Source organism: Acidovorax sp. GW101-11A03, assembly GCF_059424825.1.
Map to the genome: position 1 here is coordinate 56665 of NZ_JBWKZU010000010.1, position 41788 is coordinate 98452.

39 protein-coding genes and 1 riboswitch (1 of these 40 cut by a window edge) are annotated in these 41788 nt (G+C 64.8%); of the genes, 23 read left to right on the forward strand and 16 right to left on the reverse strand.

Features of this window, described 5'->3' with window-relative positions; translation table 11 throughout:
* Positions 1 to 297: the 3' portion of a Bug family tripartite tricarboxylate transporter substrate binding protein gene (locus AC07Z7_RS06720; RefSeq protein WP_494765759.1), read on the forward strand. The gene continues 666 nt to the left of window position 1, outside the view; the window shows 297 of its 963 coding nt (coding positions 667-963); the start codon falls outside the window, past its left edge; it ends in the stop codon at positions 295 to 297.
* A gap of 72 nt (positions 298 to 369) precedes the next feature.
* Positions 370 to 1881 carry an NYN domain-containing protein gene (locus AC07Z7_RS06725; RefSeq protein WP_494765760.1) on the forward strand — a complete coding sequence of 504 codons (1512 nt, stop codon included), beginning with the start codon at positions 370 to 372 and terminating at the stop codon, positions 1879 to 1881.
* Between the two features lie 3 nt (positions 1882 to 1884).
* Here AC07Z7_RS06725 and AC07Z7_RS06730 read toward each other — a convergent pair whose 3' ends face one another.
* Positions 1885 to 2952 carry a PfkB family carbohydrate kinase gene (locus tag AC07Z7_RS06730; RefSeq protein WP_494765761.1) on the reverse strand — a complete coding sequence of 356 codons (1068 nt, stop codon included), beginning with the start codon at positions 2950 to 2952 and terminating at the stop codon, positions 1885 to 1887.
* Between the two features lie 136 nt (positions 2953 to 3088).
* Here AC07Z7_RS06730 and AC07Z7_RS06735 point away from each other — a divergent pair, with 136 nt between their 5' ends.
* From AC07Z7_RS06735 to AC07Z7_RS06755, 5 genes are all read left to right on the forward strand, one after another.
* Positions 3089 to 4102, forward strand: a complete 1014-nt coding sequence (locus AC07Z7_RS06735; protein ID WP_110960320.1) for a sugar ABC transporter substrate-binding protein — start codon at positions 3089 to 3091, stop codon at positions 4100 to 4102.
* A 164-nt stretch (positions 4103 to 4266) separates the two neighbouring features.
* Positions 4267 to 5226: an ABC transporter permease gene (locus AC07Z7_RS06740; RefSeq protein WP_440113132.1), complete on the forward strand. Its 960-nt coding sequence runs from the start codon at positions 4267 to 4269 to the stop codon at positions 5224 to 5226.
* 2 nt (positions 5227 to 5228) lie between these two features.
* The gene (locus AC07Z7_RS06745) at positions 5229 to 6035 is read left to right on the forward strand and encodes an ATP-binding cassette domain-containing protein (protein ID WP_494765762.1); all 807 of its coding nucleotides are present in this window, start codon (positions 5229 to 5231) and stop codon (positions 6033 to 6035) included.
* A 10-nt stretch (positions 6036 to 6045) separates the two neighbouring features.
* The gene (locus tag AC07Z7_RS06750) at positions 6046 to 6498 is read left to right on the forward strand and encodes an RbsD/FucU family protein (RefSeq protein WP_494765763.1); all 453 of its coding nucleotides are present in this window, start codon (positions 6046 to 6048) and stop codon (positions 6496 to 6498) included.
* 13 nt (positions 6499 to 6511) lie between these two features.
* Positions 6512 to 7753, forward strand: a complete 1242-nt coding sequence (locus AC07Z7_RS06755; RefSeq protein WP_494765764.1) for an ROK family transcriptional regulator — start codon at positions 6512 to 6514, stop codon at positions 7751 to 7753.
* 133 nt (positions 7754 to 7886) lie between these two features.
* Here AC07Z7_RS06755 and AC07Z7_RS06760 read toward each other — a convergent pair whose 3' ends face one another.
* The 7 genes from AC07Z7_RS06760 to AC07Z7_RS06790 form a co-directional block, all read right to left on the reverse strand.
* A complete protein-coding gene (locus AC07Z7_RS06760) occupies positions 7887 to 8696 on the reverse strand; it encodes an HAD family hydrolase (protein WP_494765765.1) in 810 nt (269 codons plus the stop codon).
* A gap of 33 nt (positions 8697 to 8729) precedes the next feature.
* Positions 8730 to 9821 carry an acyltransferase family protein gene (locus AC07Z7_RS06765; RefSeq protein WP_494765766.1) on the reverse strand — a complete coding sequence of 364 codons (1092 nt, stop codon included), beginning with the start codon at positions 9819 to 9821 and terminating at the stop codon, positions 8730 to 8732.
* Positions 9822 to 9848: 27 nt separating this feature from the next.
* Positions 9849 to 10244: a GtrA family protein gene (locus AC07Z7_RS06770; protein ID WP_422847794.1), complete on the reverse strand. Its 396-nt coding sequence runs from the start codon at positions 10242 to 10244 to the stop codon at positions 9849 to 9851.
* Positions 10241 to 11221 (reverse strand): glycosyltransferase family 2 protein, encoded by a 981-nt coding sequence (locus tag AC07Z7_RS06775; protein WP_494765767.1) that lies wholly within the window; start codon positions 11219 to 11221, stop codon positions 10241 to 10243. Before AC07Z7_RS06775 ends, AC07Z7_RS06770 begins: the two co-directional genes overlap by 4 nt.
* Complete coding sequence (locus AC07Z7_RS06780; RefSeq protein WP_494765768.1) at positions 11218 to 13677, reverse strand: acyltransferase family protein; 2460 nt, start codon at positions 13675 to 13677, stop codon at positions 11218 to 11220. The genes AC07Z7_RS06775 and AC07Z7_RS06780 overlap by 4 nt, the downstream gene beginning before the upstream one ends.
* A gap of 15 nt (positions 13678 to 13692) precedes the next feature.
* A complete protein-coding gene (locus AC07Z7_RS06785; protein ID WP_494765769.1) occupies positions 13693 to 15321 on the reverse strand; it encodes a peptide chain release factor 3 in 1629 nt (542 codons plus the stop codon).
* Between the two features lie 287 nt (positions 15322 to 15608).
* On the reverse strand, positions 15609 to 16379 hold the full coding sequence (locus AC07Z7_RS06790; RefSeq protein WP_494765770.1) for an SDR family oxidoreductase: 771 nt from the start codon (positions 16377 to 16379) through the stop codon (positions 15609 to 15611).
* Positions 16380 to 16567: 188 nt separating this feature from the next.
* Positions 16568 to 16647, forward strand: a riboswitch (S-adenosyl-L-homocysteine riboswitch).
* A 68-nt stretch (positions 16648 to 16715) separates the two neighbouring features.
* Here AC07Z7_RS06790 and ahcY point away from each other — a divergent pair.
* From ahcY to AC07Z7_RS06810, 4 genes are all read left to right on the forward strand, one after another.
* A complete protein-coding gene (gene ahcY / locus AC07Z7_RS06795) occupies positions 16716 to 18152 on the forward strand; it encodes an adenosylhomocysteinase (protein WP_494765771.1) in 1437 nt (478 codons plus the stop codon).
* Between the two features lie 177 nt (positions 18153 to 18329).
* A complete protein-coding gene (locus AC07Z7_RS06800) occupies positions 18330 to 19328 on the forward strand; it encodes a TlyA family RNA methyltransferase (protein WP_494765772.1) in 999 nt (332 codons plus the stop codon).
* Complete coding sequence (gene metF, locus AC07Z7_RS06805; RefSeq protein ID WP_094291648.1) at positions 19325 to 20176, forward strand: methylenetetrahydrofolate reductase [NAD(P)H]; 852 nt, start codon at positions 19325 to 19327, stop codon at positions 20174 to 20176. Before AC07Z7_RS06800 ends, metF begins: the two co-directional genes overlap by 4 nt.
* Before the next feature lie 95 nt (positions 20177 to 20271).
* On the forward strand, positions 20272 to 20748 hold the full coding sequence (locus AC07Z7_RS06810) for a septal ring lytic transglycosylase RlpA family protein (protein ID WP_252659947.1): 477 nt from the start codon (positions 20272 to 20274) through the stop codon (positions 20746 to 20748).
* A gap of 74 nt (positions 20749 to 20822) precedes the next feature.
* Here AC07Z7_RS06810 and AC07Z7_RS06815 read toward each other — a convergent pair whose 3' ends face one another.
* On the reverse strand, positions 20823 to 21710 hold the full coding sequence (locus tag AC07Z7_RS06815; RefSeq protein WP_252659824.1) for a 23S rRNA (adenine(2030)-N(6))-methyltransferase RlmJ: 888 nt from the start codon (positions 21708 to 21710) through the stop codon (positions 20823 to 20825).
* Between the two features lie 287 nt (positions 21711 to 21997).
* Between AC07Z7_RS06815 and AC07Z7_RS06820 the strand changes: the two genes are divergently transcribed.
* The 6 genes from AC07Z7_RS06820 (at position 21998) to erpA (ending at position 26878) form a co-directional block, all read left to right on the forward strand.
* The gene (locus tag AC07Z7_RS06820) at positions 21998 to 23953 is read left to right on the forward strand and encodes a serine/threonine protein kinase (RefSeq protein ID WP_494765773.1); all 1956 of its coding nucleotides are present in this window, start codon (positions 21998 to 22000) and stop codon (positions 23951 to 23953) included.
* A gap of 204 nt (positions 23954 to 24157) precedes the next feature.
* Positions 24158 to 24589, forward strand: a complete 432-nt coding sequence (rplM, locus tag AC07Z7_RS06825; protein WP_026437700.1) for a 50S ribosomal protein L13 — start codon at positions 24158 to 24160, stop codon at positions 24587 to 24589.
* An 11-nt stretch (positions 24590 to 24600) separates the two neighbouring features.
* Positions 24601 to 24993: a 30S ribosomal protein S9 gene (gene rpsI / locus AC07Z7_RS06830; protein ID WP_011804080.1), complete on the forward strand. Its 393-nt coding sequence runs from the start codon at positions 24601 to 24603 to the stop codon at positions 24991 to 24993.
* 155 nt (positions 24994 to 25148) lie between these two features.
* Positions 25149 to 25859 (forward strand): DUF6776 family protein, encoded by a 711-nt coding sequence (locus tag AC07Z7_RS06835; protein ID WP_063461957.1) that lies wholly within the window; start codon positions 25149 to 25151, stop codon positions 25857 to 25859.
* Between the two features lie 194 nt (positions 25860 to 26053).
* Positions 26054 to 26452 carry a bactofilin family protein gene (locus tag AC07Z7_RS06840; RefSeq protein ID WP_094291643.1) on the forward strand — a complete coding sequence of 133 codons (399 nt, stop codon included), beginning with the start codon at positions 26054 to 26056 and terminating at the stop codon, positions 26450 to 26452.
* Positions 26453 to 26512: 60 nt separating this feature from the next.
* Entirely contained in the window at positions 26513 to 26878 is a 366-nt protein-coding gene (erpA, locus tag AC07Z7_RS06845; protein WP_056414289.1) for an iron-sulfur cluster insertion protein ErpA, read from the forward strand.
* A gap of 100 nt (positions 26879 to 26978) precedes the next feature.
* Here the strand turns inward: erpA and AC07Z7_RS06850 are convergent, their stop codons facing one another.
* Both AC07Z7_RS06850 and AC07Z7_RS06855 read right to left on the reverse strand, forming a co-directional pair.
* The gene (locus tag AC07Z7_RS06850) at positions 26979 to 28088 is read right to left on the reverse strand and encodes an anhydro-N-acetylmuramic acid kinase (protein ID WP_494765774.1); all 1110 of its coding nucleotides are present in this window, start codon (positions 28086 to 28088) and stop codon (positions 26979 to 26981) included.
* Between the two features lie 38 nt (positions 28089 to 28126).
* Positions 28127 to 29497 carry a M23 family metallopeptidase gene (locus tag AC07Z7_RS06855; RefSeq protein WP_494765775.1) on the reverse strand — a complete coding sequence of 457 codons (1371 nt, stop codon included), beginning with the start codon at positions 29495 to 29497 and terminating at the stop codon, positions 28127 to 28129.
* A gap of 204 nt (positions 29498 to 29701) precedes the next feature.
* Here AC07Z7_RS06855 and tyrS point away from each other — a divergent pair, with 204 nt between their 5' ends.
* Entirely contained in the window at positions 29702 to 30934 is a 1233-nt protein-coding gene (gene tyrS / locus AC07Z7_RS06860; RefSeq protein ID WP_494765776.1) for a tyrosine--tRNA ligase, read from the forward strand.
* Between the two features lie 104 nt (positions 30935 to 31038).
* Here the strand turns inward: tyrS and AC07Z7_RS06865 are convergent, their stop codons facing one another.
* Entirely contained in the window at positions 31039 to 32040 is a 1002-nt protein-coding gene (locus AC07Z7_RS06865; RefSeq protein ID WP_094291639.1) for a LysR substrate-binding domain-containing protein, read from the reverse strand.
* Between the two features lie 136 nt (positions 32041 to 32176).
* Between AC07Z7_RS06865 and AC07Z7_RS06870 the strand changes: the two genes are divergently transcribed.
* Positions 32177 to 32752, forward strand: a complete 576-nt coding sequence (locus AC07Z7_RS06870) for a DUF2917 domain-containing protein (RefSeq protein ID WP_494765777.1) — start codon at positions 32177 to 32179, stop codon at positions 32750 to 32752.
* 105 nt (positions 32753 to 32857) lie between these two features.
* Positions 32858 to 33250 (forward strand): DUF2917 domain-containing protein, encoded by a 393-nt coding sequence (locus tag AC07Z7_RS06875; RefSeq protein ID WP_494765778.1) that lies wholly within the window; start codon positions 32858 to 32860, stop codon positions 33248 to 33250.
* Between the two features lie 153 nt (positions 33251 to 33403).
* On the opposite strand, the gene AC07Z7_RS06880 is transcribed toward AC07Z7_RS06875, so the two are convergent.
* From AC07Z7_RS06880 to AC07Z7_RS06895, 4 genes are all read right to left on the reverse strand, one after another.
* Positions 33404 to 33718 carry a hypothetical protein gene (locus AC07Z7_RS06880; protein ID WP_494765779.1) on the reverse strand — a complete coding sequence of 105 codons (315 nt, stop codon included), beginning with the start codon at positions 33716 to 33718 and terminating at the stop codon, positions 33404 to 33406.
* A gap of 542 nt (positions 33719 to 34260) precedes the next feature.
* Positions 34261 to 34746, reverse strand: coding sequence for a hypothetical protein (locus AC07Z7_RS06885; protein WP_133066330.1), 486 nt, complete (start codon positions 34744 to 34746; stop codon positions 34261 to 34263).
* A gap of 42 nt (positions 34747 to 34788) precedes the next feature.
* The gene (locus AC07Z7_RS06890; protein ID WP_494765780.1) at positions 34789 to 36711 is read right to left on the reverse strand and encodes an IPTL-CTERM sorting domain-containing protein; all 1923 of its coding nucleotides are present in this window, start codon (positions 36709 to 36711) and stop codon (positions 34789 to 34791) included.
* 444 nt (positions 36712 to 37155) lie between these two features.
* Positions 37156 to 37809, reverse strand: a complete 654-nt coding sequence (locus AC07Z7_RS06895; protein ID WP_494765781.1) for a TetR/AcrR family transcriptional regulator — start codon at positions 37807 to 37809, stop codon at positions 37156 to 37158.
* Positions 37810 to 38060: 251 nt separating this feature from the next.
* On the opposite strand from AC07Z7_RS06895, the gene fabF reads away from it, so the two are divergent.
* From fabF to AC07Z7_RS06910, 3 genes are all read left to right on the forward strand, one after another.
* Positions 38061 to 39344, forward strand: coding sequence for a beta-ketoacyl-ACP synthase II (fabF, locus tag AC07Z7_RS06900; protein ID WP_494765782.1), 1284 nt, complete (start codon positions 38061 to 38063; stop codon positions 39342 to 39344).
* 100 nt (positions 39345 to 39444) lie between these two features.
* Positions 39445 to 40863 carry a bifunctional UDP-N-acetylglucosamine diphosphorylase/glucosamine-1-phosphate N-acetyltransferase GlmU gene (gene glmU, locus AC07Z7_RS06905; RefSeq protein WP_494765783.1) on the forward strand — a complete coding sequence of 473 codons (1419 nt, stop codon included), beginning with the start codon at positions 39445 to 39447 and terminating at the stop codon, positions 40861 to 40863.
* A gap of 181 nt (positions 40864 to 41044) precedes the next feature.
* The coding region (locus AC07Z7_RS06910) for a sensor histidine kinase (protein ID WP_494765784.1) at positions 41045 to 41788 on the forward strand (744 nt) is incomplete at its 3' end.

Genomic DNA, 41788 nt, shown 5'->3' on the forward strand with positions numbered 1-41788 from the left:
GCCGAGCGCCTGGCCAAGTTCCCCGACGCGCCCACGCTCAAGGAGCTGGGCCTGAATCTGGTGCAGAACTCGCCCTTTGGTATCGGCGCGCCCAAGGGCACGTCCGATGCGGTGGTCAAGCGCCTGCATGATGCCTTCAAGCAGGCCATGGAGCAGGAGAGCTACAAGACGGCCCTGGCCCGCTACGACATGGTGCCGATGTACATGAGCACGTCGGCGTACAAGAAGTTTGCGCAGGACACGTTCACGCGCGAGAAGGCGCTGGTGGAGAAATTGGGCTTGGCCAAACCCACCTGAGGCCACTCCCTTCGGAGGGGGCAATGCGTTCCGTGTGATGATCCGCAGCATTGAACGGAACTCACACACGATATGGCATCCCCCTCCGACAGCATCAGCATGGCCCTGTTCTGCGACTTTGAAAACGTCGCCCTGGGCGTGCGCGATGCGCAGTACGAAAAGTTCGACATCAAGCCCATTCTGGAGCGCCTGCTGCTCAAGGGCTCCATCGTGGTCAAGAAGGCCTATTGCGACTGGGAGCGCTACAAGGGCTTCAAGGCCACCATGCACGAGGCGAACTTCGAGCTGATCGAAATCCCGCATGTACGGCAGTCGGGCAAAAATTCGGCCGACATCCGCCTGGTGGTGGACGCGCTGGACCTCTGCTACACCAAGTCGCACGTCAACACCTTCGTCATCATCAGCGGCGACTCGGACTTCTCCCCGCTGGTGTCCAAGCTGCGCGAGAACAACAAGCAGGTGATCGGCGTGGGCGTGAAGCAGTCCACGTCCGACCTGCTGATCGCCAACTGCGACGAGTTCATCTTCTATGACGACCTGGTGCGCGAAAACCAGCGCGCCCAGGCCCGCCGCCAGAGCCCGGGCAGCAACCCGCCACCCGCACCCCGCCGCAGCCCCGAGGAGGAGCGCAGCCGCAAGGAAAGCCAGGACGCACGCCGCGCCCAGGGCGTGGAGCTGGCGGCCGAGACCTTCGAGGCCCTGCTGTCCGAGCGCGGCGACACCGGCAAGATCTGGGCCTCGGTGCTCAAGGAGGCCATCAAGCGCCGCAAGCCCGATTTCAGCGAGGGGCGTTACGGCTTCCGCACCTTCGGCAACCTGCTGGAAGAGGCGCAGGCGCGTGGGTTGCTGGAGTTTGGGCGCGATGAAAAATCGGGCGCGTATGTGTACCGCAGCCATGGTGGGCCAAGCGCCCCAGCCGCGCCCGCACGGCCTGAAGGTACTGGAGAGCGTACCCATGAGCGCGCCAGCCAGGGCGGCGCCACGCGGCATGACTTTCATGCGGTGGCGACGGCACCCGATCTGCGCTCTGACAGCAGCGAAGGGCAGGGCGCGCCGGGCCGCAGCCGGGGGCGTCGTGGTGAGGGCGCTGACCGTGCAGACACGCGCCCCACGCAGCGCAACGAACACGCGGAGTCCGAGCAGGCCGATGCCCCCTACGAGCGCCCGGCCAGCCGTTACTTCAGCCAGCCTGTGGCTCCTGAAGCGGTGCCGCCAGAGCCGGAGATCGACACCACCACCACCACACCGCAAAAAGAGCTGCGCTCCGAAGTGGAAGAGGGTGAGAACACGCCAGTAGGTGGTGCGTCCATCGAGGCTGATGGCTCCGAAGCTGCCCCCCCTCGCCGCAGCCGCGCTCGCAGTGGAGACAGCGCAAAGTCGGGCGCCAGCTCCCGCAAGGCGGCCACGCCCCGTGCACGCGGAGCGCGTGCTGGGGTGGATGCCGGCGATGCGGCCAACGCCGAGTCGCCCGCCGCTGCGCCCGAGGCCTCTGCCGCAGAGGCAGAAGGCACCACGCCCGCCAAGGCACCCGCTGCCCGCCCCCGCAGCCGGGCCCGCAAACCGGCAGCCAAGCCAGCTGAGTAAGGGTTACCGGCCCGCTGCGGTCGTTGAACGCCGCAGCGCCAGCCGCTCGTGTACTTCTTCGTACCGCGGCGGCGTGCAGCCCGCCCGCTCCACACAGTGGCTGGCGCTGGCCAGCGCGTGGTGCAGCACGGCGCGCAGCCGGGCCTCCGAAACGGGCGCCGTCAAGCCGCCCACGCGTTGGGCCAGCGCTTCCGCCCCCCGCTCGGGCCCGGCCAGCAAGGCCGTGATCAACCCCGCCAGAAAACAATCGCCCGCCCCCACCGTGTCTACCACCGTGATCGGTACTTCTTCGCGCGCATGCACGGCCAGCCCATCACGCTGCAGCAGCCAGGCGCCGTTTGGCCCCAGGGTCAGGGCGAGCCATTGGGCCTGTGTTTGCTGCTGCAAATAGTGGGCGCGTTCCAAAGCGTTGGCGCCCGGAACCGCCAGCGCCTCCAGGTCATCGTCGCTCACCTTGATGAGGTGGGCGTGCTGCAGGGCGGCCATCACATTGGCGCGGTAGGCGTCGGCATCGTCCACGGCCGACAGGCGCAGGTTGGCGTCCACCACCACCATGCGGCTCGCTGCGCGCTGTGCTGCCAGCCAGGGCAGGTAGACGGCAGCGTCTTGCGCCACCAGCGCCAGGCAGCCCGTGGCCACCACCTGCAGCTCAGGCAACGCGGCGCAGGCGGCCGTCAGTGCCGCTGCCGTCACCTGGCGGTCGGCCACGCCGTCGCGGTAGAAGCTGTAGCTGGCCTTGCCCTCGGCATCCAGCGCGGCCAGCGCCAGCGCGCTGGGCGCGCGCACCGGCGTGGGGGAGGCCAGGGCCACGCCCGCATCGTGCAGGCCACGCGCCAGTTGCCGCCCCAGCATGTCGCCCGACAGCGGGTTGAGGTACAGCGTGCCCACGCCCTGCAGGCCCAGCGCGCGCGTGAGGTTGTAGACCGCGCCGCCCGCGCAGGGTTGGAGCCGGCCATCGGGCTCTTCGATCAGGTCAAACAAGGCCTCGCCCGCCGTGGCCACCCGCAGCGGCGGTGCGGTGGGGGCGCTGGAGGTGGGGGCGGAACCGGCGGACTGAATAGGGAAAACCATAAGTAAATCCACTTGATTTATTAACTTGTCGACCACTATAGTTCGATCCCATCCACCCGACAAGAGTGGTTCACCTGCCAGCCGCGCAGCACGGGGCCGACAGGAATCTGCCATCCCAACACCCGGAGACAACGCCATGCAACGCATCCCCGCCTTCGCGCTTTCTGCCCTTGCCCTCACCGGCGCCCTGGCCTGTGGCCTGGCCCAGGCACAGACGTCCGAACCCGTCATCGGCCTCATCACCAAGACCGAGACCAACCCCTTCTTTGTGAAGATGAAAGAGGGCGCTACGGCCGAGGCCAAGAAGCTGGGCGCCAAGCTGGTGTCGGCCGCAGGCAAGACCGATGGCGACAACGCGGGCCAAGTCACGGCCATGGAGAACCTGATCGCCGCAGGTGCCAAGACCATCCTCATCACCCCCAGCGACGCCAAGGCCATCGTGCCCGCCATCAAGAAGGCGCAGGCACGCGGCGTGATGGTGATTGCGCTGGACAGCCCCACCGAGCCCATGGATGCGACGGACGCGCTGTTTGCCACCGACAACTACAAGGCCGGCGAGCTGATCGGCCAGTACGCCAAGGCCGCCGCTGCAGGCAAGAAGCCCGTGATTGCCACGCTGGACCTGTTCCCCGGCCACCCGGTGGGCGCACAGCGGCACAACGGCTTCTTGAAGGGCTTTGGCCTGCAGGCGAACGACGCCAAGAGCAACGAACTGTCGCGCCCCGCCGAAGTGGTCTGCATGGCCGACAGCTTTGGTGACCGCGCCAAGGGCCAGACCGGCATGGAAAACTGCCTGCAGAAGAACCCCGACATCAACATCGTCTACACCATCAACGAGCCCGCCGCTGCCGGTGCCTACAACGCGCTCAAGGCCGCAGGCAAGGAGAAGAACGTGCTCATCGTCTCGGTGGACGGCGGCTGTGCGGGCATTGCCGACGTGGGCAAGGGTGTGATCGCAGCCACCAGCCAGCAGTACCCGCTGCGCATGGCGGCCATGGGCGTGGCGGCCGGCGTGGAATACGCCAAGACCGGCAAGAAGGTCAGCGGCTACACCGACACCGGCGTGACGCTGATCGCTGCCAAGCCCATGGCGGGCGTGGACAGCAAGGATGTGAAAACTGGCACCGACCTGTGCTGGGGCGCCAAGTAAGAGCCGTTCGAAAAACTCTTCTGGCGTCGTTGCTGCGTCTTGTCGTACTACCGTACTGCCTGCGACGCAGCGCCTAGCCAGAACCGCTTCGCTGAGTTTTGCGAGCAGCTCTGAAAAAACGCCTTCTCTCTGAGAGTCACCTCATCCACCCGCACGGAGCCGCCATGTCCTCGACCGCTTCCAAACTACCGCCGCTGGCCACGCTGGGGCCGTTCATCGCGCTGATCCTGGCGTGCGCCTTTTTTGCCACGCAGAGCGAGCGTTTTCTGTCCGCGCAGAACTTCGCGCTCATCCTGCAGCAGGTCATGGTGGTGGCGGTGATCGCCATCGGCCAGACGCTGGTGATCCTCACCGCGGGCATTGATCTGTCGTGTGGCATGGTCATGGCACTGGGCGGCATCGTGATGACCAAGATGGCGGCGGACTATGGCCTCTCGGCCCCCGTGGCGATTGCGTGCGGTATGGCGGTGACCATGCTGTTCGGCCTGATCAACGGTCTCTTGGTCACCAAGATCAAGCTGCCGCCTTTCATCGTCACGCTGGGCACGCTCAACATTGCGTTTGCCGCCACGCAGCTGTATTCGGGCGCGCAGACCATCACCGACATCCCTGCGGGCATGACCGCACTGGGCAACACCTTCCAGCTGGGGCAGACTGCCATCGTGTGGGGCGCGGTGCTCATGCTGGTGCTGTACCTCATCACCTGGTTTGCGCTGCGCGAGACCGCACCGGGCCGCCATGTGTACGCCGTGGGCAACAGCCCCGAGGCCACGCGCCTCACCGGCATTGCCACCGACAAGGTGCTGCTGGGCGTGTATGTGCTGGCCGGCCTGTTCTACGGCATTGCGTCGCTGCTGTCGGTGGCGCGCACTGGGGCAGGCGACCCGAACGCGGGCCAGACCGAAAACCTCGACGCCATCAGCGCTGTGGTGCTGGGTGGCACCAGCCTGTTTGGTGGGCGCGGCGTCATCCTGGGCACGCTGGTGGGGGCGCTGATTGTGGGCGTGTTCCGCAACGGGCTCACGCTGATGGGCGTGTCGTCGGTGTACCAGATCCTGGTCACCGGCATCCTCGTGATCCTGGCCGTGGCCACCGACCAACTCTCGCGCAAAGGAGTGCGTTGATCATGACCACCTCCACACACACCGCGAACGCCCCGCTGGTCATGCAGGCCAAGGGCTTGGTCAAGCGCTATGGGCAGGTCACGGCGCTGGATGGCGCCGACTTTGAACTGCGCGCCGGGGAAATCCTGGCGGTGATCGGCGACAACGGCGCGGGCAAGTCCAGCCTCATCAAGGCGCTGTCGGGCGCTACCGTGCCCGACGAAGGCGAGATCCTGCTCGACGGCCAGCGCATCCAGTTCAAGAGCCCCATCGACGCGCGCCGCGCGGGCATCGAAACCGTGTACCAGGACCTGGCCGTGGCCCCGGCCATGACGATTGCCGAGAACCTGTTCCTCGGCCGTGAACTGCGCCGCCCCGGACTGCTGGGCAGCGCGCTGCGCATGCTCGACAAGAAAAAGATGCTCGAAGAAAGCGTGGCCCGCATGGCCGAGCTGAAGGTCGGAATCCGCTCCATGACGCAGGCGGTCGAGACGCTCTCGGGCGGCCAGCGCCAGTGCGTGGCCGTGGCGCGGGCGGCAGCGTTTGCGCGCCATGTTGTCATCATGGATGAACCCACCGCCGCCCTGGGCGTGAAGGAGGGCAACATGGTGCTGGAGCTGATCCGCCGCGTGCGCGACAAGGGCCTGCCCGTCATTCTCATCAGCCACAACATGCCCCATGTGTTCGAGATTGCCGACCGCATCCACATCGCCCGCCTGGGCAAACGCGCCGCCGTGGTCAACCCCAAGAAGATCAGCATGAGCGACACCGTGGCCGTGATGACGGGGGCCATGGCTGCGTCTGACCTGCCCGCTGAATGCCTTGCCTGAAGACGCTGCCATGCTGAAAAACATCGACCCCCTGCTGACCCCCGACCTGCTCAAGGTGCTGGCCGAAATGGGCCATGACGACGCCATCGTGCTGGCCGACGCCAACTTCACCGCCATGAGCCTGGGCACTGGCAAGCCTGTGCTGCGCCTGCCCGGCATTGGCATGGCGCGTGCCGTGCAAGCGGTGGCCAGCGTATTGCCATTGGCGCAAGACGTGACGCACCCTGTGGCCTACATGCAGGTGGGCGGTACCGAGGTGCCGTACCGCTCGGCCCTGCAGCGGGAAACCCTGGACGTGCTGGCGCGCGAGGGCGTGGCCAGCGCGCAGGCCGAAGGCGTGGAGCGTTTTGCGTTCTACGAGCGCGTCAAAAAGGCCTATGCGATCGTTGTGACGGGCGAACTGCAGCCCTGGGGCAATTTCCTGCTGCGCAAGGGCGTCATCGGCGACACTCTGAACGCCTGACCGTTTCATCACCATGCTGGACACCGACGCTTCTCCCTCTGCCGTTGACAACGCTGCCGCCAGCCCCGCGCTGCTGCGCCAGCGTGGCTCCAACCATGTGGGGCTGCGCCAGTTCAACGAACGCGTGGTGCTGCAGGCGCTGCGCACCCACGGCAGCCTGGCCAAGGCCGAGATGGCGCGCGTCACGGGCCTGACGGCGCAGACCATCGGTTTGATCACTGCGCGGCTCGATGAAGACCAGTTGCTGCGCCGCGAAGCCCCCGTGCGTGGGCGCGTGGGCCAGCCCTCGGTGCCCATCGGGCTGAACCCCGACGGCGCGTTTGCCATCGGCATCAAGATCGGCCGCCGCAGCGCCGACTGGCTGCTGGTGGACTTCACCGGCCATGTGCGCGAGCGCATCGTGCTCGACTACGCCTTTCCTGACATCGACGTGCTGCTGCCCGCCATCCGCACGCACCTCAACCAGTTGCTCGACGGCCTGGGCCCGCTGCGCTCGCGCGTGGTGGGCGTAGGCGTGGCCGCGCCGTTCCAGCTCGGCGGCTGGCACCGCATGCTGGGGCTGACCGAAGCGCAGTCCGAAGCCTGGAACAACATCGACCTGGCCGAGCAGGTGCAGCAGATGACCGAGCTGCCCGTGAGCTTCGCCAAAGACACCTCCGCCGCCTGCGTGGCCGAGTTGCTGCAGGGGCGCGGGCGCGACATCCCGAGTTTTCTGTACCTCTTCATGGACACCTTTGTGGGCGGCGGGCTGGTCATCAACTCGCACTTGCATCGCGGTCTGCATGGCAACGCGGGTGCGGTGGCTTCGCTGCCGCTGTCACCCGCCCAACCGGGGCAGGCACCGGCGCAGCTCATCAGCCAGGCCTCGCTGTGGGAGTTGGAGCAGCGTTTTCGCGAGCACGGCCTCGACCCCATGGCCGCCTACGACAAGCGCGTGCTGCAGGCCCCGTGGCTGGAACACAGCCGGGGCTGGATCGCACGCGCCGCTGCGGGCCTGGCGCACTGCATCGTCTCGGCCACGGCGTTCCTGGACCTGGACGCCGTGGTGGTCGATGGCGCCGCTGCCCCCGAGCTGCTGCAGGCACTGTGCGAGAGCGCCCGCCACGCGCTGGCCGACTACAACTGGGAGGGCCTGCACCAGCCGCCCCGGCTGGAACTGGGCACCATGGGCTCGGACGCGCGGGCGCTGGGCGGAGCGCTGCTGCCGCTGCATGCGTGTTTCGCGCCGGATACGGACATCTTTCTCAAGACGTAGTGGCGACCGCGCGGCAGTGAGGGATTGGTTGCTATTAAATGTATAGCTGTCAAGGCATATCCATCGCGCGGAAAGGCCTGGTTTTGTTCAAAAATCTTCGGTGAGACCGAGTGGCAAAAGCCCGCCTGCCACCTTACCGGCCCGCGAGGATCGCCCGCGCCACTTCAGCAAACCCCGCGCCCCGCTCGCCTTGGGTCACATAGCGCGGCAGGTGCGCGAGCTGCGGCACAAATCGCGCGATGTTGGCAACGCCTACGCTGTGGGTGAAGTGCTGGAACATCGCCTGGTCATTGCCCGAGTCGCCCACAAACACCCAGCGATCCAGCTCCTGCGCCAGGTCACGGCCCAGCAGCTCGCGCACGATCCAGTTGGCGCCCTGCCATTTGTTGAAGTCGCCAAAGCAGCCGTGGATGTGGATGCTGCTCACCGTGGTCTGCATGCCTTCGCGCTGCAGCAGGGCCAGCACCTGCTGCACGGTCTCGGGCGGGTGCCGGTCGAACTCGTCGTAGTCAAAGGCCAGGTCGGTCTCGCGCCCGGCGCTGTCGCGGCTCAGGGCCACGCCGGGCACTTCGGCCGCCACCATGGCAGCGATTTCGCGCATCCGTGCCTGGTTGGCGCTGCGTAGGGCGGTGTCTTGCTGGTAGCGCTTGACCAGCGTTGGTTGCAAGCCAGGGCCCCGGGTAAACGCCACAGCGCCGTTCTCGGCCACCATGGCATCCACCGGCCAGGTCGAACCGGCAGGCCCGGCCATGAAAGGTTCACACCAGCCAATCGGCCGCCCCGTGATGGGAATCACCACCAGGCCCGCTGTCTTCAGGTCGGCCAGCGCCTGCAGTGCGTCGGGCGTGATCGCGCCCTCGGTGGTCAGGGTGTCGTCGATGTCGGTGAATATTCCCGCGATGGTGGAGCGGGCGGCCGAATTCCAGTGAGGCAGGGGCAGCATGTGGCAGATGCAGAAAGTGTTCTGGCCCGATGATCATCGCGCAACTCGAAGCAAGGGCCTTTCGATGCAGCGGAACCACAGCATGCTGATGACAACAATTACAACGGGCAGACCAAGCAGGAAGAAGAGCAATGACTGCGGTTCCGAAATACCAAGGGACATGCGCATTCGACCGCTGGCGTCGAGCAGGAAGGTGTGAAGCAGATACAAACTGTATGAAGCATCGCCCACCGCGACCAGCCAGGTGGGCGGTGAAAACCTGGTTTGCTCGAGGCACAGGGCAATGACTAGAGTGGCAACGCCCACCACCCCGAAGCTCGCCGCCCGCATGACTTCGACACGATCAAAAAACGGCGACATGGAACCTACCGCAAAGCCCGAGGCTATCAGCAGGAGGCACAGCGGGATGGTGGTTTTGTGTGTTCGAAAGATTGAAGCGCGTCGGTCATAGGCGTGTGCCACTAGTGCCCCTGCGAGGAACTCTAGCCCCAGCCCAGTAAGTCCATACCGTAGTGGCTGGTCGCCTTCAAAAACACCTTGCGGATCTATGGTGACCCATGCGATGCCCCAAGCCGCAAGTACCAGCATTACCGAAACAATGACTTTGATCTGGTGTCGCCGCGGAAGGATTGCAATGGGAATGATCCATAGATAGAAGTAGATCTCCATTGTCAGCGACCAAGCTGGAGGCAGCCAGTTGTCCCAAATGTTGGGGTAAAGCAGAAGAGTGCTGAAAATCATCTTCTGCAAAGGCGGCAGACTCTCCTGGTATACCCAAACTGTCGTCAGTGCGATGAGTAGCAGGACGGGCCAATAACCCATATAGATGCGTCGCAAACGGTTCACCACGAAACGTTTGATGCCGCTTGCAGGAATGGTGCGCAGGGCCGAGCGGTACACCACGAAGCCGCTGAGTGTGAAAAATATGTCGACCCCGGAGAAACCCCAGCGGGTGAACGCACTAGTGGTCGACAACAGTGGAGCCAAGTTCCAGTGGGGGTGCATGTGGAAAAAGAGCACCATGAGCGCTGCCACGCCGCGCAGCGCCTGAATCCACAGTAAATCAGTCTGTGCAGCGGCAGTCGCACAGGCTGCGCTATTGCGAGAGCTTGATGTGCGTTCCACGATGCTCCAGGTATGGCGTACGAGAATTCAGCCTTTGTGGCGAAAGAGCCATTTAGTTGCCCCGGTAAAATTGACGACCATGCCCAGTAAACTGCCTATGCATACGTAGGTACTGAGCCATAGAGGCGACTGACTGAAGCGTGAAGCTAAGAAAGAATAAGCAGCTAGATTCACAAGGCCACCACCTAGCATAAGACCCAAGTAGCGCATATACTCGCCAAAAATATGCATGCCCGCAGAGCGATTCGCAAATGTAAACCGTCGGTTTAATATCCATGTAGCCGTAGCTGCTCCCAGAAAGGACGCTAAGCGAGCAGCATAGATGCCAATAGGCTCTCGCAATAAGGCGAGCAATGTTACATCCACCGCGAGTCCAATGATGCCCACCAATCCAAACCGTAATAGTTCGCGGGTTAGCGTCATGAGGAGTAGCTCGCCTTATTGCTGTCCGTGATACTCAAATAAACTAAGCGCTTGAGTTCGCGTCGCATCTGGGTGATGCCGTGAAGGATCAATCCACTAACGCCCGACACCACGCCGCAGAGCATCAATGCAGTCACCAGACCCAGCGTGGGAAAACGTCGCACAAGGCCTGTTTGCTCAAACTCTAGAATGATAGGGACTGCAAGTGCAACAGAAGCTGCCATAAGAAACGCACCCAACCAACCAAAGAACTGAAGTGGTTTTTCGCTCAGCACGAGACGTCCTATTGTTTTTAGAATGCGCCAACCATCCCGATAGGTTGAGAGTTTGCTGGTTGATCCTTCGGGACGAGCCCCATAGGGTGTATCGATTTCCGCACACGGCATACGCAACTCTAGTGCGTGTACGTTCAATTCGGTCTCGATCTCAAAGCCGTGTGATTGAGCTGGAAACGATTTTACATAGCGGCGCGAGAAAACACGATAGCCCGACAACATGTCCCGGAAACTGCCTCCAAATATTTGCTGCACGCATCCAGTCAGAAGCTTGTTTCCCAGCCTGTGACCCGGGCGATACGTAGCCCCACCAACTCCTTGGTCTGACTCTACTCGGGCTCCGACGACCATATCTAGCCGTCCGTCAATTAGTGTCTTGATGAGCAAGCAAGCGGATGGTGCATGGTATGTGGCATCACCATCCGCCATGACGTAGATATCGGCATCAACATCTGCAAACATGCGTCGCACCACATTACCTTTGCCACGGAGCGCAACGTGAACAACGGTAGCGCCATGCTCTACAGCGACTTTGGCAGTTTGATCGGTGGAGTTGTTATCAAACACATACAGCTTGGCCTGCGGCAAAGCTGCCTTGAAGTTGTCTAAAACAATTCCGATCGCAAGCGCTTCGTTAAAGCACGGAATTATGACCGCGACATCAGGTTCAGTCCCACGGATCTTTTCCTTGTATCCATTCATGAGTTCTTGCCCAAGGTAGAAGATGCCGTGCTATTTAAATATCCAGTCGAGGAGGTTTGAGAGTACAAAACTGGGAGGAGGATCATAGGAGCTGCAAAAAATGTGAGCAAATATCTATATTCTCCGGCTATTGAAAAAATGAAAACGGCTATTAGATGTAATATTAGTGTGCTGCATATGATGAAGCTGCCGTAGTCCTTATGTCTCCATGTACGTACGCTGCCAGTAGCTACTAAAAATAAGCCCAGCCATGGGGCCCATAGTATAAATCGATAGACGAGCGAAAAATCGAACCAAGCAGATATCGCGCGATGGATAGCCCCGTTTCGAAAGCGTGGTTGGGATAGTGATTTTGTTTTGTTTAAAATTATCTCGGCGCTCGCAAGTCCTGGAATTCCGCCGTTGGCAAAAGCCGAGTACAAGAAGATATTAATGCGGCTCGCTGTAAACGCTGGAAGATTGTGCCAGAGGTTGTAGGTGAAGAATTCGCGAATGATTGTCTTCTTTGCCTTTGATGACAGACTCATTAAATTGGGTCCATCGTTAAAGTATACGAGTGGGTCCCAATAGTAGTGATCGTAGTATTGGTTGATACGATCTATGCTTTCGCCATTCGAGGTCAGGGCATCGAGCGTTTGAGGGGTTACTCGGGGCTCGTTGCGCTCCCACAGACCCATCGGGCGATGCTCCAGAAAGCCCACTGTTTCGTAGAGTGCCAAAGGAAAGATGGCTCCGTGAGATTCTCTTTGAAAGTAGGTGCTCGCAAGAATGGCTGATGCACACCATGGTAGGAAGACTGCGGCTAATTTCCAGCGATCTCGTGTTGAGGAAATGGTTGCCAAAGCCACTATAGCTATTATACTAATTATTCCGTTTGGACGTGCAAAAAGTGCGAAAGGAATTGTTAAAAATAGCATCCAAACAGCGGCATGATCAATTTTTCTTGCCTTGTAGCAGCGCCAGGCCTCGAATAGCATTCCAATTGATGCCATTGCGTACACCCCGTCTCCGTATAGACTGCTTGAATAATAAATAACACTAGGAGCCAGGGCGACAAAAAACAAGCAGTAAATAAAACTCTTGTACATTTCGTGGCTCAGCATCCAGCCTAAAATGCGCGCGCATACAATGGCACATAGTGTCATTTGAAAGATGATTGGAATTTCCGTTAGTCCCCAGGTGCCATATAGTAAGAGATTGTAGGCATACCAGAAAGATGGTTTTCCGGAAGAAAAACCTCGATCTGTATCTACTTCTAACATAATTGCGAGACTGTCTTGTCCAAGAACGCCTGGCCAGCATGCAATCATCCAAACTGCATATGCCAAGCTCAAAGCCACTAGTAAAAATCCAAACCGTTGAAGTTCGGTCAGTTGTCGATTTTTCTTTTTGAAGAAATTGAGTGGGGAGGAGCGTGATAAGGCTGTCTTTTTTGTGGACGGCTTGAATTTTAGAAATTGCTTCTCAAGCCCGTGCCAACTAAGATATGCAAGAAAGGTGGTTGCTAAAAAGGCAAAGAGCAGAGTTGCCAAGAATCCTTGTGAGGGGAAAAGATAAAATATTATTGTTTGTTGAATCGGGAAGGCGAAAAGATATATTCCATAAGACGGATCACCCCATTGGCCAGCTTTCCTGATAAAAGGAGTTGATCGAGTGCCAAAATATATGATGAAAAATGGCAGACCTATCAGGAGTGCGGTATGGTGTAAATTTGCCGTCCATGAGATTGCAGTAGCTGTAGTTATTGCCCCAGTCCATAGAGCTGGACGACGGGTCCAATTTTTTTCCAATGTATGCAGTGCAACACCTGCCGCAAAAAAGGCACTTAACTCCCAGTTATAACTAACAATTTTTGTTAGATCAGCATTGTATTTTTGAAAAAACCAAGCGAAATAAATAAAGATGCAAATTAATAGTATCGGTCGATATTTTAGTAGGCCGATTAGGCCTCCTAAGGCCAAAATGATGTAGCAACGAACCTCGATAGGAATGGTCCACAGTGAGCCGTTAACCCCCTTGGGGTAGGGATTTCCCTCAAAGACACCTGGTAAAACAAAGTGGATTTTCATCCACAGTCCCTGAAGATAATTTGCAGTCGCTTTATGAGTGATGTAGTCTCTGAGTGGCAGCTCTGTGACCAGAGCGCCCAGGCCATATGCAGTCAGAACTAGCGCGGCGGTCAGTGCTGGCCAGATGCGCAAAAAGCGCCGCAGCGCAAATCGAAAGAAATTTGGGTCACGCTGCCAACTAGCAGCGACCAAATAGCCGCTAATAATAAAAAATATTGCGACGGCCAAGCCCCCGTAGCTATGGATTCCAAAGAAGCTGGGCTCCATCTGACCCGTCAAGGCGTAATGGTGACTGATAAGCACCATAGAGGCCGCCACGATACGGATCGCGTCAAAGTTGTTGCCGGCGAATGAAGATCCCCCTGCGTGTATATGTGCTGCACTCATTTCAATGTCAGCGCATCAAGCATTGGCCTGCAATGCCAACCCCGCATGCTCCCGCAGCGGATGGAAGTGGATCTTGGGAAACCGCTCCTGCGCCAACCGCACGTCGTACGGCGAGGTGCACAGGTACGCCAGCGTATCCGCCGCATCGTGCGCCAGGCGCAGCGGGTAGGCATCGGTGAATGCACGCAGGTCGGCCGCGTTGTCGGCGGTGATCCAGCGGGCGCCCGTGTACTGGCAGCCTTCCAGGCGCACATCAGCGTCGTATTCGGCCTTCAGGCGGTGCTGTACCACTTCAAACTGCAGCTGGCCCACGGCGCCCAGCAGCATGTTGCCGCCCGCGTCGGGCTTGAAGACCTGGATCGCGCCTTCCTCGCCCAGCTGGGCCAGGCCCTGTTGCAGCTGTTTGGTGCGCAGCGGGTTCTTGAGCACCACGGTCATGAACATCTCGGGCGCGAAGAAGGGCAGGCCGGTGAACTGCAGGTTGGCACCGTCGGTGATGGTGTCGCCCAGCTGCACGCCGCCGTGCGTGGTGAAGCCGATGATGTCGCCCGCGTAGGCTTCTTCGACCGCTTCTCGGCGCTGGGACATGAAGGTCACGACCGAGGTGGGCCGCAGCTCCTTGCCGGTGCGTTGCACCTTGAGCTTCATGCCCGGCGTGTATTTGCCCGAGGCCACACGCACGAAGGCGATGCGGTCGCGGTGGTTGGCGTCCATGTTGGCCTGCACCTTGAACACCACGCCCGAGAAACCTTCGTCTTCGGGCTGGATGGTCTTGACAACGGGCTGCTTGTTGACTTCGAGCGTACTCACGCGCGGGCCAGGGGGCGGGGCCATGTCCACGAGGGCATCCAGCACTTCCATCACCCCGAAGTTGTTCACGCCGGAGCCGAAGAACACGGGGGTGAGCTTGCCGGCCAGGAAGGCCTCGTGGTTCCACTCGGGCGATGCGCCGGTGGCCAGCTCCATGCTGTCCATGGCGGCGTCGAATTCGGCACCAAAGCGGGCGCGCAGCGTGTCCACGTCGGTGAGCGGGATGGACTCGAAATCCTGCGGGCGGCGTTCGCTGCCGGACTCGAACACGGTCATCGTCTTGGTGCGCAGGTTGATGATGCCGCCAAAGCTCTTGCCCTGGCCTACGGGCCAGGTCATGGGGCAGCAGGGCATGCCCAGCTCGCGCTCCACTTCGTCCATGATGTCCAGCGGGTCGCGCACCTCGCGGTCCATCTTGTTGACGAAGGTGATGATGGGCGTGTCGCGCTGGCGGCAGACCTCGATGAGGCGGCGGGTTTGTGCTTCCACACCGTTGGCCGCGTCGATCACCATCAGGGCCGAGTCCACGGCGGTGAGCACGCGGTACGTGTCTTCGGAGAAGTCCTTGTGGCCGGGCGTGTCGAGCAGGTTGATCACATGCTCGCGGTACAGCATCTGCATGACCGAGGAGGCCACCGAGATGCCGCGCTGCTTTTCAATTTCCATCCAGTCGGATGTGGCGTGGCGGCTGGCCTTGCGGCCCTTGACGGCACCGGCGATCTGGATCGCGCCCGAGAACAGCAGCAGCTTTTCCGTCAGCGTCGTTTTACCGGCGTCGGGGTGGGAAATGATGGCAAAGGTGCGGCGGCGCCGGGTTTCGGGGGCGTAGGACACGGGGGGATTCCAAGAGGGCTAGGGCCGCTGCGGCAAGGGCTGCGGCAGCAGGCGCGACAGGCGCGGTGCGCCGAATCGCGGGATTTTACCGGGCGGGCGCTCTGGATTCCCCGGGGCGGGCATCAGCTATTCATTGCGCTGCACGCCACCCACAGCGCTTGAAGCTGGCGCGTACAAGGCCAGCGCACCCGTGGAGCTGACTTTGTCAGGCCACCGGGTGCGCCCCCCTCCCGCCCCGCATAGCGGGGCGAGAGAGGGGGAAGGCGCACAGCGCCTCAGGGGGTGTTTCACTTCGCCTGCGTGTGGCGGGCGTACATCTTCTGCATGCCGCCGATCCAGCGTTCGTAGTCCTGCCCTTTGTTGCGGAAGTACTGCGTCACCTCGGGGTGGGGCAGTACCAGAAAGCGCCCGTCCAGCATGGCGGCCAGCACGTCGCCCGCCACCTGCTCAGGGGGGAGGATGCCGTCGTGCGAGGCCGATCCGCCGTCGCCCGTGACCATGGCGGTGCGTACCGACTGCGGGCACAGGCAGGCCACGCCCACGCCCTTGCGGCCGTAGGCGATGCGCAGCCATTCGGCAAAGGCCACGGCCGCGTGTTTGGTCACGGCGTAGGGGGCGGATTCGACAATGGTCAGCAGCCCGGCGGCCGAGGCCGTGACGAGGAAGAAGCCCTCACCACGCTCCACCATTTCGGGTACCACGGCCCGGGCCGCCCATACATGAGCCATGCCGTGGATGTTCCACATGGCGTCCCACAGCGGGTCTTCGAGTTCGATGCCGCCCGGGCGGCCCAGGATGCCCGCGTTGGAGATGTAGGCGTCCACGCGGCCATAGCGTTCGCGCGTGGTGGCCACCAGGGCCTGGATGTCGGCCTCTTTGGAGACATCGCAGCGCACGGCCAGGCCCCCGATCTCGTCGGCCACGGCCTGGGCGGGTTCCAGATGCAGGTCGGCCACGACCACGGCGCGTGCGCCCTCCTGTGCAAAACGCCGCGCGATGCTGCGGCCGATGCCGCTGGCGCCGCCGGTGACGATGACGACCTTGTCCTTGGGGTCCATGCTGTGCTCCTTGATGGCGCTTTTGAAAGAGCACCAGTGTCAGGGGCTACGCCAACCCCGGCAGCCGCACAGGTGACATGGGTGGTTGGCATGTTGCCGACGTGAAAGAGCAAGGGCGAGTGAGCGCGGGGCGGCCCCACCCGCAGCCGGGGATGTTTCCCCGCCGGGCACTTGCTTTTATAATCCGCCGATCCGAGGAGCGTTGCAGCGCCCCCAGCACAGGCGGGGCGTGAGGCTCGGAGTCACCCAGCAACGACGCTCATCCACTTCTCGTGTGGTGAGCCTTGTCACTCCCCCGACCAGTGGTTTTTCAAACATGCTTTGGAGCACACCACCATGAACGCACGCGTCAACGCCCCGGTCAACACCGACTGCATCATTGCCGACATCGGCCTGGCCGATTGGGGCCGCAAAGAGATCCGCATCGCCGAAACGGAGATGCCCGGCCTGATGGCCATCCGCGAGGAGTTCGCGGCCAAGCAGTCGCTCAAGGGCGCCCGTATCACCGGCAGCCTGCACATGACGATCCAGACCGCCGTGCTGATCGAAACGCTGCAAGCCCTGGGCGCCGATGTGCGCTGGGCCTCGTGCAACATCTTCTCCACGCAGGACCATGCCGCCGCCGCTATCGCTGCCACCGGCACGCCCGTGTTTGCCGTCAAGGGCGAGACCCTGGCCGAATACTGGGACTACACCCACCGCATTTTTGACTTTGGCCCCAAGGGCACCGCAGGCGAAGGCCCCAACCTGATCCTGGACGACGGCGGCGATGCCACGCTGCTGATGCACCTGGGCAAGAAGGCCGAGAAGGACGCGTCCGTGCTGGCCAACCCCGGCAGCGAAGAAGAGCGCATCCTGTTCGCCGCCATCAAGGCCAAGCTGGCCGAAGACAGCACCTGGTACAGCCGCAAGAGCGCCGAGATCATCGGCGTGACCGAAGAGACCACCACCGGCGTGCACCGCCTCAAGGAAATGTCGGCCAAGGGCTCGCTGATGTTCCGCGCGATCAACGTGAACGACTCGGTGACCAAGAGCAAGTTCGACAACCTGTACGGCTGCCGCGAGTCGCTGGTGGACGGCATCAAGCGTGCCACTGACGTGATGATCGCCGGCAAGGTGGCCGTGGTGGCGGGCTACGGCGACGTGGGCAAGGGCAGCGCCCAGGCCCTGCGCGCCCTGAGCGCCCAGGTGTGGGTGACCGAGATCGACCCCATCAACGCGCTGCAGGCTGCCATGGAAGGCTTCAAGGTTGTGACCATGGAATGGGCCGCCGACAAGGCCGACATCTTCGTGACCACCACCGGCAACCGCGACGTGATCACTTTCGAGCACATGGCGGCGATGAAGGACCAGTCCATCGTTTGCAACATCGGCCACTTCGACAACGAGATCCAGGTCGCCAAGCTCGAAGAACACTGCCAGTGGGAAGAGATCAAGCCCCAGGTGGACCACGTGATCTTCCCCGACGGCAAGCGCATCATCCTGCTGGCCAAGGGCCGCCTGGTGAACCTGGGCTGCGGCACGGGCCACCCCAGCTTCGTGATGTCCAACTCGTTCGCCAACCAGACCATCGCCCAGATCGAGCTGTTCACCCACAGCGACTACTATGAAAACGGCAAGGTCTACGTGCTGCCCAAGCACCTGGACGAGAAGGTGGCGCGCCTGCACCTGAAGAAGGTGGGCGCCATGCTGACCGAGCTGAGCGACGACCAGGCCGCCTACATCGGCGTGCCCAAGCAAGGCCCTTACAAGCCCGATACGTACCGTTATTGATTGGATGTGCTGAGGGGGCGGTGCCCCCTTCTTCCCCCGTGGCGTGACGCTGCGCGGGGCCGGGCAGCGGCGCTTGCACGCCGGGTGCTGATTACCTGATTGCTATGTTAATGATAGCTATCAGGGCATGATGGTCGCGCGGTAGCGGCTGTTTTTACTCATAAAAGGACGGGCGCCATGCGCGCAGATGTGTTTTTGGTGGAGCGGGGGCATGCCGCCACACGCTCGCAGGCCCAGCGCCTGATTGCGTCGGGTGTCGAATGGCGCCTGTCGCCGCTCGCGTCCTGGCAGAAGGTGGCCAAGAATGGCGACGACATCCCGGCCATTGCCGAGGTGCAGTTGCTCGACAGCGCCGAGGCCAAGTACATCTCGCGCGGCGGGCTCAAGCTCGAAGGCGCGCTCGATGCCCAGGGTCTGAAGGTGCAAGGGCTGCGCTGCCTGGACGTGGGGCAGAGCACTGGTGGTTTCACCGACTGTCTGTTGCAGCGCGGTGCCGCCCAGGTGATTGGCGTGGACGTGGGCCATGACCAGCTGCACGAGCGGCTGAGGAACGACCCGCGGGTGGTGTGTGTCGAGGGCGTGAACGCCCGCTCGCTGACGCCCGAGGCGCTGCAGCAGGCCTGCGATCTGGCGCTCTCGGAAGTCATCGAGCTGGAAGAGGACAACGAGACCCAGCCCGAGGCCCCCTACAGCTGGATGCGCAACGGCGGCCAGGTGGACGAGGACTATGACGACAGCGACGATGCCAAGGAAAAGGACATCGAAGCCTTCAAGGCCGAACGCGCCGAGCTGGCCAAGGCGCGCGCACAGGGCACGCTGCCGGTGGAGCGCCGCCGCCGCGCCGACCGGGAAGATGTCGATATCACGCCCGAATTTGGCCTGGTGACGGGCGACCTGTCGTTCATCTCGCTCACACTGGTGCTGCCCGCGCTGGTGCCGCTGCTGGCGCCACAGGGCGACCTGGTCATGCTGGTCAAGCCGCAGTTCGAGCTGCAGCCCGGCCAGGTGGGCAAGGGCGGTATCGTGCGCGACGAGGCTCTGTACGCCGTGGTCGAACAACGCATCCGCGATTGCTGCGCCACCGTGGGCCTGGCCGTGCTGGCGTGGCTGGACAGCCCCATCCAGGGCGGCGACGGCAACCGTGAATTTTTTATCCATGCTAGGAGGGCTGCATGAATGCTGCCAATGCACAGGGCACCGGTTTCCCTGTGAGTTTTGAGTTCTTCCCGCCCAAGACGCCCGAAGGCGCCGACAAGCTGCGCGTGGCCCGCCAGCAGCTGTATGCGCTGCACCCGGATTTCTGCTCGGTGACCTACGGCGCCGGGGGCTCCACGCAAGAAGGCACCTTTGGCACCGTGCGCGAAATCCTGGCCGAAGGCGTGGGCGCCGCGTCGCACTTCTCCTGCATCGGCGCCACGCGCCAATCGGTGCGCGAGCAGCTCGCCACGCTCAAGGCCATGGGCGTCAAGCGCCTGGTGGCGCTTCGCGGCGACCTGCCCAGCGGCTATGGTGCGGGTGGCGAGTTCCAGTACGCGAGCGACCTGGTGGCCTTCATCCGCGCCGAGACAGGGCGCGACTTCCACATCGAGGTGGCGGCCTACCCCGAGGTGCACCCCCAGGCGCGCTCGCCCGAGGCCGACCTCAAGGCCTATGTGGCCAAGGTGCAGGCCGGGGCGGATTCGGCCATCACCCAGTATTTCTACAACAGCGACGCGTACTTCCGTTTTGTCGAAGACACGCAGCGCCTGGGCGCGGATGTGCCTGTGGTGCCGGGCATCATGCCGATTGGCAGCTCCACACAGCTCATGCGCTTTTCCGACGCGTGTGGCGCCGAGATCCCGCGCTGGATCCGCCTGCGCCTGCAGGGGTTTGGCGATGACACGGCCAGCATCAAGGCCTTTGGCCTGGATGTGGTGACCGACCTGTGCGACCAGCTGCGCAGCGCGGGCGTGCCCGCCTTGCACTTCTACACCATGAACCAAAGCGCCGCGACGCTGGAGATCTGTCGCCGCCTGGGGATCTGATGGGTTGGGGTGGCCTGCCGCTGCCCGCCCGCTGTGGGTCCCTGCAGGGGCTTGCCGGGCATGCGGCGTGTGTGGGGTTGTTGTGGGCCCTGGTGATGGCCCCCGCGCTGGCCCAGGGGCTGTCGGCCGAGGCCGATGCGCTGGCCCCCCATCTCCTGACGGTGCCGGGCGAGGCGATGCTGATCGACCCCCCGCCGCCACCGCCGCTCCCGCCCCCCGGGGGAGATGCCTCGTCCCTCGGGCTGGTCACGGCCGACGAGGTGGGGCTGGCCTCGTGGTACGGCGCGCAGTTCCACCGGCGGCGCACAGCCAGCGGGGAGCGTTTTGACATGCGTGCGCTCACGGCGGCGCATCCCACGCTGCCGTTTGGCTCGCGGGTCTGCGTGCGCAGCCAGGCCACGGGGCGCACGGTGGTGGTGCGCATCAACGACCGGGGCCCCCATGTCCGCAACCGGGTGATCGACCTCAGCCGTGGCGCAGCCGAGGCCCTGGGCATGATCGGCCTGGGGCTCAAGCCGGTGGAGCTGTTTGCGCTGGATGAGGATGAAAAGGACTGCCCGGCGGCGCCTTGAGGAGGGCGTTCTGGCCCGCGTGTTCACGGCCCATGGCTGGCGCCGGGCGGCGCAGCACCGCAGGGTGGGGCGCCTCAGCCGCCGGATTCGAGCGTGTGCGTGGCGTGTTTGTCCTGCGCCAGCAGCTCGGTCATCTGCGGCAGCGCGGCTTTCAGGGCCGCCTTGAGCGTGTAGGGCGGGTTGATCAGGAACATGCCGCTGGCGGGCAGGCCGGGGCGCTTGGTGTCGCCGGTGACCGTTTCGGTGATCTTGCTGGACTTGACGGTCAGCGTGGCGTGCAGCCAGCTTTTTCCCGCCTTGGTGGCCAGGGTCTTGAGACGCCGGGGCAGATCATGGGCCTCGGGGCGCGGGATGATCGGGTACCAGAACGCATAGGTGCCCGTGGCAAAACGCTTGAGCGAATCGGCCGCCATGTCGAGCACCTTGGCATAGTCGCTCTTGATTTCATAGCTGGGGTCGCACAGTACAAGCGCGCGGCGGGCCGGTGGGGGCAAGAATTTCTTGATGCCTTCAAACCCGTCTTCGTGCAGTACGGCCACCTGGCGGCCTGCCTCCAGCTGGGCGACATTGCCCGCCAGGGAGCGCAGGTCGGTGGGGTGCAGCTCGAACAGCTTGAGCTTGTCGTGGCTGCGCAGCAGGCGCTGGGTGATGAAGGGCGAGCCGGGGTAGACCCGCAGGGTGTTGCCCTGGTTGAAGGCGTTCACCATGTCCACATAGGCCTGCAGGGCCGGGGCGAGGGCGGGGGTGGTGGGGGCAAACAGGCGGGCGATGCCGTCGGCGGCTTCGCCGCTGGTGCTGGCATAGTCGCCGTCCAGCCGGTACAGGCCTGCGCCTGCGTGGGTGTCCAGCACGGTCAGGGCCGCGTCTTTCTCGGTGAGGTGTTGCAAGGCGGCAATCAGAACCGTGTGCTTGAGCACATCGGCATGGTTGCCCGCGTGGAAGGCGTGGCGATAACTGAACATGGCCCAATGGTAACGAGTGCGCCCCTTGGTGCGCCTTTTTTGTGGTGCCACCCGCCCAGGCGGGGTGCCCTGGGGGCTGCTTGGGTGTATCTTTCCAGGCCACGGCACAATCCGAACCGCCGGTTGGCCACGAGCGTGATGTTTTTGGCAGACAGGTCGGCATTTGTTAGCCATTTGTTTCGAAATCACCCCCTGCCATGCCGCATGATCGCGCCTGCGGCGGTGCTGGCGCTCCGTTGCGCTCTTGAACCGCCTTCGACACCGCAAGCACGCCACGTCCTTTGACCATGACCGAAAGCCTCCGCCAAGCCCCTGCCACTGGAGTCAGCCATGTCGATGCGCTGCCCCCCGGCTCCCGGCTGGCCGAATTCGAGATCCTGGCGCTCCTTGGGGTGGGGGGGTTTGGCATGGTCTACAAGGCGTTCGACCACTCCTTACACCGGGCGGTGGCCATCAAGGAATACATGCCTTCGGCCCTGGCCGGGCGGTCCGAAGGGCAGTCGCTGTGGGTGCGGTCCTCGTCCGACCAGCAGACTTTCCAAGCGGGCCTTGCCTCGTTTGTGGGCGAAGCGCGCCTGCTGGCCCAGTTTGACCACCCGTCGCTGGTCAAGGTGTTCCGGTTCTGGGAGGCCAACAACACAGCCTATATGGTGATGCCGCTCTACAGTGGCATGACCTTCAAGCAGGCACGGGCGCAGATGCGCACGCCCCCGCCCGAGGCCTGGCTGCGCAAGCTGCTGTGGTCGGTGCTGGACGCCCTGCGGGTGCTGCACGACGGGAACACGCTGCACCGCGATATATCGCCTGACAACATCTTTTTGCAGGACAACGGCCCGCCGGTACTGCTGGACCTGGGCGCGGCCCGGCACGCGATCAATGACCAGGACCGCAAACACACGGCCGTGCTCAAGGTGAACTACGCACCGATCGAGCAGTATTCCGACGGCGACGAGGAGCTGCGCCAGGGGCCGTGGAGTGATCTTTATTCGCTGGCGGCCGTGATGCACGGCTGCCTGGCCAACGACACCCCGCTGCCTGCCACGCTGCGCTCCATCCGCGACCGCATGGTGTCTTTCCCCCGCATCGCCAAGACCGTCAAGCGGCAGTTTGGCGTGGAGTATTCGGCGCCGTTTGTGGCCGCGATTGCGCAAGCATTGGCACTGCGGCCCGAAGACCGGCCGCAGAGCATTGACGCTTTTCTCCAGGCCATGGAGATGACTTCGCCGCCGGACGATGTCCAGCATTTTGATTTCCGCGCCGAACTGGGCGACATCTGGGTGGAGCCTGCCGACCAGCCCGGCCCCGGCTTGCTCACGCCCACGGTGGATGTGACCTCAGCACCGCGCATCGTGGCCGAGATGCAGGCCCAGGCGAAACGCGCAGAGACCTCCGAAGCGGCGGCCCCCGTAGTGGTGGACAGCGGCGTGGGCCGTCCCGCGACGGATCCGGGCGCCGACACGGTCATGCTGGGCGGCCCCGACACCGTGTTTGCCGACCCGGGGGACACGGTGTTCATCGACGCAGGCGACACCGTGGCGGCCGATGATTCGCGCCATGAGGGGGCAGCCCACCACCGCCGGCATGGGGGCGAGCCGCGTGCCCTGCCGCTGGAGCGCGACACGGTGCGCGCTGCGGGCAAAACCGCCAGATCCAAGCGGCGGTCACCCCTGGTCGCGGGGCTGGTGGTGGCCGTGCTGGTGGTGGTGGCCTCTGCGGCCGGCCTGCGTTGGATGCAGGGCAACAAGGCGGCCCAAGACGACATCATTACCGAGATGGCCGAGCCGCCCGCACCGCCTGCGGCGCCCGCTTCGGCAGAGGTTGTTCTCACAGAAACTGCCGCCGCTGCCGTGGAAGGGGCTTCCAATCCGGCAGGCCTGGCGGCGGCAGGTGGGGCTGCGTCTGCATCTGCTGCATCCCCCGCCTCTGCCGCGGCATCGGCGCCCCGGGTGGCACCCCGCACAGCCAAGCGCACCGCGCCGGAGCCCGTGCCGACGCCCATCGTGGTGCGCGAGGAGCCTGAGCCACCACCGCCGCCGCCCGTGGTGGCCGAGCCCAAGCCCAGGCCACCGCCGCCACGCGTTCCATCGCCCCAGGAGGCCTGTGCCGACGCCAACTTCCTGTCGCGCCCCATGTGCATCCACCAGGAATGCCAGAAGCCGTCGCAGGCCGGGCAGCCCATCTGCGTGGAAAACCGCCGCCGCTACGAAGCCGAGGAACAGCGCCGCCGCCAGACGCCCAATTGACTGGGCTTGGCGGGTTTTTGGCGGGTGTCCGGGTCGCTCCGGGCCTGTCGCTTGCGCTCACAAGGGACTAATTCGTATAATCGAGGGCTTCGCAGCGCTTTTGTGGTCCCGCGGCGAAGATCAAGCGCCACCTAAGAGGCTTCCGAAAGAGGAGCACCGACCGTGGAAAAGGACCCGCCAAACCCTCTTTCCAAGAGAAAACTCATGACAACTACTTTCAGCGCAAAGCCCGCTGAGGTCGTGCACGAGTGGTTTGTGATTGACGCGACCGACAAGGTCCTCGGACGAGTAGCCAGCGAAGTTGCTCTCCGTTTGCGCGGCAAACACAAGGCCATTTACACGCCTCACGTCGATACCGGTGACTTCATCGTCATCATCAACGCAGCCAAGCTCAAGGTCACCGGCACCAAGTCCCTGGACAAGGTGTACTACCGCCATTCGGGTTACCCCGGCGGCATCACGGCCACGAACTTCCGCGACCTGCAAGCCAAGCACCCCGGCCGCGCGCTGGAAAAGGCTGTCAAGGGCATGCTGCCCAAGGGCCCCCTTGGTTACGCAATGATCAAGAAACTCAAGGTGTACGGTGGTGCAGAGCATCCCCACACCGCCCAGCAGCCCAAGGCTCTGGAAATCTAAGGAGCCTTGAGATGATTGGTGAATGGAACAATGGCACCGGCCGTCGCAAGTCCAGCGTCGCCCGCGTGTTTCTGAAGAAGGGTTCCGGCAAGATCACTGTGAATGGCAAAGACATTCAGCAGTATTTCGGCCGCGAAACCTCGATCATGATTGCCAAGCAACCGCTGGCGTTGACCAACCATGTCGAAACCTTCGACATCCAGATCAACGTGCACGGTGGCGGTGAATCCGGCCAGGCTGGCGCTGCCCGCCACGGTATCACCCGTGCCCTGATCGACTACGACGCAACGCTCAAGCCCGCACTGAGCCAAGCTGGCTTCGTGACCCGCGACGCCCGTGAAGTCGAACGTAAGAAGGTCGGTCTGCACTCTGCACGCCGCGCCAAGCAGTTCTCCAAGCGTTAAACCTTGGCCCTGCCGGGATGCCGCCCTGTGCGGCATCTGCTGCAAAGCATCCCCGGGGTGCTTTACAGAGAAAAACCGCCTTCGGGCGGTTTTTTCGTTTATGGTGCGCTCTTTTCTTTTGGGGGCTGTATGTCCAAGACACGCCTGTTGACCCTATGCGCTTTCGCCTGCTGCGCCGTCGGCTGACCATCAGTGCCCCCCGGGTGGCCATCCGCAGCGCCTTGCCCTGGCCCTTTCGCTGGCTGGCGCTGGCGGTGGTGCTGGGCTTTTGTGCGGCAGTCGCGCTTTGGGCGTTCGAGTTCGGCAAATCCATCGCCGGGCTGGACACCGTGTCGCGTGATGAGGTGCACCAGATGAAGGCCGAAATCACCCGCCTGCGCGATGAGGGCCAGGAGCGGCAAACGGTGGCATTGACCGCCGAGAGCCTGCTGGCCACCGAACGCGCCGCCAAAGAGAGCCTGATGGCCCAGGTGCGCCAGCTGGAGGCTGACAACCGGACGCTGCGTGAGGATTTGGGTTTTTTTGAAAAACTGATCCCGGCAGCCAAGACCGATGGCCTGGCGATCCGTGCCCTGCAGGCCGAGGTGCTGGGCGGGATGCAGCTGCGCTGGCAGGTGCTGGTCATCCAGGCGGCCCGCAATGCGCCCGAGTTCAATGGCCGCCTGGAGCTGGTGCTGGCAGGCACCCAGGATGGCAAGCCCTGGACCCAGACCCTGCCGCCCCAGGGGCAGCCCTTGCAGGTCAAGCAGTACCGCCGCATGGAGGGTGTCCTCGATCTGCCGCCCCATGCCGTGGTAAAAACCGTGACCGCGCGCGTGCTGGATGGCGCCACCGTCCGCACCACGCAGACCATGGCCATCGAGTAAGAGACAAAGGGTGGCGGTCTTCGCCGGTGGCCCCGCGCCACTGTCGCAGCCGGTGGGGCCCGCCGTGCTCCCGCCTCAGGTGTGCCAGTGACCCTGTGCAGGGTGCGTGGGGTGGTGCTAGCCAATAGCTTCGGTTTTCTCGTTCATCCGCATGTGGGCCGTCCGGCCTGCGCGCTTTTTCAGGAGTCCTGCCCATGTTTTCGCGTAAGAAGCAGCCCCCCATCAAGAGCCTAGTTGCGCAGGGCACCAAAATCGAAGGCAATGTGCTGTTTGCCGAGGGCATGCGCATTGACGGTGAAGTGGTGGGCGACATCCGTGCAGGGGCAGAGCAACCCAGCATCCTGGTGATTTCGGAAACCGCGCGGGTGGAGGGGGCTGTGCATGCCGACCACGTGATCATCAACGGCCAGGTGCTGGGCCCCGTGCATGCGGGTGAGCTGCTGGAGCTGCAGCCCAAGGCGCAGATCACTGGCAACGTGCACTACAGGGCGCTGGAGATGCACCAGGGCGCTGTGATTGCCGGGCAGTTGTTCCCGACGGCCGTGCTGGTCGAGGAAAAGCCCCCACTGAAGTTGGCGTCAAACAATCCGTGATCTGAATTCCCGAGCGGTTTGCAGTAGTATTAACCCCAAATACCGAACCCGGAGTACCCCATGAGCGCCGTTGCCGACAACATCCAGACCGAAATGCCCGCCCCGATCCTCTTCACCGACAGTGCTGCGGCCAAGGTGGCGGACCTGATTGCCGAAGAAGGCAACCCTGACCTGAAGCTGCGCGTGTTTGTGCAGGGTGGTGGATGCTCCGGCTTCCAGTACGGCTTCACGTTTGACGAAATCACCAACGAAGACGACACCACCATGACCAAGAATGGCGTGTCGCTGCTGATCGATGCGATGAGCTACCAGTACCTGGTGGGTGCCGAGATCGACTACAAGGAAGACCTGCAGGGCGCCCAGTTTGTGATCAAGAACCCCAACGCCACCACCACCTGCGGGTGTGGCTCCAGCTTCTCGGCCTGATAGGCCTAAGGGCGGGCCGGGAGGCCGATGCCCTGGATGCACCAAAGACAAAAACCGCCTTCGGGCGGTTTTTTCATGGTGGGGGGCTTCGCTGCTGCGCTCAGGCCGGGTACACCGCGCCCAGCACGCGTGCGCCCGCTGCGCCGGTCACGCTGGGCAGGTTGCCAGGGGCCTGGTGCATTGCCTGGCGCGCCAGCCAGGCAAAGGCGGCGGCTTCGACCTGCAGCGCGGGCAGCCCCAGGGCATCGGTGGCCACGACCTGCAGCGAAGGGCACAGGGCCTGCAGGCGGCGCATCAGCTGGGCGTTGAGCGCACCGCCCCCACACATCGCCAGGGTTTTGCTATCTATTTTGTAGCTATCAACGCAAGCTGAGCAGGCGGTGGCAGTGAATTCTGTCAATGTGGCTTGCACGTCGGCGGGATTGGCATGCCCGAAGGGCTCCAGGTGGGTGGCCAGCCAGGGGGGGTTGAACAGGTCGCGCCCCGTGCTTTTGGGTGGCGGCTTGTGCAGAAAAGGCTCCTGCATCAGCGATGTCAGCAGGCCGGGCAGCACCTGCCCGGTGGCGGCCCAGGCGCCGTCCCTGTCGAAAGGCTTGCCAGTGTGCAGCTGGCACCAGTGGTCCATCAGCGCATTGCCAGGGCCGCAATCAAACCCCAGCACGCGGCCATCTGCGCCGAGCACGCTGAGGTTGGAGATGCCGCCAATGTTCAGCACCAGCACCGTTTCATCCGGCCGCCCGAAGATGCCCTGGTGGAAGGCGGGCACCAGCGGCGCACCCTGGCCGCCTGCTGCCACGTCGCGGCTGCGCAGGTCGGCCACCACGGCGATGCCGGTCCGCTCGGCCAGCAGGGCGGGGTTGAGCAGCTGCAGGGTGTAGCCCGTGCCGTCGAATTCCTGAGGGCGGTGGCGCACGGTTTGCCCGTGGGCGCCGATGGCGCGGATGGCATGGGCAGGCAGGCCGCTGCGCTGCAGCAGTGCCTGCACCACCTCGGCATAGGCGCGCGACAGCGCGTTGCCTGCAAGGGCAGCCCGGTGCAGTTCATTGTCGCCGGGGGTGTTCAGGGCCAGCAACTCGGCGCGCAATGCGGGTGCAAAGGCGGCGCTGGCGTGGTGCGTCACCCGCATGCGTGGGCCAGAAAAGTCGGCCAGCACCCCGTCGATGCCATCGAGCGAGGTGCCCGACATCAGGCCGATGTACAGATCGGACATGGCCCGTCGGGTTGTGTGCGGAGCGTGTGTGGAGGTGGTCAGTCTGCGCTGGCCTGCTCGATGAGCGCAGCGGCGTTCAGCTGGACGCGCATGTTGGCCGCGAGGCGGTCAAACGCAGGACGGCCGGCGGCCGAGACGGGGGCAGCGGCCTCACTCTGGGCCACGATGGTCATGGGGTCCTGGTGCACACCATTGACGCGGAACTCGAAGTGCAGGTGCGGGCCGGTGGCCCAGCCGGTGGCGCCCACGGCGCCCAGGGTCTGGCCCTGCTCGACCGACTGGCCCTGGCGCACGTCGATGCGGCTCAGGTGGGCATAGACGGTGACGTGCTGGTTGCGGTGCTTGACGAACACCACGTTGCCGTAGCCGTTCTGCACACCCGCAAACTCCACCACGCCATCGCCCACCGTGCGCACGGCGGTGCCCGTGGGGGCTGCAAAGTCGGTGCCCAGGTGGGCGCGCCAGGTTTGCAGGATGGGGTGCAGGCGCATCTTGAAACCGCTGGTCACGCGGGAGAACTCGACGGGCGAGGCCAGATAGGCGCGGCGCATGCTTTCGCCGTCCAGCGTGTAGTAAGCGCCCTTGGCGGCGCCGGGCTCCTGGAACCACACAGCCTGGTGGGTCTTGCCGTTGTTGACGAACTCGGCGCTCAGCACGCGGCCGCTGGACAGAGGCTCGCCATCGGCTTCCAAGGTTTCATACACCACCGAGAAGCGGTCGCCCTTGCGCAGCGAGCGACGGAAGTCGATGTTGCCCGAGAACAGTTCGGCCACCTGTACAGCCACGGCGTCGGGGATGTTCGACGCGTCGGTGGCGGCGAACAGCGAGCTGTGGATGATGCCGCCCGCCAGCCGGCTGTTGGTCGTCATCTTGGCGGTTTCGATGCGCGTCGCAAACTTGTTGTCGCCTGTGCGCTCGACGATCAGGCGGCGGAAGTTGCCGCTGTCATCCGGCACCCAGCGCACGGTCAGGCGTACCAGGCGGTGGTCGTCGGTGGTCTCGGCCGACACGCTGCGGCCGGTGCGGCCCAGCACGTTCTGGCGCACGGGGGTATCGCCACGCATGAAGGCGGCGGCGGCCGGGTCGGCCACGCCCAGGCGCTGCAGCAGGGATTCGGGGGTGTCGCTGGAGCGTACCTGCTCGGAGCGGAACAGCGAGAAGCCGGGGGCGTCCAGTTCGCCCAGCACCAGGTTCTCGGCCAGCGATTCGACGGGGTAGCTCACCATGCGCACGGGCAGCTCGGCCGGATCGGGCGCGAAGGAAGCCACAGCGAAGGCGCCACCGCCACCCGTCAGCAGGACGGCGGCAACGGCGGCGGTGATGCGTTTGGGGTGTTGTTGGATCGTGCGGGACAGTCGGTCAAGCAAAGCGGTGCTGGCGGTGCGGACCGTAGTGAGGCCGTGAATCAAAGGTCTATCCCCAGGGTGATTGCGGATCCGTGGCACACCCCCGGTGTGAATGCGGGGCGGGGCCAGGAGCACAGACTGTCAGGCTGCAGCCATTCGACAGGTTGATGAAAAACAGGTCGAAACGGCGGGCCCACTAGAATCCGCCTCTGCAATGTGGGCTGAAGTATAGCGGTGCATGCTGTCTAGACATCCCAAAAAACCCTTATGAATCAATCTGCTGTTACAACAACCCCGGTCTCTGATGGTGTAAGACAAGCCCTCGAAATCTCGCTGCGCGGCGTGCAAGAGCTGCTGCCACAGGACGAATGGGTCAAGAAGCTGGCGCGCTCGGAGGCCACGGGCCAGCCGCTGCGCATCAAGCTGGGCCTGGACCCCACGGCCCCCGACATCCACATCGGCCACACGGTGGTGCTGAACAAGATGCGGCAACTGCAAGATCTGGGCCACCAGGTCATCTTCTTGATCGGCGACTTCACCAGCCTGATCGGCGACCCCTCGGGCCGCAACAGCACGCGCCCGCCGCTCACGCCCGAGCAGATCAAGGTGAATGCCGAGACCTACTACAAGCAGGCCAGCCTGGTGCTGGACCCGGCCCGCACCGAGATCCGCTACAACAGCGAATGGAGCGAACCCCTGGGCGCCACCGGGATGATCCAGCTGGCCGCCAAGTACACCGTGGCACGCATGATGGAGCGTGACGACTTCCACAAGCGCTTCACCACCGGCCAGTCCATTTCGGTGCACGAATTCTTGTACCCGCTGATGCAGGGTTACGATTCGGTGGCTTTGAAGAGCGACCTGGAGCTGGGCGGAACGGACCAGAAGTTCAACCTGCTCATGGGTCGCCACCTGCAGCAGGAATACGGCCAGGAGCCGCAGTGTGTGCTCACCATGCCACTGCTGGTGGGGCTCGATGGCGTGGACAAGATGTCCAAGTCCAAGAACAACTACATCGGCATTGCCGAAGACGCGAACACCATGTTTGCCAAGGTGCTGTCGATCAGCGACACCCTGATGTGGGACTGGTTCACCCTGCTGTCGTTCAAGAGCCTGGCCGAGATCGCCGCGCTCAAGGCCGAGGTGGAGGGCGGGCGCAACCCCAAGGACGCCAAGGTGATGCTGGCCAAGGAAATCACCACGCGCTTCCACAGCGCGGCCGCCGCCGACGCTGCTGAGCAGGACTTCATCAACCGCAGCAAGGGCGGCGTGCCCGATGAAATCCCCGAGGTGAGCCTGTCCGGCGCACCACTGGGCATTGGCGCTCTGCTCAAGCAGGCCAACCTGGCGCCCTCGGGCAGCGAGGCCAACCGCCTGATCGACGGCGGCGGTGTGCGTGTGGATGGCAGTGTGGTCAGCGACAAGGGCCTGAAGCTGGCCGCTGGCACCTACGTGGTGCAGGTGGGCAAACGCAAGTTCGCACGGGTCACATTGGCCTGATTTATTGAGCTGAATGGGCCTTCGCCGCCCGCTGGATAAGTGATAATCGCTATAAAAATAGAAGCAAAAGCGCCGAGCCTGTACAGGCCGGCGCTTTTTTCTTTTCAGGCCCCGTCCAGGTTGTCGTTCAAATCCGGGTCGGGCACATCACCAATCGCCTGGCGGGTGGCCTCGGCCTGCACCTGCAGCCAGGCGCAGAAGGCCTTGATCTCTGGCCGATTGACGCTGCGCGGCCCCACCATCAGCCAATAGGACAGTGGCGAGTCGATGCGGTGGCCGGGCAGCACCTCCACCAGGTCGCCCGCAGCCAGGGCATCGGCAATCAGCGGCATGCGGGCCAGTGCCAGCCCCTGGCCCGCCAGCGCGGCCTGCACGATCTGGTGGGCGTAGTTGAAGTAGAGCCAGCGCTCAGGCTGCAGTTTGGTCAGGTCGCGGGTGTCGAACCAGCGGCGCCAGCTCAGATACTCCAGATAGTGCGTGCGATGGGCGTCGCCCGCCTCGATCAGGGTGAACTGCGCTACATCGGCGGGGGTGCGCAGCGGTTTGCCGCTCTTGAGCAGCCAGGGGCTGGCCACCACGGCCAGTTGCTCGCCAAACAGGCGGATGCCGCCCTGCGTGGCTCCGGCGGGCATGGCATAGCGCAATGCCAGGTCCACGTCCGAGGTTTCCAGATCGACCTGCACGTCGCTCGCATCAATGCGGATGTCGATACCCGGGTTGTCGCGCTGGAACTCCTCCATGCGCGGAATCAGCCACATGGACGCAAAGCTGGCCCAGGTGGTGATGGCCACGCTGCGGCGCCCGGCCGTCTGGCGCACCAGGCGCACGGCGGCGTCCATGCGCTCCAGCGCCGGGCCCACCGCGCGCTGCAGCTGCGCGCCCGCGCTGGTCAGCTCCACCGCGCGCGTGTGGCGCAGGAACAGGGGCACGCCCACTTCTTCTTCCAGCGCCTGGATCTGGCGGCTCACGGCCGACTGGGTGAGCGCCAGCTCGTCGGCCGCAGCGCGGAAGTTCAGGTGCCGCGCCACGGCCAGAAAGGCGCGCCAGTGGCCCATGGCCACCGGACGGGTGCGCAGGACAGCGGGGGAGTATTCGGCTGAGGCCATGGCAGGGCTCCCGGAGAGTATTGATTCATGCGTTGATGGAATGAATAGCGTACCGCGTTTTCATTGGACTGTGTGTGGCGAAAGGATCACTATTCATGCTCCAAAACACCTGTTTTTCCACTCTAAGGAGCCTGTCATGTCTGCCCGCAACGTTCTGGAATCGCAACAATCCGTGCAAGCCGCCGTGGCTGGCCGTTCTGCGGCCGGTTGCTGGAAACTGACCCCCGGCCGCGCCCTGTCGCTGCACCCGCGTGAGCGCAGCGTGCTGGAGATTGCCCAGGGCCGGGTCTGGCTCACGCTGAGCGGGGCCTTGCCCCGCCACCAGCCGGCCAACATGCCCGCAGATTTGCTCCTTGGCGTGGCCGACCACCTGCTGCAAGCCGGTGACCGCCTCGACATCGCAGCGGGCCAGCATGTGGTGATGGAGGTCTGGACCCCGGCGGGCTCGCCCGGCGAGGACGTGGCTTTCCATTGGCATGGCGCCCCCGCCCCGGTGCCCGCGCAAGGCCGGTGCGCCCAGCGCCCCGGTGCCGAATGGGAATGTGGCGTGGTCCAGCCCCTGCGCGACCTGGTGAAGGCACTCGCCCAGGGTGGGCGCGCCGTGGGGCTGGCGGGGGGGCAGGCGATCGGCGCCGGAGGGCGCGTGATGCTCGGAATCGCCCGTTTTGCTCTCATTCGGATAGCGGCACCACGCGAAAGCAAGCCCGCTTGAGACCGACATGCAAGAAGAGCATCAATTGGTGCATTCCTTTTCATTGGACGCTGTGGCTAGCACAGAGCACCATAGAGTCCATCAAGGGTAAACCCGGAGATTCATATGACCACCTCGCAGATTTTCAAGTTCTTTTCCACCGCTGCCACGGCTGCTGCCGCCTACGGTGTCAGCACCTTGCTGCCAGGCAAGGCCCTCAGCCTCACACCCCGCGCGCCCATGGCCCTGCGCATTGCCGAAGGCCAGGCCTGGGTCACGCTGGATGCGGGCCCCTACGGCACCGGCACCGAAGCTGGCGACGTGTTCCTGCACGCCGGCCAGACTTTGTGGGTGGCCGCCGGCCAACACGCCGTGGTCGAGCCCGTGGGCCAGCAGCGCCTGCAATTCCGCTTCACGCGCACGCCGGTGGACGTGGCCAGCACCGCCACCCCCTGGTGGCGCCGCGCGGCTTTTGGCAGCCCGTCGGTGGCGGTGGCCAGCGACGCCTGCTGCGCCTGAGTCTTTGTGAAAAGGGGGCGATCAGCGATGGGCTGGTGGCCCTGGCCGTTTCTTGCAGCCTCTTTCAGAAAGAGCTCAGCGCCTGGGACATCACCCCACCAGCGCTGCAAGCTCTGGGGGCCACTCCAAGCCCCCGCAATCTTTTCGTGCAGTTCAGCGAAAGAGTGAGAAGCAGACACTGAGGTTTTCGCCCGAGGCAATGTTGCTTGCAACATCCACGGTCACCAGCAGGTCGATGATGTTGTCGCGTTTGACGGTGGCTGCCATGCTCCGGCCCGGGCTGCTTCGGATGTCCAACAGCACGGAGGAGTCCAAGCCTCCCGGCGGCTGGTCGAAGAAAATAAAGTACGACCGCGTCTGTCCCCCTCCATACGCCGACGTCACGGTGTAGCCGTTGCCGCTGATCCGTGTGGCGGGCGCCAGAGTGTTAGAGAGCGGGTCTGTGACTGAAAAGCAGCCGTGGCGCATGACAGATACACCTGCCACAGCGCCCTGCGGCCCCGCCGGACCTGTGGCTCCTGTCGGGCCAGCCGGGCCAGAGGGCCCTGCTGGGCCTACAGGGCCTGCTGGACCCGTGGCACCTGCCGGGCCCGTCGGGCCTGTAGCACCGGTTGCCCCTGTCGAGCCGGTGGCTCCTGCGGGGCCTGCTGATCCGGCGGGGCCCGTCGCTCCGGTATCTCCCTTGTCCCCCTTTTCCCCGGGGTCACCTTTGTCACCTTTCGGCCCCTGGGATGCCAGCGGGTTGCAGCGGCCCAGGGCGCCTGTGGCGTCGTGGCACACCATGGTGGTGCCGATGGCGGGGGTTGCGGGCAGGTTGGGCAAGCGCACCTCGCCTCCTGGCAGCACCTGTAGCGCGGGCGTTCCGGGTGCGGAGTGGATGACCACACGGCTCCCGGCGGCGGGCGTGAGGGTCATGTCGGCTGCGCCAGCGTGCGTGGCCACGATGCCAAGGCAAAGGACAAGAGAGCGGGAGAGTTGTCGAAGCATGGAATCGATGAATCTCGGTAAGGTCAATGTTGTGCGGGTTTCCTGCGCCGCCGGGTTGCCAGTGCGAGCACGGCTGGCGTGAGCAAAGCCAGCGTCCAGGGGCCCAGCATGGGCACCGGAACGGGCGCAACTGCGCTGCCGCCCAGCGGGATAGGGCCTGCAGGGCCGGCCAAAAGGCAGCCAGGGCTGGCAGTGCGCAGTACCTGGCCGCCGCTGGCATGTGTGGGGTTGGCCCATGTCCACTGTCCAGCCAGTTCCACCCGGCCCCCATTCAGGGACAGCGACGCCCCGGCTGATGCGGAGACATCGCGTGCTGCCAAAAGCGCACCACTGGCGCCCAAGGCCAGCGAGCCGCCATTCACGGCAACGTCCGTGCAACCCAGGGATACCGTGCCGCCGCCCAGGTCGGCCGCAGTGCCGGGAGGCAGGGCCCAGTCGGCCCTGGTGGGTGCAGCGGTGGTGAGAAGCAAGGCGGCGATGGCGCCCGCATGCAATAGGGATTTGTGCATGAAATGGGGCTCTAGGGCTTATGTAGCAAGCGTAAGATGCTCTTAATTGAGGAGTGACTCCCGCAGTCGGCGCGAGGCCGTGCCCGCTGCGAGCAACGACAGCAGTACCAGCGCCCAGGGGCCGAGAGCAGGGATGGCCTGCGCACCCGTTGGGGCGGCTGCCAGCAGGGCGGGCAAACCTGGGTCGGTGATCTGGCCGTCGGCGTTGCCGTCGCTGTCGCCTGCGCCGCCATCGGTCAGGGTGAAGGTCACGCTCAGGCCATCGGGTGCGATTGCCGCGCCTGGCAGTGCATACCAGTGCGCCGCCGCGCAGGCCGCAGCACCAGTGCAACCCAGGCCTTCTGGGCTGGCGCCGTACTTCAGGTAGACGGCGCCTGGCGGCACCGGCTGGGTGTAGCGCACGGTGACATTGGCGCTGGCGCCCGGTGTGCCGCCTGCCAAGGTGAGTGCGAGCGGGGCAAAGTCCGAGCGAGCACCCGCAGGCAAAGGCGCAGGCAGACTGCCGCCGAAAGCGGCAGACTGGACCTGCCAGCCGCCCGAACCCGCTACTTGCACGCTGCCCTTGCCCGTGCCAACAGCGGCCCAGGGAGCGCTGCACAGGCCAGAGTCGCTACCGCCGTGGGTGCCTGCGCAGGTCCAGGTGTAGCCCCCGGCGGCCGATAGCACCGTGCTGGCCGAGCCCGCGCTGCAAAAATCGGTGCTGGGTGTGGTGATGCTGGGGCGACCGGCCGCAGCGCCGCAGGTGCCGTTCACCGACTGTAAAAAGCCGAAACCCATGTGCTGTGCAGTGCCGTGTGGCGTGATGACCTCCACGGTGGCCGCGCCTGCCGCATGGGCAGGGGTGGTGGCGGTGATCTGCGTTGCACTGTCCACCGTGAAGCGTGCGGCTGCCACACCACCGAATGTGACCGCCGTCGCCCCACTGAAGGCGTGGCCGGTCAACCTGACCTGATCGCCCCCGTTGCTGCCCGCACTGGCAGGGTTGGCATGGATGATGAACGGCAGCAGCGACGGCGCCGTGCATTGTGGCGAGGTGGCGCCGCCATAAAGGCCAGCACAGGTCCACTGGTAGATCGTCCGGTCGCCGGGCGGCAACAGCACGCTGCTGGCCTGGCCCGCGCTGCACAGGTTGGCTGCAGGGGCTGCGGATGTTGGCTGCCCCTGGGCGCTGCCGCAGGCACCATCCACGGGGGCGACGAAGGCGAAGCCTGCGTCCAGCGTGGCGGTGCCATCGGGCGTGGTGACCTCGATGGCCACCGGGCCCACCGCGTGAGCGGGGGTGACGGCTGTGATGCGGGTGTCGCTGTCCACCCGAAAGCTGGCTGCTGGGGTGCCGCCAAAGGCCACGGCCGTGGCGCCGGTGAGCCGGGCGCCTTCGATGCTCACCGTGAGTCCCCCATTGAACAGGCCCGTGGCGGGGCTGGCGCTGCTGGCAATGGGCAAGAGCGTGCCTTGCAGCTGCATTACCCAGGACTGGGGGTAGCACCGCCACCCCATGTAGTCGCGGCAGAGGTGTCCGCCGGTGCTGCTGCGGTTGACCTGCCGATAGCCCCTGCCCGCAGGTCCGTTGGGATCCGCAAAGATCACCCAGACCTGGCTCGAAGCCCGAGCGGTGTAGCTGCCGGTGAAGGTGGTGGGCCCTGGTGACGGCGCCATGGCCGTGGCGGTGAACGGCTGGCAGTCGTTCGCGGGCGCCCCATCGCCCGGGGCGCTGCCGCAGACCTCCATGGTGAAGGGCGTATCGGGGTTGTGGGCGTTCACCATGTCCAGCGCCACTTGGGTGATGCGGGCTGGCGCCGGGCCCACTGGCACCCGGTTGGCCCAGCGCATGGGAACCTGTACCGTGTAGCCAACGTTGTCGCCCGTGCCCAGGTTGTCGAAAAGCACTTCGGCGCGAACGGCGCCGGCGCTGGCGCTGGCGAGGGCCACGAGCAGCAGAATGCGCGGCCTGAAGAAAGAATCCATGTGTTTTTTGTGAGAAGGCCTCCGGCGCTTTGCCATAAAGCGCAAGAAGCTATGCTTTTGAGAGCATCAGGTTGTGTGCCTGACGTGACGTACCCGTCGGATCGTCGCGGCAGACGGCTCCAGCGGCTTGACTGGGCGTTTGCCCGGTTCTTGACTGGGCGTCTCATTCGGGGGCCAGCAGCTGCAATCAGTGGGTGCAGTGGGTAAGGTGTGCGCGGACTTGGCGTGGGGGTTTTGAAGAAAGCAAGGCGCGGTCGGCACTGCCGCAAGCAGCTGCGTCATAGCCGCTGTGATGGGGCGGGGGCTTGTGTGGCGCTGTCTGCGCTTGAGCGATGGTCCGCACCCCGGTGGGAGCGCTCACCGCGCAGGGGCTTCTCGCGCCAGCCCCATCAGCAGTACAAGAAGCTCTTTGATGGCAATGGACCTGGTCTGCGACCCGGTGTCTCAGGTGCTTGGCGTGTCCAGCAGGCGTATCAACTGCCCCTGCAGGGTGGCCAGAATCTCTTCGGACAACCCCGGCTGCGCGGCCGCTGTGGCGCGGGCCAGCACCAGGCCGCCGACCATGGTGGCCAGCACCTGCATGGCGTGCGCGCGGTGGGTGGCTGCAGTGGCGGCTACCGTCGTTTTGTCGGCATCCTGCGGCGCGGTGCCAGCGGACACGGCGGGCATAGCAGGCTCGGCGTCGGCCAGCAGCTGCGCAAAGCGCTGGATGTTGCGCTCGATGCCTTCGGCAAACACCTGCGACAACTCGCCGCCCGCGCGTGCTGCGTCCACCGCCAGCGCGGCGGCGGGGCAGCCGCTGCCGGGGGCGTCGCGGTGCTGGGGCGAGAGGTAGCTTTGGATGCGGTCGGCCACGCTGGCGTTGGGCGTGTGGCCGTCCAGCGGCGCAATCGACCAGTCGAACGCACGGGCGCAGGCTTCGCGCACCAGGGCGTCCTTGGACTCGAAATGCCGGTACAGCCCGCCGTGGGTGAGCCCCGCGTCGCGTGTGATGTCGGCCACCCCCACGCCCGTGAGGCCGCGCTCGCGGTAGAGCCGGGCGGCGGCGTCCAGGATGCTCTGGCGGTTTTCGGCGGCCTGTGCCTTGGAGACTTTCATGGGGTGGGCCTTCTATTGATTGCGACCGTACGCAAAGCGGTGTTTTGTGTTTATGATGACGGCCCCAATCATAAATGCCCGATCCTTCTGTGGCGGTGTGACCGCGTGGCCCGCCACCGGGCGGCCGCTGGCCCCGTCAACCCCGGGGCCGCAGAGGCGCCGGGCGGCAACCAGCGAGGTGATTCCATGACCCCCACCCCTCTTTCCCACCGCAGCGCCCTGGCGCCTGCCACACACGGAGCGGCCCGCTGATGCGCCGCGTTGTCATCACCGGCATGGGCCTGGTGTCGCCCCTGGGTTGCCAGGTGGAACTGGCTTGGCAGCGCCTGCTGGCGGGCCGCTCGGGCATCACCGTGCTGCCCGAGGCCGTGACCGAAGGAGTGCCCGCCAAGGTGGCCGGGCGGGTGCTGCCGCTGTCCGAGGACCCCGAGGGCGGCTGGGATGTGGATGCCATCGTCTCGGCCAAGGACCAGCGCAAGATGGATCGCTTCATCCCCTTTGCGCTGGGCGCTGCCGACCAGGCGCTGGCCCAGGCGGGCTGGCCGGTGGTGGGGGGGGACGAGTCGGCGCTCGCGCGCACGGCCACCGTCATTGCCTCGGGCATTGGCGGCTTTGGCGCGATTGCCGACGCGGTGCGCACCACCGAAACGCGCGGGCCGCAGCGGCTGTCGCCGTTCACTGTGCCGTCGTTCCTGGTCAACCTGGCAGCGGGGCAGGTGTCGATCCGCCACGGGCTCAAGGGGCCGCTGGGGGCGCCGGTCACGGCCTGCGCCGCCAGTGTGCAGGCGCTGGGCGACGCGGCCCGGCTGATCCGTGCGGGCGAGGCCGATATCGCCGTGTGTGGTGGCAGCGAGGCCGCCATCGACCGCGTGAGCCTGGGTGGATTTGCGGCGGCCAAGTCGCTGTCCACGGGGTTCAATGCCACGCCCGAGCAGGCCTCACGCCCGTTCGATGCACAGCGTGACGGCTTTGTGATGGGTGAGGGCGCGGGCATGCTGGTGATCGAGGCGCTGGACCACGCCCTCGCACGCGGCGCGCAGCCGTTGGCCGAGCTGGTGGGCTACGGCACGTCGGCCGATGCGTACCACATCACCTCGGGGCCGGAAGATGGCGACGGCGCCGCGCGCAGCATGGCCGCCGCGCTGGCGCAGGCGGGGCTGCGGGCCGACGAGGTGCAGCACCTCAATGCCCACGCCACCTCCACCCCGGTGGGCGACCGGGGTGAACTCGCCGCCATTCGCCGCGTGTTTGGCACGGGTGCAGGGCCCGCGATCGTTTCCACCAAGTCGGCCACGGGGCATCTGCTGGGTGCGGCGGGGGCGGTGGCCACCATCTTCACAGTGCTCGCGCTGCGCGACCAGGTGGTGCCCGGCACGCTGAACCTGCACGCGCCGGATGAACTGGCGCAAGGCCTGGACCTGGTGGCGCTGACGCCACGCCGCATGGCGCTCACGCACGCCATGGTCAACGGTTTTGGTTTTGGCGGGGTGAATGCGACCCTGGTGCTGCGGCGCTGGCAGCCTGGGGCGGCCTGAGGGCGAGAGGCTGCTGGTGGGTAGCGGGCGGCGCAGCCGATAATCCCGCACCGGCCCGCGCGGCGCACCGCCCCGGGCTACTGATCTCCAGACGCATTCCATGACCCCAATCGACATCCTCATCATGGCGGCCGGCAAGGGCACGCGCATGAAAAGCCGCCTCCCCAAAGTGTTGCAGCGCCTGGCCGGACGCCCGCTGCTGCACCACGTGCTGGACCAGGCCGGGCACCTGCAGGCGCGCAGCGCCATCGTCATCACGGGCCATGGTGCTATAGAAGTAGAAGCGGCTTGCGCAGGTGCAGCGCGCGCAGACAGCAGTTTTGCCCTGAAATTTGTGCGCCAGGAACCCCAGCTGGGCACGGGCCACGCCGTGTTGCAGGCCGTGCCCCACCTGCGCGATGACGGCACGGCCGTGGTGCTGTCGGGCGATGTGCCGCTGACCCAGGCCGACACCCTGCGCGCGCTGGTGGCGGCCAGCGGAGGCGAGCAGCTGGCGCTGCTCACGGTGACCCTGCCCGACCCCACGGGCTATGGCCGCATCCTGCGCAATGCCGATGGCGCCGTGCAGGGCATCGTCGAACACAAGGACGCGAATGACGCCCAGCGCGCCATCACCGAGATCTACAGCGGCATCATGGCCGTGCCCGCGCGCCTGCTGCGTGGCTGGCTGGCGCGGCTGACCAATGACAACGCCCAGGGCGAGTACTACCTCACCGACATCGTCGCCATGGCCGTGGCCGATGGCGTGCCGGTGGTAGCCCACCGCATCAGCGACGCGCTGCAGGTGGCAGGTGTCAACAGCCCGCTGCAACTGGCCGAGCTGGAGCGCGCCCACCAGCTGCGCCAGGCCCGTGCGTTGATGGAGCAGGGCCTGCGCCTGGCCGACCCGGCCCGGTTTGATCTGCGCGACGACACCCGCACCGGCGTGCGCGGCGAGCTGGTCTGCGGCCAGGATGTGGAGATCGATGTGAACTGCGTCTTCACCGGCCGCGTGGAACTGGGCGAGGGCGTGAGCATTGGCGCGAATTGCTGCATCGCCAACGCACGCATCGCTGCAGGTGCGGTGATCCATCCCTACACCCACATCGACGGCGAAAAGGCCGGAGCCACCGTGGGCGAGGGCGCGCTGATCGGCCCCTTTGCCCGCTTGCGCCCCGGCGCGCAACTGGGCCGCGAGGTGCACATCGGCAACTTTGTGGAAGTGAAGAACAGCACCATGGCCGACGGCGCCAAGGCCAACCACCTGGCCTACCTGGGCGACGCCATGGTGGGCGAGCGCGTGAACTACGGCGCAGGCAGCATCACCGCCAACTACGACGGCGCTAACAAGCACCGCACGGTGATCGAGGCCGATGTGCATGTGGGCAGCAACTGCGTGCTGGTGGCGCCCGTGACCATCGGCGCAGGCGGCACGGTGGGCGGCGGCAGCACCATCACCAAGAGCACGGCGCCTGGCGCGCTGAGTGTGGCGCGGGGCAAGCAGGTGAGTATTGCCAACTGGTCCCGCCCGAAAAAATGAAGCACCCCCTGAGTCGCTTCGCGCCCTCCCCCTCCAGGGGGACGACAGCCTTTGCTGCGGGGCGGCCCTTGCTGGCTGTCCTCGCCTGCGCCTTCGTCTTCGTGCATAGCGCGTTGGCGCCTCGTTGTGCCATGCACGCTTCTGTGACCTGCGGCGGGAGATGAAAGTGGCTGGTGCAGACATGACCCCCGAACAGCTGCGCGCCGAGCTGGCCCGCAGCCAGCAGCAGGTGGCCGACATGGCGGCTGCGCAGGAGGAGTTCTTGCGCGCCGTCTCGCACGACCTGCGCGCGCCGCTGCGGCATGTAACGTCGTACGGCACGCTGGTGCGCGAGGTTTTGGGCGACTTGCCGCCCGAAGTGGTGCAGGGCGCCGAGGTGCAAGAGGCCCTGGGTTTCCTCGCCACCATGGACCAGTCCGCCCGGCGCATGGGGCTCATGATCGACGGCCTGCAAGCCCTGGTGCGTGCCAGCCGCGCCCCACTGCGCCTGCAGCCTGTGCCGCTGGCCGATGCGATGGCCCAGGCGCGCGCCACGCTGGCCCCTGCCGAGGCGGGGCGTGCCGTGGAGTGGCGCGTGGATGCCGACCTGCCTACGCTGCACGCCGACCCGGTGTTGCTGCAGGAGTTGCTGGTGCAGTTGCTGGGCAATGCGCTCAAGTTCACACGCCCCGTGGCCCAGCCCTGCATCACCGTGCGGGCCGATGCGGCACCGGCAGGTAGCGTGGCCTTCACGCTGAAGGACAACGGCGTGGGCTTTGACCCGGCGCGTGCGGGCACCCTGTTCGGCGTGTTCCAGCGCCTGCACCGTGAGACCGAGTTTGACGGCGTGGGCACGGGGCTGGCGCTGTGCCGCGCGATTGCCCAGCGCCATGGCGCCACGCTCGCCGCCACGGCGGCGCCGGGGGCGGGCTGCACGGTGCGGGTG

Excerpts from the sequence above, each read along its gene's own strand:
- AC07Z7_RS06725 (WP_494765760.1), top strand. The coding sequence starts at position 370 with ATGGCATCCCCCTCCGACAGCATCAGCATGGCCCTGTTCTGCGACTTT.
- AC07Z7_RS06730 (WP_494765761.1), bottom strand. The coding sequence starts at position 2,952 with ATGGTTTTCCCTATTCAGTCCGCCGGTTCCGCCCCCACCTCCAGCGCC.
- AC07Z7_RS06735 (WP_110960320.1), top strand. The coding sequence starts at position 3,089 with ATGCAACGCATCCCCGCCTTCGCGCTTTCTGCCCTTGCCCTCACCGGC.
- AC07Z7_RS06740 (WP_440113132.1), top strand. The coding sequence starts at position 4,267 with ATGTCCTCGACCGCTTCCAAACTACCGCCGCTGGCCACGCTGGGGCCG.
- AC07Z7_RS06745 (WP_494765762.1), top strand. The coding sequence starts at position 5,229 with ATGACCACCTCCACACACACCGCGAACGCCCCGCTGGTCATGCAGGCC.
- AC07Z7_RS06750 (WP_494765763.1), top strand. The coding sequence starts at position 6,046 with ATGCTGAAAAACATCGACCCCCTGCTGACCCCCGACCTGCTCAAGGTG.
- AC07Z7_RS06755 (WP_494765764.1), top strand. The coding sequence starts at position 6,512 with ATGCTGGACACCGACGCTTCTCCCTCTGCCGTTGACAACGCTGCCGCC.
- AC07Z7_RS06760 (WP_494765765.1), bottom strand. The coding sequence starts at position 8,696 with ATGCTGCCCCTGCCTCACTGGAATTCGGCCGCCCGCTCCACCATCGCG.
- AC07Z7_RS06770 (WP_422847794.1), bottom strand. The coding sequence starts at position 10,244 with ATGACGCTAACCCGCGAACTATTACGGTTTGGATTGGTGGGCATCATT.
- AC07Z7_RS06775 (WP_494765767.1), bottom strand. The coding sequence starts at position 11,221 with ATGAATGGATACAAGGAAAAGATCCGTGGGACTGAACCTGATGTCGCG.
- AC07Z7_RS06780 (WP_494765768.1), bottom strand. The coding sequence starts at position 13,677 with ATGAGTGCAGCACATATACACGCAGGGGGATCTTCATTCGCCGGCAAC.
- AC07Z7_RS06790 (WP_494765770.1), bottom strand. The coding sequence starts at position 16,379 with ATGGACCCCAAGGACAAGGTCGTCATCGTCACCGGCGGCGCCAGCGGC.
- ahcY (WP_494765771.1), top strand. The coding sequence starts at position 16,716 with ATGAACGCACGCGTCAACGCCCCGGTCAACACCGACTGCATCATTGCC.
- AC07Z7_RS06800 (WP_494765772.1), top strand. The coding sequence starts at position 18,330 with ATGCGCGCAGATGTGTTTTTGGTGGAGCGGGGGCATGCCGCCACACGC.
- metF (WP_094291648.1), top strand. The coding sequence starts at position 19,325 with ATGAATGCTGCCAATGCACAGGGCACCGGTTTCCCTGTGAGTTTTGAG.
- AC07Z7_RS06810 (WP_252659947.1), top strand. The coding sequence starts at position 20,272 with ATGGCCCCCGCGCTGGCCCAGGGGCTGTCGGCCGAGGCCGATGCGCTG.
- AC07Z7_RS06815 (WP_252659824.1), bottom strand. The coding sequence starts at position 21,710 with ATGTTCAGTTATCGCCACGCCTTCCACGCGGGCAACCATGCCGATGTG.
- AC07Z7_RS06820 (WP_494765773.1), top strand. The coding sequence starts at position 21,998 with ATGACCGAAAGCCTCCGCCAAGCCCCTGCCACTGGAGTCAGCCATGTC.
- rplM (WP_026437700.1), top strand. The coding sequence starts at position 24,158 with ATGACAACTACTTTCAGCGCAAAGCCCGCTGAGGTCGTGCACGAGTGG.
- rpsI (WP_011804080.1), top strand. The coding sequence starts at position 24,601 with ATGATTGGTGAATGGAACAATGGCACCGGCCGTCGCAAGTCCAGCGTC.
- AC07Z7_RS06835 (WP_063461957.1), top strand. The coding sequence starts at position 25,149 with ATGCGCTTTCGCCTGCTGCGCCGTCGGCTGACCATCAGTGCCCCCCGG.
- AC07Z7_RS06840 (WP_094291643.1), top strand. The coding sequence starts at position 26,054 with ATGTTTTCGCGTAAGAAGCAGCCCCCCATCAAGAGCCTAGTTGCGCAG.
- erpA (WP_056414289.1), top strand. The coding sequence starts at position 26,513 with ATGAGCGCCGTTGCCGACAACATCCAGACCGAAATGCCCGCCCCGATC.
- AC07Z7_RS06850 (WP_494765774.1), bottom strand. The coding sequence starts at position 28,088 with ATGTCCGATCTGTACATCGGCCTGATGTCGGGCACCTCGCTCGATGGC.
- tyrS (WP_494765776.1), top strand. The coding sequence starts at position 29,702 with ATGAATCAATCTGCTGTTACAACAACCCCGGTCTCTGATGGTGTAAGA.
- AC07Z7_RS06865 (WP_094291639.1), bottom strand. The coding sequence starts at position 32,040 with ATGGCCTCAGCCGAATACTCCCCCGCTGTCCTGCGCACCCGTCCGGTG.
- AC07Z7_RS06870 (WP_494765777.1), top strand. The coding sequence starts at position 32,177 with ATGTCTGCCCGCAACGTTCTGGAATCGCAACAATCCGTGCAAGCCGCC.
- AC07Z7_RS06875 (WP_494765778.1), top strand. The coding sequence starts at position 32,858 with ATGACCACCTCGCAGATTTTCAAGTTCTTTTCCACCGCTGCCACGGCT.
- AC07Z7_RS06880 (WP_494765779.1), bottom strand. The coding sequence starts at position 33,718 with ATGCGCCACGGCTGCTTTTCAGTCACAGACCCGCTCTCTAACACTCTG.
- AC07Z7_RS06885 (WP_133066330.1), bottom strand. The coding sequence starts at position 34,746 with ATGCACAAATCCCTATTGCATGCGGGCGCCATCGCCGCCTTGCTTCTC.
- AC07Z7_RS06890 (WP_494765780.1), bottom strand. The coding sequence starts at position 36,711 with ATGGATTCTTTCTTCAGGCCGCGCATTCTGCTGCTCGTGGCCCTCGCC.
- AC07Z7_RS06895 (WP_494765781.1), bottom strand. The coding sequence starts at position 37,809 with ATGAAAGTCTCCAAGGCACAGGCCGCCGAAAACCGCCAGAGCATCCTG.
- fabF (WP_494765782.1), top strand. The coding sequence starts at position 38,061 with ATGCGCCGCGTTGTCATCACCGGCATGGGCCTGGTGTCGCCCCTGGGT.
- glmU (WP_494765783.1), top strand. The coding sequence starts at position 39,445 with ATGACCCCAATCGACATCCTCATCATGGCGGCCGGCAAGGGCACGCGC.